The organism is Agrobacterium sp. CCNWLW32, from assembly GCF_037083425.1.
Lineage (GTDB): Bacteria > Pseudomonadota > Alphaproteobacteria > Rhizobiales > Rhizobiaceae > Agrobacterium > Agrobacterium radiobacter.
In genome coordinates this window covers 1-57671 of record NZ_JBAOJM010000019.1, presented here as the reverse complement: position 1 = coordinate 57671, position 57671 = coordinate 1, and the positions used below count along the sequence as shown (strand labels likewise).

Sequence of the window (57671 nt, the reverse complement as noted above, 5' to 3'; positions counted from 1 at the left end):
ACCGACTGGAAGGATCGCTTCATCGCCAGTTACGATGTCGAATTGCAGGCCTTCATCCATGCGGCGGTAAAGGGCACGGCATCGGGGCCCAGCTCCTGGGATGGCTATGTGGCCGCCATCACCGCCGACGCCTGTGTCGTTGCGCAGGAGACCGACGGAGCAGCCGTCGCAATTAAGCTTCCCACGCGTCCCGCCCTTTATCAGTGAGGTCTTTCATGCGTTTTGCCATCAATCACATCACCGCGCCGAAGCTCTCCCTTGAGGAATTCTTCGCGACAGCCCGCGAACTCGGCCTCACCGAAGTTGAAATCCGCAACGACCTGCCCGACATCGTCGGCACGGTGGAGCCGGCTGCCGTGAAGGCGGCGGCCGAAAAGGCCGGCGTGACGATCATCTCGATCAACGCGCTTTATCCCTTCAACGTCTGGTCGGGCGACCTACCTGCACGGGCCGTTGCCATGGCGGACTATGCAGCAGCAAGTGGTGCGAAGGCGCTGGTCATGTGCCCGCTCAACGACGGCACGGAAGTCTCGTTCGATGATCTCGTGGCCGCGCTGACGGCCATGAAGCCGATCCTTGAGGAACGTGGACTGACCGGCTTTGTCGAGCCGCTCGGTTTTCCTGTCTCGTCGCTGCGCACCAAGGCCGAGGCCAACAAGGCCATCGACGCGGCAGGCGGCGGTGATGTCTACAGGCTGGTGCACGACACCTTCCACCACCATCTTGCGGGCGAGACGGTGTTCTTCCCCGAACGTACCGGCCTCGTGCATATTTCCGGCGTAACCGACCCTGCCGTCTCCGTCGCCGATATGCTGGACGCCCACCGTGTGCTGGTGGATGGCGGCGATCGCCTGGAAAATATCGCCCAGATCAGGACGCTTCAGGCGGCCGGTTATAACGGTCCTTACAGCTTCGAACCCTTTGCGTCGGAAGTGCATGCGTTGAAGAATCCGGTCGCTGCCTTGAAGGATAGCATCGACCATATCTCCCGGGCGCTTTGACCGCCTTGCCGCCCGCGGTTTGCTGCGGGCGGCGTTCCCGGGGGATAAACGATCGGTAAAAACCCAGAGAAATCAATTCCGCATTTACGGATGATGCTGTAGTCTTCCGCTGACTAGAGAGCAGTAAACAGGCACGGGTATTCTTCAGATCGACTGCGCGAGGCAGGCTTTCTGCCCGCACCGTCTGAAGAAGAGTGGTTGAATTTTCCCTATATGAAAGCGGATAGGAAAACGACGCTTAAGGACGTGGCGCGGGAGGCGAATGTTTCGCTGAGCACGGCTTCGCACGCCATCAATGGCACCGCACCGTTGACCACGCAGGTTCGCGACCGGGTGCTGGAGGCGGCCCGCACGCTCGGCTACCTCGAAAACCGCAGGCAGAAGGCGACGATCGCCACCCTGCGCGTCGTGTTGCTCGCCATGACCAATGATGCGGCACCGCAGAGCGATCTTAACATGGTCAGCTGGACGATGCTGAACGGCTTCCGGCGCGAATGCGAGCGGCGCGGCATTCGTATCGTTCCCTATGTGAGCGCGACGAGCCGGCTCGATCCCGCCTTGGTGGCAGCGGCGGCGGACGCAGACAATGTCGATGGCATCGTGATCCTGAACGATGACAGGCCGCAGCTGGTCGAGGCGCTGTCGGCGCTTTCGCGGCCGGTGGTTCTCATCAATGGCGAGGATCCGGCCATGATCGTCGATACGGTGACGGCCGAGAACCGTTTTGGCGCGCGGCTTGGTATCGAGCATCTGCTGTCGCTCGGGCATCGCAATATTCTGCACATTACCTGGAAGGGCCGCACGACGATCCGCCGCCGTTATGACGGTTATAGCGACGCCTTTCTTGCGGCGGGCCTGACAGTTCCCGCCGATATGGTCATCGAGGTGGAAAGTTACGAGCCCGAATGGGGGGAAGCCGCCATCCGCCGTCTGCTCGCCGAAGACAAGCCGCTCAGAAACGCCACCGCCATTTTCTGCGCCGCCGACAATCTGGCGCTCGGTTGTCTGAAGGCACTGACGGAGGCAGGAATTCGAGTGCCGGACGATATCTCGGTGCTGGGGTTTGACGATATCATGCCGGCAGCCTTCAGTGCGCCGCCACTCAGCACCATCCAGTTGCCCGCTGACAGGCTGGGCGGTGCGGCGCTTGCGCTGCTGGAGCAGCGGCTTATGGCGGCCGATCCGACACGTCCGGCGCACCGGCTCGAGCTCGGTTGTCGGCTGGTGTTGAGGGGCAGCATCGCACCGCCCCCCAAGTGATGTCAGGGTTTATTTCATTCCCGTGCCGGCAATGCCCGTCGTGATGTAGCGCTGCAGGAACAGGAACACGACGGTGACGGGCGCCAGGCTGAGGAAGGTCATGGCGAGAATATAGTGCCATTGCACCGAGAACTCGCCCTGGAAGGCATTGAGGCCCACCTGCAGCGTGAAGTTTTCGCGGCTGCTGAGGACGATCAGCGGCCAGAGGAAGTCATTCCAGCGCCACAGCACCGAAAAGATGGCGAGAACCGCAAGAGCCGGCGCCGTCAGCGGCAGGATGATGCGCCAGAAGATGCGGAATTCACTGGCGGCATCGACGCGCGCCGCCTCGATCAGCTCGTCGGGGATGGTCAGCATATATTGCCGGAGAAGGAACACGCCCGTCGGCGTTGCGACAGTGGGGATGATGACACCCCAGAGATTGTCAACGAGGCCGACACCGACGATGACAAGATAGGCCGGCACCATGACGACGGTGAGCGGGATCATCAGTGTGGAGATGATCAGCACGAAGATCGCCTTCTCGCCACGGAAACGGTATTTCGAGAGCGCGAAGGCGGCCATGGCGTTGACGATCAGCGTCAGGATGGTTGCGACAAAGGTGACGAAGACCGAGTTCTTGAGGAAGGTCAGGAAGCTGAACCGGGTCAGCGGATCGGTGAAGTTCTCCGTCGCAATGGTCAGTTTCTGGACAGGCGTTATTTCACGGGTGTCGACGCTGACGGGCGGTCCGGGATTGGCCGGGTCGACCATCTGGGCCTTGAGGCCGACGCGGCGGATCATGGCCATTTCCCGCTCCATGCCATCGATGCTGGCTTTCCACAGGCTGAGCGGCTTGTCGTAACCCTGCACTTCCACCTGCACGGCGGCGCGCGGCAGGAGGCTCGGCGGAAACCGCGTGATCTCTGCTTCCGGTTTTAACGATGACATGGCGGCCCAGACGACCGGGATGAGGACGGCAAGCGTGCCGCCGATGAGCCAGACCCAGGAGAGGATATCGGTGAGGCCGATCCGGCCGGGACGGCGGGTGCGCGTGATGAAAGAGACGGCGTTGGACATGGTCAGGACTCCATCTTTTTGCCGAGGCGCAATTGCACGAGCGTCAGCGCGAGGAGCACAAGGCCCATCAGAACCGATGCTGCGGAGGCAAGGCCGAACAGCCTCAGATCGCTGCCGAACGCCATCTGGTAGATATATTGCACCACGAATGTATTGGCCGTGCCCGGCCCGCCGCCATTGGTGAGAACCCACGCTTCATCAAAGATTTGCACCGAGCGGATCATCAACAGGATGAGCACGACGAGCAGGTTGGGACCAAGCAGCGGAAGCGTGATGCGGAAGAGCGTGCGCCGGGGCGAAGCGGCGTCGATGGCGGCGGCCTCATAGAGGTCCTTCGGGATGGCCTGAAGGCCGGCCAGCAGGATAAGCGTATAAAAGCCCATGTGGAACCAGACCGAGACCACCACGACGAAGAAACGCGACCAGCCGACATCCAGAAGGAAGATTTCCGGCGGCACGCCCAGCATCTGGAAAAAGGCGTTGAGCAGGCCGTTGCGGTCGAGGAACCATTTCCAGATGAGGCCGATGACGACCGGCGACAGCAGGACCGGGTAAAAAAACATGGCGCGGAAGAAACCGCGCGCGGCAATCGCCCGGTTGAGGATGAGCGCGGTGATGAGCGCGACCAGCAGCGTGGCGATGACGTTGAAGCCGACGAACCACAAAGTGTTCCAGATCGCCGTCCAGAACAGGGATTCCCGGCAGCTTCCGGGGTCCATATAGCTCTGGCAATCCAGCAGCTTGCCGAAATTCTCGAAACCGACGAAGGGGCGGTCGGTGATCAAAAGTTCGGTGCCGCCGGTAAAGGCGTAACCGACGGCAATCGCAATCGGCAGGAAGGTGAAAATGCCGAAGAGAACGAGGTTCGGCATCAGGAAAATATAGGGCATGCGCCTCTTGCCGATCAGCCGCTCGATGAAGTTGAGCGGCACTTCGGCAATCGCCATCACGGCGTCGAGCGCACGGTCGGACAGTCTCGCGAGCTTCGGATTGGCCATGCTACCCTCTTCCTTCGCTCGCGAGGCGCGGCAGCGCCAGTTCGGTGGCGGGATCGAAGACATGCACCTTCTCACGCGCCGGCATGATCTTCAGCACCGAGCCGGAAGCGGGCGCGAAATGGCCCGCCTGATGCACGATGATCTGCTCCTTCTCACCCTTGATATTGCCGTAGAGATAGGTCTCGGTGCCGAGGCTTTCGTGGTACTGCACCTCGAAGGGCAGACCGGCATCCGCGATGGTGAAATGCGAGGGGCGTATGCCCGCCAGAACCGCCTGTCCCGGACTGACGGTTGCCGGATCGACAAGGCAGGGCAGGGACACGCCGTAGCCGGCGTCGATGACGATGCCGCCGTCTTCGCCCTTGGTGATGACGCCCTTCAGCATGTTCATGCGCGGCGAGCCAAGGAAACCGGCGACGAAGAGATTGCGCGGATTGTCGAATAGCTCGAGCGGGCTGCCCACCTGCTCGATGCGCCCGGCGCGCAGCACGACGATCTTGTCGGCCATGGTCATGGCTTCCACCTGATCATGGGTGACATAGATCATCGTCGTCTTGATATCGCGATGCAGCCGCGTGATTTCGGCGCGCGTCTGCACGCGCAGCGCCGCATCGAGGTTGGAAAGCGGCTCGTCGAACAGGAAGATATCAGGCTCGCGCACGATGGCGCGGCCGATGGCGACGCGCTGGCGCTGGCCGCCGGAGAGCTGTTTCGGCTTGCGGTCGAGATAGGGCTCGATGGCGAGCATGCGCGCCGCCTCGTTGATGCGGCTTTCGATTTCCGCTCGCTTGAAGCGCAGGTTTTCCAGACCGAAGGCGAGGTTCTTGCGCACGCTCATATGCGGATAAAGCGCATAGGACTGGAAGACCATGGCGATCTTGCGCTCGGCGGGAGAAAGCGCGCTGACATCGCGATTGCCGATGGCGATGGTGCCAGAGGTCACATCCTCGAGACCGGCGATGATGCGTAGCAGCGTCGATTTTCCGCAGCCCGAGGGGCCGACGAAAACGACGAATTTGCCGTTTTCGATCTGAAGATCGATGTCATGCAGAACATGAACGGCGCCGAACGCCTTGTTGAGGTTTTCGAGTTTCAGACTTCCCATCACCTGCTCCCTTCATTCGAGCCCGTCGTCGCGACGATCTCTTGGCTGTTCCAGCCCTCGGGCAAGGGCATCGCTCTTTTGATGGCGACATCATGCGCCGAAAACCCGTGAACGCCCGAAAGGTAGATCGCAGGCATGCCGCCCGGGTAATCCTCCATGCCGACGATCCGGCCCTGTGCATCCTGCGTCCAGGCATTGGCGCGGCCGGCCGCATCGGCGCTTGGCGCAATATCGGCATTGGTGGGGCGCAGATCATATTGCAGGCCGGTGCCGAGCTTGCCGGGTTGCTGCGCAAGCGTGATGCGCTCCAGCTGGACATTGTGAATGCCGGCCTTCGAGGTGGCGACGAGGTTGATCGCGCCTTCCATCGAGCCGCTCAAGTCTTCCACGACCAGATTGTCCACACTGCCGGCCTGCCGTTCGGGGCGACGATCGACAACGGTGACGGTGACCGCTTCACCCGAACCCCAGAAGCCGCCCGGCGTTTCGTGGCACTCGGCTTTAATCCGTGAAAAGCGGATGTTGCGCATCGCGCCGCCATCGCGGGAGAAAAGGCCGACACCGCGGTTGGACTGGACGATACTGCAATCCTCGAACACGACATTGGTGAAGTCACCGAAGGATTCCGTGCCCAGTTTCAGCGCGCAGCTCATGCTGGAAACGGTGCAACGGCGAACGGTGATATCGGCGCAGACCCCCACCGCCTTGCCATCCGGTCCGGCGCTGGTCTTCAGGCAGATGCCGTCATCGGCAGTGGAGATAAAGCAGTCCTCAATCAATGCGCGGCGGCAGGCATCCAGCACGATGCCGTCCGTATTCGGCAGGCGGCGGTCGTTTTCGATGCGGAGATTGCGGAAATGGAGGTCTTCGCAATCGACCATATGCAGCGTCCACATGGGTGAAGCGCTGACGTGGAGGTTTTCGAGGCACACGTTGCGGCAGGCTTCCAGCACCATGACGCGCGGGCGTTTTTTGGCTGGAACATAGGTGCCCATGGCCTTGTCGTCGCCGATGATGAAGTTCTCACCGCCGGCCTCGATGCGGCCGGGACCGGTGACGGCGATGTCGTGCGCGCCGCTCGCGATGATCATGCCGCGGTTGGAATCCTCGGCGATGACCGAAACCGTCGTATCCGCATAGGCCTCGTAATCGGAAACGGGTGCAAGTACCGCCTCTTCGGCAAGGTGCAGTTCCACGCCGCTTTTAAGAACAAGGCCGCCGCTGACATGGCGCCCGGCTGCGAGCGATACACGCCCGCCGCCTGCGGCCGATACGGTGTCTATTGCCAGCTGGATAACGGCCGTGGCGTCGCGGCCATCGGCTGCGGCTGTGATTTCGCGGTTCATGCTCATGATGCCTGCGGCCTTTTCAGAAAAACGTCGATCAAAAGCAGCATCGTCAGCGCCTGCCCGTAGGGTGTGGGCAGATTGGGAATGCGGCGGTAGAAGTCGAGATCATGACCCATCGGCGTACCGTCGGAAACGCCGTGGACGACGCCCTCATCGTCGATATTGCCAAGCACCGCCTTCAGCGCGCGTTCCGCATGCGGCCGGTTCTCTTCGCCGAGGATGCCGGCCTCAATGCCGCGCAGAATGCCATAGGCGATGCCTGCCGTCGCCGATGTCTCGACCGGCGATGTGGGATCGTCGAGCAGCGTGTGGAACATGCCGTCCTCACGCTGGTATTGCCTGAGCGACCGCACCTGGCTCGCCAGTACATTGGCGAGGAAACGTTTGTCCTTTCCGGCAAGCGTCGGCACCAGTTCGAAGAGTTCGGGAATGGCGACGGTGATCCAGGAATTGCCGCGCGCCCAGAAGGCGTCAGCGAAATTATGGCGGCCGTTGAAGGTCCAGCCGTGATACCAGAGGCCGGTGACGGGGTCCGACAGATAACGCGTATGGATCATGAACTGATAGACCGCTTCGTCGATCCAGTCCTGGCGTTTGCAGACGACGCCGGCGCGGGCGAGGAACAGACAGGCCATGAACAGCGTGTCGTCCCATAATTCGCCTTCATTCAGCCGTTCCTTGACGACGTGCTGGAAGCCGCCATCTTCGGTTTTCGGCAATTCATGCACCAGCCAGTCGGCCCAGTCTTCCACCAGCGCACGGAAATCCGGCCGGTCGACATGTTCGGTCAGGATGACAAGCGGCAGCATCGGCGCGGAACTGTTGATCTGGCGCGGCGGCAGGCCACGCTCGATCTGCCAGCCATACCATGTCACGAGGTCGTCCAATGCCTTCTGGTCGTTGGCGGCCAGCGCCCGGCGCAGGAAACCGTACAGGCCCACACCCACTTCCCAGTCCCATTCATCGAACTGGATCTTGCCGTCGGAACTGCCGCTGACCAGACCTTCCTGAATGCCCTTGAGGCGGCTGAAGGCGGCGGCGACATTGTCGATCGTCGTCCTGAGAGTGTCTTTTTCCATGCTTGGCTGGTTCATCTGTCAATTCCGCTTAGGAGTAGAAGGGTCGTGTCGCGCCGCCCGAGGCGGGATCGGCACTTTCGAAGGTAATGTTGGGTTGGGGCTGGTCGTGGTCGAAGGCCATGGCCTGACCACCGATGGTGAAGGCGCCTTCCCAGGTCAGGGTAAGCTCAGGTCCGCCCGGCGGCGTGACCGAGAGCAGCCGCCTTTCGGCATTGAAGGTGACCTGCGTGGCGAGAATTTTCTCGCGGAAACGGGCGAAGGCTTGCCCGTCGCCGCAGCCGATGACGCCCACCCAGCCGGCGCGGCGGCCGGGTGATCTGATCTCGCGATTGGCGGTGGCGCCGGCAGTGATGGGCTGAAGCCCGTTTGTTGCATAAAGCGCGGCAAAGCCACGGCCCGAACGGGTGATGAGCCAGTTGCCCTCCATCAGCACCTCGTCCAGCCCGTCGCGGCCGAGATAGGCATGGGTCCAGTCGTTGCGGTGATCGTCCGTGTCGAAGATCAGCATGGCCAGATCGCGATGCTGCGCCACACGCGGCAGGATGCCGCTTCCCGCCCAATAGGAAGGGCGCTGCGTGCCCCATGGATCGTCTTCACCGGGATGATTGACCCAGAGCCGCGCCATCGGATGGCCGGCAAGCTTGATGTCCATGACATGCTGCTGGTGGCCCTTGCGGCCGGTCTTGTGGTCGACAACGGTGGAAAGCTGGGCGGCCTCGTTCTTGAACAGCACAAGCTTGCCGGGCTCCAGCCCCTGCGCATACCGCGCCTCGACCATGCGGCCGGTTTCCAGCTGGGAGAGGGCGGCAAGATGCGCCGGCGGCAGGTAGTCGCCGCAGCAGAACATCGGTAGCGAGGCGACGCCATTATTGAGCCAGCCTTTGCCAAAGGCGACCTCAGCAAAGGGCGCCAGTTCCGTCAGCGGCCCGGCGCGCAGTTCCTTGTCATAGGCTCTGCCTTGCGAACCGGAAGGGACGCCGCCGAGTGTGTGCAACGCGATCATCTCGAAAATGAGATCGAGCTGATGGCGGGCACGGGCGGCAAGTTCCGGCCCCGCCCAATGTTCGATGGCAAGAAGGCCGATGAAATCCACCGGGTAGTAGGCGGCGGAGTTCCATTCGGCGAGGCCATGCGCCTCGACGCTGTCGAACCAGCGCTCCAGACGGTCGGCGGCCAGCGCCGCCTGCTGCCGGCCGGAGCGGCCCGACGCGGTGAAAAGGGCATCCGGCAAATAGTCGCCGGCCAGCAGCTGGCTGGTGTGGAAACAAAGAACATGGTTCTCACTCCAGAACCACATGACGTCATTGCCCGGTTCGTCCACCCAGTAACGATAGCCGAGGATCGTTGCATCGATCCGCGCCCGCATGTCGGCCGGCAGCCGGTCGCCATAGGCGCGCACCAGCCAGAGCAGCGGGATCATCACGAAATCGGAGCAGTCTTCGCGCCTGTCGATGGAATGCAGCGTCGCATCAACGATGCCGCCAATCGTCTCGATGTCATCGCTGCCGGTGGCGACCATCGCCAGCGCGCGGCCGATGCGCCAGGCGCCGAAACGGGCGCTGAAGGAGAGGGCCGCCTTTTTGCGCTCGTTGATATCGGCATTGGATGCTTCCGGCGCGATATCATGCATGAAGGCGGCGTCGATGAGGCGGGTGACCGTCCCCGCTCCCGAACCCATGGTGATCCTGACACCGTGATACCCGTCCGGAATGCCCGACGTTCCGGGGATCGTCAGCGCGGATTGCCCGGCCTTCAGCACGGTGTCCACTTCCGCAAGCGCGGCGCGCTCGTGGCCATGGCTTTTGACGGCAATATGCACCGGCAGGTCGTTTGCCGGGGCCGCGCCGAAGACCAGTTCGAGAGGCGTGCCGGAAAATACATCCCGCGCCGGGTGAACGTCGCGCACCAGTGCGGCCAGACGCTTCGTCTCCTCCCGGTCGAGCGGCACCGGCAGCACGACGGTGAGCGGCACCGAATCGATGACCTCAAGTTCGAAAAACCAGATGATGTCGCGCTCCGCCAGATCTTCGCAGAGCAGCAGCACCTCGTTATCGCCCACCGCAAGATCGAGCGTGATGTCACGGCTGCTTTCGACATTGCGGATAAAGGGTTCGAAACGGACCTGTTCGACGCCGCCGACCCAGATGCGCACGCCGCCGCAGGTGCGCAGCCGGAAATGCGCCTTCCTTGCGGTCTCGCTGCGGAAGGTGCCCTTCAGCCAGCGCTGTACGTGGGTCGGAACATGCCAGAAGCCGGTGAATTCGACGCGGCGGTTGGAGCCTGGCAGGTTGAGGTGTGACACCGGCCACCCGGTATCGGGCGCGATATCGCGGCCGATCATGGTTTCCTGGAAAGCCTTGCGGCAGGGCAGGTCGCCCACATCCACGAAACCATTGATGAAGCGATAGTTCACGCGGTCTTCGGCGGGGGCTGCGATGCCGGGAAACGACGTCTCCACGAGATCGGAGACGATCCAGGCGGTCACCGTCTCGCCATCCGTGACGGTATATGTCGGCTGCGACGCATTCGCCGCAAATGGTCCATCCGTCATAATGGATCGCCTCCCGTCGATCTATAATGAAATTATTTTCACAAACCTGCTTTCGCTTTTCTGCGCCGATTTGTGCGATTTCGCCAAAACAAACAGCTTGACGTTTATTCTGTCAAGTCGCAAAACATCATAAATCGAATTAGGCAGAGGAGCTTCCATTCGATTTATGAAAATGTTTTCATTGGGAGGATGAGCATGATGAAATTGTTTTCGGGCGTCAGCGCCCTCGTGATGGCCTCCGTCGCCGGTCTTGCGACGGCCCAGGCCGAGACCCGCACGATTACGTTCCTTTTTACGGATGACGACCAGGGTTACGTGCAGCGCATGTCGGAACTCAGCAAGGAGTTCGAGACGGCCAATCCCGGCGTGAAGATCAATTTCGTATCGTCGGGTTACGACGCGGTTTCCAAGCAGCTGCCGGTGCAGCTGGCGGTGGGTGAGGGGCCCGATATCGCCAAGATCACCGACTGGCAGCTCGCGCCCTATTATCTCGATATGCGGCCTTACATGAAGGATGCGGAAGCCTTCGCAAAACTACACGGTTCCAGCCTCGACCAGCTTCGCCTGCCCAATGTCAACGACCCGAAGTCGATCAATGGCTATATGGCGTCGCAGACGCTGAACCTGCCTTTCGTCAACAAGACGCTGTTCGAGCAGGCCGGCGAACCCTTGCCCGGCCCGACCGCCAAGTTCAGCGAGATCGTAGAAGCGTCCGCCCGCGTCGCCAAGGCGACCGGTGTGCAGATCCCCTTCACCATGGACCGTTCCGGCCACCGCTTTTCCGGCGGCGCCTTCTCTTACGGCTCGACCTATGTGAAGGACGGCAAGTTCAGCTTCCCTGATGATGCGGCGAAAAAATACATTGCCGATCTCTTTTCATGGACGCAGAACGGCAGTTTCCCCAAGGAGATGTGGGGTGCGGCCGGCGGTTCCCAGTACAAGAACATGGGTGACGAGTTCGTCAACGGCAATGTCGTGACCTATCTCGCCGGCAACTGGATGGTCAATCCGTTCCAGAACAAGATCGGCGACGGTTTCGAATGGACCGCGATCAATGCGCCCTGCGGCGATGCCGGCTGCTACGCCATGCCCGGGGGCACCGCAATCGTCGGCTTCAAGCGCACCAAATATCCCGAGGATGTCGCCCATTTCATCGAATTCCTCGGCTCCGAAAAGGTGCAGCGGGAAATTGCCGAGAACTATGTCATCCTGACGGGTGCTGAGATCGTCGATCCGCAATACAAGCTGAAGAGCGAAAACGCCAAGGCGGCGATGAAGGTCTTCCTCGACAACAAGAAGAATGTGCCGCAGGCCGCGCGTGAATTCGAACGCGCCAAGGGCGGCAGCGCCATGTATCAGCAGATCGTGCAGCGTATGAGCCAGCTCATCGTCGGTGAATTGACGCTCGACCAGACCTACAAGGTTCTGGAGGATGACGTCGCCAAGATCAACGAGGCTGTCGCGGTCAAGAAATAACGGCACGGCCATCCGCTTCTGGCGGAATGGAGAAGCCGTCGGACGATATGCCCGGAGTGATACTCCGGGCATATTCCGCCGTTTCCCTGCGGAGGCGCGCATCGTCGCCAGGGAACCGCCGCAAGAAGCCGTTCCCGTCGGCCATCGAAAAACTGAAATATGCTTTGTTTAAACCTGACGATGAGGCGCGCGGAACGTCGCGCCGCCTGTTTTCGTCACGCGTCACTCGCTGAAAATCATAGGATTCGTCATGGCCAGACTGAAGATGTCGTCTTTCTTTTCCGCACGCTCGACCCTGCTCGCCTCGGTCGCCTTGCTGTTTTTTGTTCCCGGCGCGCAGGCTTTCGATGCCGTCGAACCGGTGGGGCGGGGTTTTGCCATCACGGTGCCGGAACCGGCCGCGACATATCCGCTGCCGCTTGCCGACAATTATCGCAACCAGACCGGCAAGAATGAGAAGGGCGAGGACGTCCGCGCCTACGACGACCGGGATAATCCGATCATTGAAATCCTCTCCGGTTTTAATCGCATCTGGACGATTGGCGATGAAAAATGGGCCGATGGCGGCGCCAATGGCGATGGCCCGGCGGATTTCAGCCATGTCAAGATCGTTGATCCCGCTGTCTGGCAGGAAAACATGCGCTACGTCCTGTCCGTGACCGGCGAGAACCGCACGCGCGCCGCCGCTTTCGAAGCCTATATGAACGACCGCCGCTCGCAGGGCTACAGCGTCATCGACGGCCTGGGCCCGCTTGCCGCATGGTATCGCGAAGGGGCGGGTGCGACGACGACGATCAATCACACGCCTGCGGATTTCGATCCGAACGAGGTCATCACCCGCAAGGAGGACGACAAGGGCACCGAGGCGGGTGCGGCGGATAGCGAGCTGAAGGATTTCGTCACTTTCATGAAGGTGATCCGCGGTCCGGAAGGCACGACATCGCCGGCCAAATATTTCTATTCCTCACCGCGTCCCTGGCGCATGAACGCCAAGGGCGAGGTGATCGAGACGGGTAAGGAAACGATCGGCGACCGCTCATTCGAAAACTATGACAGCGATCCCGGTGTCATCGTGCCGGCACTGAAATATGTGCGTGAAACCCGCGGTCGCGGCAAGGATGGCGGTTTCCCGAGCGGGCACACCAATGCCGCCTATCTCGCCGCCATCGCTTATGCCTATGCTGCGCCGGAGCGCTTTTCCGAATTGCTGACGGCGGCCTCCGAACTTGGCGAGAGCCGTATCGTCGCCGGCATGCATTCGCCGCTCGACGTGATCGGCGGGCGCATCACGGCAACCGCTATGGCTGCGGCCATGTTGCAGGATCCGAAAAATGCCGAGGTGAAGAAGGCGGCGCATGAAGCCTTGCAGGCCTATTTCACTAAGCGCCTGCCGCAGGGGCAGTCGCTCGTCGATTTCGCCCATGGCGCAGGGCCGGATGCCGACCGCTTTGCCGATGCTGCCAAGAACGTGGCGGATTATCGCCGGCGCATGACGTTCTCCTTCAGCCGCGACAAAGCCGTGGGCGATGATGCGCCGATGGTGGTGCCGAAGGGCGCGGAAGTGCTGCTGGAGACTCGCCTGCCTTATCTCGATGCCGCAGAACGGCGCGCCGTGCTGTTTTCCACCGGCATCGAGGCCGGTTATCCGCTGCTCGATGACAGCAATGGCTGGGGCCGCATCAATCTGGTGGCCGCCGCCGGTGGCTACGGCGCGTTTGACGGCGATGTCGAGGTGACCATGGACGCCGCCGCCGGCGGGTTCAATGCGGCAGACCGCTGGACGAACGATATTGCCGGGGCAGGGCGTCTCGTCAAATCCGGCAGCGGGGCGCTGACGCTCAGCGGTCATAACAGCTATGGCGGCGGTACCATTTTGAGGGAGGGAACGCTGGTGGCGTCGTCTGCCGATGCGCTTGGAACCGGCGATATGCTGGTCACCGGCGGCGCGCTTTCGCTCAGGGGAGGCAAAGACGTTGTCATCGGCGGTGACTATATGCAGACGGGCGGCACGCTGATGCTTGATGCGGAAAAGGCTCCGTTGCGGATCAGGGGCAATGCGGTGCTTGAGGGCGCAACGCTGAAGCTCGTTTTCGATGGCGCTGCACCGGCCGCCGGAACGCGGCTCGACGTTATCTCCGCAAACGGCCTGACCGGAACCTTTACGTCGATAGATGCGGGCACTGTGAAAGTGCGGCCGGTCTATACGGGTTCGGCATTATCGGTGGTGGTCGAATAGGGCGCGACAGTGCGGGCGCGGTCATGCCGCCGCGCCCGAAAGGGTCTCGTTTCAGGAATTCTGCCGCCGCATCAGCAGGAATATGAAGGGTGCGGCGAGCACGGAAACGATGGCGGCAAGCGCGAAGGAGGCCTGATAGCCGAATTTTTCGGCAATCGCGCCGGCACCCAAGCCGCCCGCCATGCTGACGATGCCGTCCGTGCACTGGAAGAGGGTGAAGTCGACCCCGGCCTGCCGTGGGTCTGACCAGCCCATGAAACAGGCGTAGAGCGCTACAAAGCCGATGGACATGATGCCCGAGGAGCTTGCTACCGCAACCGCCATGACCACCCATTGCGAAACGTCGCGATGGACGCTGAAATAGGCGAAGACGCAGAGCAGCGCCGTCTGTACGAAGATGGCGACGAGCAGAACCCGCGATGCGCCGTAAAGCCTGACCAGCGTGCCGCCGAGCAGCGCACCGGCGAAACCGATAATCATGCTGCCGACACCATTCAATGCGCCGATGGTGGCTAGATCAAAGCCATAATCGACCAGAAACGGGCCGAGCATAGCGAGCCCCCATTTCTGTGCGGCGACATAAACGGCCGCGACCAGAAGGCCGGTGCGCACCTCGCGCCGCTTCAGCGCGTTTCTGATGGAGGGCAGGTGATCCCGCGTCTGCACCACCGTTTTTGCCGCCGGGCCGAACAGGAAGGGCAGGGCAAGCAGGATGACCAGTCCGGCCATCACAAGCGTGGCGCTCGTCCAGCCGGACCGCTCCACCAGCACCAGAAAAAGGCCCGCGCCGATGGCCGAACCGAGATAGGAGCCGCCCACCTGTGCGGCATTGCCCCAGCCGTGATGTTCGGCCGCCAGTGTTTCCACCGCATAACCATCGCAGGCTATATCGACCGTCGCGGTCACCAGCGCGATCACCGACAGGATGACGATTGCGACGGAGACCGGCGAAGGGCCGGTGAAGGCGAGGGTGGCGAGGCCGCAGGCGCAGGCGGCGATGCCCGCGCCGACGATTATCCGCGAACGGTTCCTGCCGACCGGCGGCAGGCGGTAACGCTCCACATGCGGCGACCAGAGGAATTTCAGCGCCCAGGGCAGAACGACGAGATAAAGCAGGCCGATCTGGTCCAGCGGCAGGCCAGCGGTTCTGAGCACTGCGGGCAGACCGAGAAAGGTCAGCCCGCCAATGACGCTCTGGCCGACATAAAGCCCGCCGACCGCCACGAAGACGGCGGCGGGTGACGGTCTTGCTGCGAGGGGGTTCTGCTGCAGCATCAGAAACGATACCGGATGCTGCCGACGATCTTGCGACCCTCGTCGTAATAGCAGAAGCCCGTGGTGCAGACCTGCTTGACCTCGTTGAGGAGGTTGGTGGCGTTGACCTGCAGCTTCACACCTTCCAGCGAGGGCAGGGCCTTGCCGAGATCGTATCGCAGCGAGGCATCGACGAAGGTGCGGGATTCATTGTCGAGAATGGGCGTGTGCTGGTTGTCGCCGAAGCTCGATCCCACGTAACGCAGGCCCGCGCCGATGCCGAGGCCTTCCAGCGCGCCGCCCTGGAATTCATAATCGGCCCAGAGCGAGAAGGTGTGGTAGGGCGAGGAATTGAGCTGCCTGCCAACTGTTTCCGACGTCAGCTTGGTGATTTCGACGTCGTTATAGGAGTAGGAGCCGATAAGGCTCCAGCCATTGTCGAGCGAGGCGGTCGCTTCCAGTTCCACCCCGCGCGAGCGCAGGTCGAGCTGCCGCAGCAGGTTGATGCCGGACGAGGTTTCGTAGACCGTGGCATTGTCCTGATCGAGATTGAAGAAGGCGGCGCTCAGCAAAGCGTTATATTGCGGCAGGGCATATTTTACGCCGAGTTCATATTGCTTGCCGACCGTCGGCTGCGCCTGGCCGATGACCGTTCCCGTGGTGATGATGACGCCCGGATTGGCGACGAAGGAGGTGCCGTAGCTGACATAGGGCATCACGCCGCTGTCGAAGACATAACCGAGGCTGGCGCGGCCCGTCGTTTTTGTTTCATCGCCATCATAGGTGGGAGCCGCTGCCGCACCCGCGGTCTGGGACTGATATTCGGTATCCAGCCAGTCGTGGCGGATGCCGGCCGTCAGGCGCCAGCGATCGATTTCAACCTGATCCTGCGCATAGATGCCGAGGGTGTTCATCCTCTGCTTCAGTATCAGCGACACATCAGGCACATAGGTGAAGGTGTCGGTGAAGGGGCTGGCGCCGTTGCCCTGTTTCGACGTGTAGGACATGTGGCTGAAGTCGATACCCGTCAGCAGGGTATGTTTCGCCGGGCCGGTGTCGAATTCGGTCTTCAGGTAATTATCGGCGGAAACGCCTTCATTATCCTCGATGGTGATGCCGGGATAATTGGCGAAGACCCATTGCTGGTCGGCCGAAAGGCCGGAGTAACGCGCCTTGCTGTAGAAGGTAACATTGTCGTTGATTTCGTGCTCGAACTCATAGCCAATACGCCATTGTTTCTGCTCGAAGTCATTAAAACGGGAATCGCCGCCATAGACCGGCGTCGCGCCGGTTGATTTGCCGTCGTTGCCGTAGTTGTTGATGTAACCCCAGGTGCCGCCGGTGGTGCTGTCCATATATTCGCCGAGCAGTGTCAGCTTGGTGCCTGCATCCGGCTGGAAGGTGAAGGCCGGCGCGATGAACAGCCGGTCGTCCTTGATGGCGCTGATTTCGTTACGTCCGTCGCGGGCCACGCCGGTCAGGCGATAAAGCATGGTCTTCTCGTCATCGACAGCGCCGGAAAGATCGAAAGCGCCCTGCACGCGGCCATAGGAGCCATATTGCAGCTCCACCTCGCGCAATGTCTCCTCCGTCGGGCGCTTCGAGATGATATCGACAATGCCGCCGGAGCTGCTTGCGCCATAGATGGAGGCGGCCGGGCCGCGCAGGATGGAGACCGCTTCCACGCCATAGGGCTCAAGCCGGGCGCTGCCGTTCTGGCTGCTGACCTGCCGCAGGCCGTCGCGGAAAATGCCTGTGGTGCTGAGATCGGTGCCGCGCACCTTGAAGGCGTCGAAGCGCGGCTCCGCACCATATTGGCCGATGCGCGCGCCGGGCGTGTAGTTCAGCGCTTCGGAGAGGTTCTGCGGCTTCAGATCGTCGAGCTGCTTGCGGCTGACGGTGGTGATCGACTGCGCGGTTTCGGCAACAGGCGTATCGGTCTTGGTGGCGGTGCGGCCGGATTTGCCGACATAGCCATTGCTCTCGATGATGCCCCTGGCGCCTTCAAGGCCGGTGCCCTGCACGGTGATTGGCGCAAGCAGGGTGCTGCCGGCGGCGGCAGAACCGCCGCCTTCACCGGTCTGGCCGGCGGGATCGAAAATGCGAACCGTATTGCCGCCGGCCAGCGCATAGTTCAGCCCCGATCCGGAGAGAAGCCCGCTGACGGCCGCCGATACGCTGAGCGTGCCCTTGACGCCCGCAGTGCTGCGGCCTCTGGTGATCGCGGAGGGGTAGACCATGCGCAGATTGGCCTGGCGGCCAAAGCTGAGGATGGCGTTTTCCAGCGGCCCCGCGGGAATGGAGACGGTGACGGTCGCGGATGCGCCGCTTGCGGCCGGCGGTGTCTGCGCGCTGGCGGTCGTGGCGCCCGGACCTGCCGCGACGATACCGCCTATGATCGCCGTCGTCGTCAGCCAGAACCAGCCACGTGCCTGCTTGCCCAAATTCATGTCATTCCCTCTCACTCGTGATCATGCCGCCCGCTGAAACGGGTCCTGATTGCCTAGAGTGAAAAGGCGGGTCGCCTCCTGACGTCGGAGCCGCAAAAAAGTTATTTTTATCTGGAGCGGACGAAAACCAGCATTCCGGAAAGCCGTGATACCGAAACGGGAAGGCTTTCTTCGAGAATGGTGAGCGCCTGATCCGTATCCTTCAGGTCGAAAATGCCGGAAACGCGCTGTTTCGCCGCCGCCTCATCGAGAATGACGATACGACCCCGGCGATATTGCGAGAGAATATCGAGAACCTCACGCAATGGCTGGCCGGAAAAGACGAGCTTGCCCTCTCGCCATGCCATGCTGTTGGCAACATCCTTGCGGGCGCGCACCAGCCTGCCGTCGCCACCAAGGGTCACGGCCTCTCCGGGCGTGAGCACGGCGACCTCGGCCCCTGTCGTCACCTCCACCCGGCCTTCCTCCACCTGCACCTCCTGCGGCAGTGCGCCATTGCCGGTGCGGACCGAATAATGCGTGCCGAGCGCTTTTGCCGTCAGCGCTCCATCCTCCACGATGAAGGGGCGCTCCGGATTTTTCGCGACATCAAAATAGGCCTCGCCGCGAAGAAGGGTAATGCGCCGTTCCTTTTGCGAATAATGGACGGCAATTGCCGTGTCGGTATTCAGGCTGATACGGCTCCCGTCTTCCAGCGCCAGCACGCGCGTTTCGCCGATGCCGGTGTAATAATCCGCCTGCCAGCGGTCCTTTAATCCGCTTTTTTCCGCAAACAGCGCCGCAAGCCCGATGAGGCAGAGACCGGCCAGGCCCGCAAGCATCGCCCGGCGGGCCCCTCGGCGTTTTTGCCGCTCGGCCGGCGCAAGATCGATCTCGGCGAGTTCTCCCCAGAGGCTTTGCATTTCCTCATAGGCGGCAGCATGGGCGGCATCGGCCCGCAGCCAGACATGAAACGCCGCGCGCTCCGCTTCCGTCGCATCTTTTGATTGCATGCGCGCCACCCACAGCGCGGCCTCCTCGGCCAGACCGTCATCGGTCAAGCCGTCATCCTTCAGACCGTCCGGGCGCTCATTCATGTCCTGATCTGCCGTTTGTTGCGTGCTGATGTGTATTCCTTTTCCCTTATAGAGTGAAAAAGGATGCGAACACCTGATGCAGGTTTACATTTTTATTTGCACGCGGACCTGACGGCAGTGCAGCAGCGCCTTGATAATGTGTTTTTCCACCATGTTGCGGGAAATGCCGAGCCGGGTGGCGATCTCGCCATTGGAATGGCCATGCAGGCGGCTGAGCACGAAGACCTGCTGGCAGCGTCTCGGCAGGGCCTCGATGGCCCGTGCCATCAAAATCAGGTGCTGCCGTCCGGCGACGATCCGTTCCTGCCCCGGCTCTTCGCAGGCAACGGCAAAACCCGCTTCGTAAGGGGCGAATAACGGCCGCTCGCGCGACTGGCGAATGGCCGTCAGGCGGGCGACGGACCGGGCGATCTGGAAGAGATAGGCCTGCGGATTGTCGATCAGCGTGGCATGCGAGACTTCCAGCGCCCGCAGCAGGGTTTCCTGCATGGCATCGGCGGCATCTTCCCGGTTCTGCAGTCGCCGGCGGAAGAACCGCATCAGGCGGCTTTCCTCCTCGGCATCGAGAACCTGTAACAGGGCTTTGCTCATCAATCGACCTGGTGACGTATTGGCTTGTCGCATGATGCGGCTGCGAATATACGCGCCGCCTCATATCGCAAGAAACATGATTATTATGATCATGTTTACTGCCATCGGGCCTTTGCTGCCAGCCCGTAAAAACCCGGGGGGCAAATTGGCCTCACGTTTCCGTGATGATTGTTGCGGGATTACATCAGGCCGCTTGGACCAGCCTACAGGAAATAGCGGACTCTGAGCGGCAGCAGCGCAGCGCCGATTGCAGAGGGATCGCCGACCGTTTCGCTAAGAACCAGTTTGGCCTCCTTCGGGCCGACGCCGTAACGGTGTTCGCGCTCCGAGGGCATGTGCGTGCGTTCGATCATCATCTGGCCCAGCGCGTGCGGCAATTGCCCGCCGAAGACGATGGCTTGCGGATCAAGAACCGAGATCAGGCTCGCCACCAGACGGTCCACCTGCGGCATGGTTTCGGTCAGCCATTCCTCGACGCCCGGCCATGCGGGGTCGAACTGCTGGTAAAGCGCCTCGATCGAATGGATGTCGACGCCGTTTTTCTGCAGGGTGGTGATCAGATATTGCAGGGCGGGACGTTTGGGCGCTTCGTCCGGGCTGTATATGCCGCTGAATTCGCCGGCATTGCCGTGAAAGCCGTGAAAAGGCTGGCCGCCAAGGATCAGTCCGCCGCCGAAACCGTAATTGAAGGACAGATAGGCGAAGGTCTGGCACCAGGAGCCGACGCCGCGCAGGCTTTCGCCGATCGCGCCAGTGGTGGCGTTGTTTTCCAGCCAGACCGGCAGGCGGAACCGTTTCTCAAGGATCGGCTTCAGGTCCATCAGCGACCAGTCGCGCAGAGGTTCCGGCGCATTAAAGGCGCGGTCTTCCGACACGAAGAAGCCGGACATTGAAAAACCGAGGCCAAGCAGACGCTTGCGCGGGATGCCGCGTTCCGCCAGCAACCGCTCCAGGGCCAGAGACAAGGCGGCGAGCGTCTCCTCCCGGTCCTCCGGAAGCATGTCAAGTTTTTTCTCGACAATCACGTCGCAGCGAAAATCGGCGATGCAGATCACCACGGAGTCGGTGTTGATGGAAATGCCGAGCGAATAGGCCGCTTCCGGCACCAGCTCGATGGTGGGGCTCGGCTGGCCGCGCGTGCCCTTGAGCGGCGCGCCGGTTCGCAGAAGCCCGCGCTCCTGCAGACCTTCGATCAGCCGGTGCACGGATTGCTGCGTGAGGTTGGTGTGGCCGGTGATCGATGCCCGGGCAATGGGGCCGTGGCGACGGACGATATCGAGAATAAGACGCTCATTCTCGCTGGCAAGCGGCTGGCGGTCGAAGCTCTGGTGCGGCGTCTGATCTGTTGTCATGGCCTTGGATAACGGCTGTGCGGGGCGGCGGCAACACGGGGCTTTGGTACACGGGGACATTATTCCCAGCCCTTGTCATAAATAATACGCTTTATGTGTATTAATTGAAGGCGACAAAATCAGCCGACCATGAAACCTGAAAGTCGACCCATGCACCGAACCCTCGCTACCTCCCGAAATACCTCCAATCCCTGCAATGTGCTTGCACTCTGCTCGCGCGACAATCCGGCCATCCTGACCATCGCCCACCGTGGTTTCTGGACTGCTACGGCAGAAAACTCACTTGCCTCCGTCCGGGCCGCGGTTGCGGCGAGTGTCGAGATGATCGAGATCGACACGCAGGTGACGGCCGATGGCAGGCTGGTCGTCATTCATGATGAAACGCTCGACCGCACCACGACGGGCAAGGGGACCGTGAGCGCGCTGCCTTTCGAGGTGGTTCGCGCAGCAAGGCTGAAGGCCGGCGCGGGTGGCGATGCGGCTGACGTGACCTATGAATGTGTGCCGACACTGGAAGAACTGCTGGAAGAGGCACGGGGCAAGATCACCGTCAATATCGACATCAAATTCACCCGCGATCTGCCGCAAGTCATGGAAACCGTGCTGCGGCTCGGTGTTGAAGACCAGGTGCTGGTGAAGACCGATATCGATCCTGAGGCCAGCCGTTTCGAGGTGCTCGATACGGACTGGTTCGGCAAGATCCCGCATATGCCGATGTTTCCGGTGAGAAAGGGCAGGTTTGCCCAGGATCTGCGCCGCATCGAGGCATTGAAGGCGCCGATGATCGAGGTGAAATTCACCGATATTGCCGATCTGGCCGAAGGCCGTGCCGAGATGGAGCGTCAGAATATCCGGTTGTGGATCAACACGCTGGATGTCGCCCATTGCCTCGATTTCAACGATACGCGGGCGCTCAAAGAACCGGAGGCGGTGTGGGGCGCACTCGCCGAGGCCGGCGTCGGTGCGATCCAGACGGATGAGGTCGAAGCTTTCGCCAGCTGGCTGAAGATGGATGCCGGCAAGCATGGGCACGATGAACGAGCGCCTTGAAGGCGCCGTCGCTACCGTCGAACAAGCGACGAAGCACGTCCTTCGCTTGTTCGACGCTATCGCCACACGGTGAAGTCGCTATCGGACGTCACCCCGCCTGAGCCAGCGCAATTGCGTCAGGGCCAGCGGGAAAACGGAGCTGGCCGGACACATCATGAACGGCGCTCCAGATCGCTTCGGCGACGTCCTGTTCGCTGGTCGTCATGGCCGGTTTGGCGAAGCCTTCGAGAATTGGGCCTGCGAAGTCCATGTAATCGTCCGGCAGCAGTTCTTCCAGCGGAAGGATGGCATTTGTCGTGAAACGGGTGGTGGGTGCATAGCCCGGTTCCACCAGCTTCACCCGGATGTTGAAATGACCGAGCTCATGGGCAAGCGAACCGGAGAAACCTTCGATTGCCTGCTTGCTGGCGGTGTAGGCGGCGGCGAGCGGAAAGGACGCGAGCGTGGCGCTGGATGTGACGTTGATGATCGCGCCGGACCGGCGCTTTCGCATCTGGGGAATGATCGCCTGCGTCATTGCCATCACACCAAAGCTGTTGGTGTCGAAGATCGTGCGGATTGCCGACATTGGCGTTGCTTCGAAAGCGCCGACCATGCCGATGCCGGCATTGTTCACCAGCACATCGACCGGACCTGCCGCATCGATCAGGGCCGCGATGCTTTGCCCGTCCGTCACATCCAGCGGCAGGACGCGCAACCGGTCATTATTGCCGCCGAAGCGATCGGGATCCGGACGCCGCATGGTCGCAACGACATTCCAGCCACGCGAGAGGAAAAATTCGGCGGTCGCCTTGCCATAGCCGGATGAGGTGCCGGTGATGAGGATCGTCTTGGTCATCATAAGTCTCCATTATTCGATATGACCTGACATAGACGATGTGTTCTGGATGATGTATGCTCTGGACACCGTAATTCATTATTGATCGTCCAGACAGTGGATCCTCTTAGCGATATCATCGATCTCTTGCGGCCAAGCGCCGCCGTTTCAAAGCCAATCTCCGGCCGGGGCCGTTGGGGTGTGCGTTATCACGCCTATGGCGCGCCGGGTTTTGCCGTCGTTCTTGCCGGTGCGGCATGGGTCATGATCGATGGCCGGGAGCCCCTGCGGTTGACGAAGGGTGATTTCCTGCTTTTACCCTCCACGCCCGCCTTCTCGCTTTGCAGCGATCCCGACGTCGACTCTATTCCGGTCGAGCCGCAGGGCCGGGCGGTGCGGCATGGTGAACAGGAAGGGGAGCCTGATTTTGTCGCGCTAGGCGGAAGCTTCATGTTCGAGCGGGTCAATGCGGCGCTTCTGCTGTCGCTGATGCCCGACCTGATCCATGTACCGGCGGGCGAGGGCGGAGCATCCCGGCTGGCGCGCCTGATCGAGTTGCTGTCGGAAGAATGCGTGCGCGAGGATGCGGGCAAAGAGCTGATCATCCGGCGCATGCTGGAGGTTCTGCTGGTTGAAGTGCTGCGTCGGCCGAACGCGGGCAGCGAGGCAATTCCGGCGGGGCTGGTGAAGGGGATGCGTTTGCCCGGGCTTGCCCGCGCATTGTCCGCCATGCACGCCAATATCCGTGCGAACTGGACCGTGGCCGAACTGGCCGGGATCGCCGGCATGTCGCGCTCGGCTTTCGCAGCGCGTTTTAATGAAATGCTCGGCTGCGCGCCGATCGAATATCTGGCCCGCTGGCGGATGGCGCTTGCCAGAGACGCGCTGATGCGCGGGGTAAAGTCCCTCGATCATATCGCGGAGGAGATCGGTTATGAATCCGCCAGCGCATTCAGCACCGCTTTCCGCAAAAGAAACGGTGTCGCTCCTGGCATCTTTGCCCGCGCAAATGGCGACAGACGCCGACAGCAGGCAATTTTTCTCTAGCAGTTGCCGGTCATGGCGATAAGGGTCGTCCCGGTTTATCGCGAGGGAGGGGCGGAATAGGCGCGTTCGCTCCACAGCAGGGCTTTGCTCAGCGGATTTTTGACGGCTTCGATGATGCCGCCCAGGAACAGGATGTGGTCTGCGGCATCGATGGAACCGACAAGTTCGCAATCCATGGATAACAGCGCATCGGCAAGCCTCGGGTTTCCTGAAGGCCAGATATCCCAGCAGCCGATGGAAAACCGGTCCCGCAGGTTGCCTTTTCCCGCAAACACGTCGGCAACTTCTTCCTGCCCTCTGGCAAGCGCCGAAACAGAGAAGCGCCTGCTTGCGGCGATGAGATCTACCATGCGGCTGCTGGCATCGATGGAGATCATCAGAAGCGGCGGCTCAGCGCTGAGCGGCATGAAGGAGGTGATTGTTCGCCCGACCTGCTCTCCGGCGTGGGCGGCCGTGGCCACAGCCACGGTGAAGGCAAGGCCGGCCATGGAATCCTTGAATTCACGCGGGGAGATCATCGCAGACGCGCAGGCTTTCAGTGGAATATGCGCGTGATTGACGACGCCGCCGGCGATCAGCCTGAAATTATGAGACATGACGTGCCGGGCTACCCGCCCGCTCCCGGATTTTCTGAAAAAATTGATAGTTTTGCTGCAGCACCATTCATGATGTCGGCATTGTCAGGCGGGGACCTTTTCTCGTACACGCGCGGCCAGATGCCGGAATAGTGGCGATTGAGGTCGAGCCAGACATGCAGTCCCGCTTCGGTATCCGGCCGGATCGCCGCGGCGGGACATTCCCCCTCGCAGATACCGCAGTCGATGCACTGATCGGGATGAATGACGAGCATGTTCTCGCCTTCGTAGAAACACTCGACCGGACAGACTTCCACGCAGTCCATGTATTTGCAGGCGATGCAGTTTTCGGTGACGACGTAGGACATGGGGACGCTCGAATGGAGTTGCAGCCGGACGGCGGCTGTCCGGCTGCGCCTGATCCGACCGGCCGCCCAGGGCAGCGGGACCAGCCGGATCTGTGGGGCTCAAATCAGAGGCGCGTGGCGACCGCCTGCCAGTTCACCAGTTTGTCGAGGAAGTTTTCGAGGTATGCGGGGCGCTTGTTGCGGAAATCGATATAATAGCTGTGTTCCCAGACATCGCAGCCTAGCAGCGCCTTCTGCCCGAAGCACAGCGGGTTGACCCCGTTTTCGGTGCGGGTGATTTTCAGCGAGCCGTCGGTATCCACCACCAGCCACGCCCAACCTGAACCGAACTGGGAAGCGCCGGAGAGGGCAAAATTTTGCTTGAACAGCGCAACCGAGCCGAAGGACTGTGTCAACGCGTCTTCCAGCACCTTCGGTATCGCGTGGTTTTCCGGCCCCATGATTTCCCAGAAGAGATTGTGGTTCCAGTGCTGGGAAGCATTGTTGAAGATGCCGGATTGTGCCACCACACCCTTCTCATAGGTGCCCCGGATGATCTCTTCGAGGCTCCTGTTTTCCCATTCTGTACCGGTAATCGCCTTGTTGAGATTATCCACATAGGCCTTGTGGTGAAGATCATGATGGAACTTCAGCGTCTCCTCGGACATGCCCGCGGGGGCGAGCGCATCATGGGAATAGGGGAGGTCGGGAAGCTGGAAAGCCATGGGGTGTTCCTTTGTCACTGTTTGCTCAAGGGCACGAAAAAAGCCTTGCGAAAACAAGGTGACAATATGTCTAGAACTTCAACCATGGTTGAGGTCAAGCGGTTTTTTGCGCCGTCAAGAAACGCGCGCTGTCGGGCAGGTTTCGTCATTCCAGCCCGCGGGCGGCGGCTTTGGTTTGCCTTGGGTCTCGCGCTCTAGAACTTCTTGCTGACGCCAAGTTTCGCGCCGGCCGATGTTTCCCCATCACCCTCGAAGTTGAGAAGCAGTGCTGCATCAACCGACCAGTTTTCCACCGTCTCCATGGAAACGCCGGTTGTGATGGAGCCAAACGCGCCGGTTCCGTCGAGACCTGAAACACCGACCGTACCGCCGAATTTCGGCGTGACGATCGAGCCGTTCTCAAGCGCCACCTGACGGGCGACCTCCGCGCCGAGGCTGACGCGCAGCTGTTCTTCCCGGAAACCCTCGAGATCTATCCTGTCGCCGGCGCCATTCGCCACGGCGTAATCGTCAACGGTCTCGGAAAAATAGACACCGCGTAGCTTTGGCGTGAAGGTCGTGACGTCATCGATATCCCAGCGTCCGGAAATCGATGTGTCGAACAGCCAGCGTGTGGTGTCGAAAGAGCCGTCCCAGAAGGGCGTATCAATGTCATTCGCGGAGCCACCGTAGAGAAGGCTGCTGTTCCAGAAGATTCCCTTTGCGATTTCCAGTGACGCATTGGGTCCGACGAGCCATCCGTTACCGGTCAGTTCGTTTTCGCCATCGGTGGGGTCGGTCATCCGGTCGAAATGGAAGGAAAAACCAAGCAGGGCTTTGTCGGAAATCAGGTAGTCCGCGCCGGCCGAAATCTTGGCGAAACTGCCCCACTTGCTGCCGGATTCCTCGCGATTGTGGACGAGGAACGTACCGTCGAGCCAGATATTGAATTCCGGCAGTTCGCTCTCCGTCACGCCGTCGGCCTTGTTGCGCGCAGCTTCGATCTGGGCCAGGCTGGTCGAGAAACCAAACACCATTCCGTCACCGGACGGTGCCGCACTGGAGGTCACGGCCTCCGTTGCATTGGCCATCTGCCGGCGCTCCAGAAGGCCAGGTATCTTGACGGTTGAGGCGATGAGGTTCTGTCTCGTGCTGACGAAACCATGCACCAGGTCGTTGATCTCATTTGCCACCTGAGCGGCGTCATAACCCAGCTTGTAGGTGATGGTGCCTTGATTGGATGAACCAAGGGCACTGGTGAGGCGAAAACCAACCCGTGCCTGACCGGAAAACGCAGAGTTTGGAATGAATTTCAGATAAAAGCCGGTTGCCTGCGGGCCGTGTGCCTGTGCGAACTCGCCATTGACGATGCTTGCCCTGCCCGCATTGGGCGGACTTACGAAGGTCAGGTCCGCTGCGGTAAACGGGCCGCCGGTTGCGCCTGCGGCAAGATTGACATTGGGCGGCGCCGCGCCGGGGGCGACGGAAATTTCCCTGTCTGTCACATTCACCTCGCGCGGGGTAACCTTCAGCGTATAGGCGGCTGAGAGGGCGTCGCCGCGGGCGTCGCGAACCTGGACCGTAAAGCTGTAATCGCCTTCAGTCTCGGTTTCGAGCGGTCCTGTCAGTTCGCCGGTCGAGAGGTTCAGCACCAGGCCGCGCGGCAATGTTCCGCCCGCAAGACTGTAGATGAGCGGCGCGGTGCCGCCGGAGGCCGTAATCGCCTGGCTGTAGGCTTCGCCGGCCATTGCGTCTTTGAGCGCGCCGCCGGCGGGCGACAGGGAAAGCGCGCCCGGCGGCGGTGTTACCGTAATCGTAATCGTTGCAGTGGAACTGCCGGCAGAGTTGCTCGCCGTATAGGTGATGCTGTCGGGACCGGAATAGCCGCCGGCAGGGCTGTAGGTCAGCGCGACGCCGGTGACCGTTGCCGTCCCGTGCGACGGACCTGCAACAACGATGATCGTATCAGCCTGACCACCGGACAGGTTCAGCGGGACAGGATTGCCGCTGCTGTCGGCTGCCACGGTCACTGCGCCGTCGGTTGCGATCGGCGTAATGTTTATCGGGTCGTAGGTGACGCTATTGTCCGAACTTGTGGACGCCTCGTTCCCAAGTCCCGCCGGTGTCGTCACGCTCCCCGCCGGGATCGTTGCCGTGACGGTTCCCGCCCCGCTCATGCCAGAGACCGCAATGCTGTAACTGGGGCCGGATCCCGTTATCGCCACGCTGGTGGCGCCGGCGGTGCCGGAAAGCTGAACGTCTGCAGAAGAAAAGCCCACAATGGGTTTGTCAAAAATGACGTCGAACATGATTGGAGAACGGGACGTCGGGTCAGCCTGGCTTGCAGTCTGGTTGATCGTGACGGTCGGTTTCGTCTCCACCGTGTGGTTGGAGCCGGAGCCGGTTCCCGTGCTGCAACCGCTGCCGCCCGAATAGGATGCGCTTATCGGATAGGTGCCGGATGCGAGGCTGGAGGTGCGAAACGTTGCTGAAGACGCCGCACTGACCGGGGCTGTGGGTGACAGGCCGAAACTTTCCGATTGCGACCCGATCGAAATGGTGACACTTCCTGGAGGCGATTGGCCGGCGTTACAGCCCATTGAGGAAACCGTAGCAGTGACGGCTACTTCCTCTCCGGGCTGGGAAGGGTTTGGTGACGATGTCACCGAAATGATAACAGGTCCCCCTGCGGCAGCACGGACCACCACCGTGTTGCTTGTCATGGTCACGCTGCCGTTGCCGCCAATTCGCGTACCGGTGAAGGTCGCAAAATCAGAGAATTGCCCCGACATAACATCGAGGGAATCCACAGAGTAGGTTGCGGTGCATGTCAACTTGTTCGGGTACTCGAGACCGCCGCCAAGGCTCGGACAGGACACACTTGCACCCTTGATCGAGGTTGAGGTGGGATTGATGCCCGTAATAGTGTAAGAACCGGGGTCGATAACGTAATCAAAACGGATCACGTCCCCTTCGGCATTAAATGTCGCTGGCGAGGCCGAAACCGATACAGACTGGGCCAGGCTTGCCGTTACCGAAAGGGTGACGAGCGCCAGAGAGAGCGACGCCGTCTTCAGGATCGCGTGAAAACTCGACGCCGCACCATGGGCAACATCATTCCACCAACTACGCCCGCTGCCCATATGCCCCCCAGCATTAGAACGTTCGAATATGCAGGCATTGTGCTAAGGATGATTGGAAGTGAGAGTCAACCTGTGCGTGAATAAATCGCAGGTGATTTTTGATATTTACGGATAGCGTGTCGTTTTTGCGCCATCTGAAAGCGAGAAAGTCAGTGAACTCTGGGCAAGATGGTTTTGCTTTGCTTCTGGTGGTTTGAGCTGAAACGATGACGACTATCGCGTTCGTTCTCACATGGCGGGAGGAGCTCATGGCCAGAGCCGTTGGAATTGGTGGCGTATTCTTCAGAGCAGCAGATGCTGCCGGTCTGGCCGAGTGGTATGAAAAACATCTCGGCATCGACGATCTACATAAATCCGTGTGGCATCAGGAGGCTGGGGTGACGATTTTTGGGCCTTTCGCTAGAAATAGTGAATATTTCGGTCGTGCTGAACAGCAATGGATGATCAATTTCCGGGTGGATGATCTCGATGCTCTTATCGCGAAGCTCACGGCAGATGGCGTCGAGGTTGAAACACGCGCCGAATGGGATTCGGAGGTGGGACGCTTCGCAAGGATACATGATCCGGAAGGTAATCCGGTGGAATTGTGGGAGCCCGCTCGGAGCTGACGATATTTGTGCCCCGCACGGATCTAACTGGAAGGTGAGTGCTTTCCCTCGCGCCAGGGTTGACGCCGGATCGATGGCCGCGCTGTTTCGATATGGGCTTCCGAGGAGGGCGGTCGCTCAGATTGGGATAAACACAATTCTGAGCGGCAGATTCTGATCTCTGTCCGGCGCGTCATGCCTTCTCAATCAATTGCTCATATGCCTTGCTGCACGATCGGCGCCCTCAAAGCCCAAGAAACTTGAAAGGTTCGGTGTCCTTCAGGCTCTCATTCGCCATACCCGAATAGATATGGATCTGATTGGAGCCGAGATCGAGTTTCTTGACTGCGCCGGTTTCTTTCGAGAGATCGAGTTTCGTCATGTCGATCCAGAAGATATTAGGCGTCAGCGCCGATTCGAAGAAATAGAGTTTGCGTTTATGATCTATCACCGTGCGCCAGCGGGTGGAGGAAATATTCGGCTGGTCCGGCGTGGTGATGCCGTAGGGAACGGAGACGTTGCGGATAACGCTGAAGACGCTCGCGATGGCTTCGACAGGGTTCTCGCTCTTGGGAATGGCATTGGCGTAGAAAGAGGCGCGGGCAAACCGGTCCGATGCGCGGTTGGTGCCCGGCAGCATGACAGTACCGCCGATCTGCTTCCAATATTCGTTGAGCGCCAGCTGGTGGTCGAAGGTCGGCGAATTGGTCATCACCTGATACTGACGGCCGTGATGGATGACCTGCTTGCCATCGATGTATTCAACGATTGCGCTGTCGCCGCTCGCATCCGAAAGGGAAAGGTGCAAGGTCGCCAGGCGTTCTTCGCCCGGCACATTGTCGGTCACGATGGTGAAGGGGTTCTTCTCGAGTGCGCTGACCGCCTCTTCGACGGTCGCGAAATTATCGAGCACATATTGCGCCCAGGCGGCGATGGACAGGCCCGGAGTTTTTCCGTCATAGGCGGGGTAACTCGACTCGACAAGCCAGAGGACGTTTGCAGCAAGTCCGGCTTCATTCATGCCGTCTGTCGTGGAAATATCATAGCCCGACGCGATGACGCTGCCATATTTCGAGGTCCATTTGACCGAATTCGGGCCGGCCTCGCCGGAGCGCTCCATGCCGCGGGGGAAGACCCAGATATTGGTTCCCACATCCGTTTTCCAATCCATCGACCGGGCCGTCATCACTTGATCATTTTCGCCGAGATACACGAATCGCGTACAGGCTTCGGCAACCGATGTGGTCAGTGTCGCGACAGACAATATTGCGGCAGTGCAGGCGGAAAAAATCGGCAAGGTCTTCAGGCGCATGGAAAAGCCTCCGGTGCTCGCGACGCAAGATACAGCGTATGATAGAAAATCGGACTTGTTGGCGAGAGTCAAATAGGCTTAGCTACGGGCGTTAGTTGGGGGAAGGAATTGCTAAAATTATCAGTTTTTGCGGCCGTTATGGCTTTTTCTGCAACCTCAGCCGCAGCTGCAGACGACGTTGTGGCCGCGCCTGCGAAGGGTGATGGCGGCACCGATTGGGCGTTTCAGGCCACGGGTTATCTCTGGGCGACTGGTTTGAATGGCAACGTATCGCCGTTCCGGCGTGCACCGACGCTCCATGTGGAAAAATCCTTTTCAGATGTCGTGGATGATCTCAATTTCGGTGGGTTCCTCAACATCTGGGGGCGTTATGACCGTTTCGTCCTTTCCGGCGATTTGATGTACGTCGATACCACCGACAGCAAGGCGGCCGGTCCGTTGCCGGCGCTGCAAATTCCGGGTTTACCAACCTTGCCGGCCGGTGCCGCCATCGATGCAAATGTGGACACACAGGAATTCATGGCGACCCTTCAGGCGGGTTACCGAGTCATCGATGCTGACGGATTCTCCCTCGACGCGCTTGCCGGCGCGCGCTTCTGGCACATTTCCAATGACGTTGCGGTCACCGCCAGCCATCCCTTGATCGGCAGCGCTTCCGCCAGCCATAGGGAGAGTTTCGGATGGGTGGATCCGGTCATCGGCGTGCGGGGCTTTTTCAGCCTAACGGACAAGCTGTCCGTTCAGGGACAGGTGGATATCGGTGGTTTTGGAGCGGGATCAGATCTTACCTGGTCAGCGCTCGCAACGGTCAACTACATCTTGACCGACACATTGTCGGTCTCGGCGGGCTACAAGGTGCTCGATGTGGATTACTCACACGATGGTTATGTTTTTGATTCCCGGCTGAGTGGACCGGTTGTCGGGTTGACCTACCGGTTCTAGTCATTGACATCACGTTGTCTCGCCACCTTTCATATCCCATCTGAGAAACAATTTTAGTTTCCCCTTAACTTTGGTTTTCATGCGGTCTTGCAGACAAACGCGTGTTGAAATAACTTCTGGTTGTTGCTTGACTCGAGAAGCCGCAGGGCTGGAAATTGGTTGGATCGCGCTTAAAATTCACGGATGAAAAATGATGTCCATGCCATAGTGTTGGTATGATTGATGATTGCGTGAATTTTCAATGTGTGCGGTTCTTCGAGCAGATGACTCGAGGCTATCGTCTCGTAAGGAAAATTACTACTTTAACGCTTCTTGGATCAGATGAACTGATCTATGCACCCGGTAGGGGATCGACAGCAAGGACAGCTGCAGAGTGAAGCATGGGCGGCATTGCCGCAACAATCTTCATTTCAAATGCAGGCCTCCGAAATATGCCACTTGCTGCTTTCATTCCTGGTTTCCGACGGCTAGTCCCTCCTGACTTTTGTCTCGCAATTGCCCCGGCCGCTCAAATCTCGGGGAATTCCCCGAGGAGCGCAGCGAATAGTTTCAAGCTTACATTTGCCATTTCGATTTTTGCAAGCCTGCTCGCGTCGGGGCAGGCAACTGCACAATCGCCCGCCGATGATTTTTCCCGCAGGCAGGATCAGCAACAGCAGTTGCAACGGCTTGAGAACCTGAAACAGGTCACGCCTGATAGCGTCATTAGCCATGGGGACCGGGCATCAAGAGGCGACGCGAAGTTCACTGGTCCATGCTTTAATATCTCGCGTGTAGAAATCGAAGGTGCGACAAGGCTCTCCGCAGCTGAACTAGGAAAAATTACGCAGCGTTACAACAATCACTGCATCGATGTTGCGGATATCACGACCTTGCTCAAGGCCATCACCGACGTCTATCTCGACAGAGGATTCGTTACGTCACGCGCCTATGTTCCCCCACAGGATATTGCCGGAACACGCTTGCTGCGACTGGTCGTCGTTGAGGGAACGATCTCGGATATCTACCTTAATGGCCACCCGGTCGCGAGAAACGGCGCATTCGCGACGGCTTTTCCCGGCGTGAAGGGTGAGGTCGCCAATATTCGCGATATTGAACAGGGGCTGGACCAGATCAACCGGCTGTCATCGAACGACGCGAAAACCTCGATGTTGCCGGGCAAGGAAGATGGAACGTCTATCCTCAATGTCGAGAACAAACCCGCCAAGCGCTGGTACGCGAGCATTTCCAACAACAACCTCGGTCAAGAGAGTACCGGTTACTCCCAGACCAATGTTTCCGTCGGCTTCGACGACCTGTTGGGCATCAATGATCAGTTGGGGTTCTCCTATGGGCGTAGCGGTCCGGACTACCCTTGGGACGACGATGGCCGCGGGCACAGCAACAGCTATTCGGTTAATACAAGCGTACCTTATGGCTACTGGACGTTTTCAACGAATGGCTCCTGGTACGAATATGACAGCACCATTCCCGGCAATTTTGGGCCGATCGAAACCTCGGGCAATTCCGGTCAGGTTGGATTTGGCATAGATCGCGTCATTCTGCGCGACAAGGATTCCATCACGACCCTTAGAGGCGGTCTCACCTACAAGCAGACCGACAACTTTCTTCTCGGCAATCGAATTGAGGTGGGAAGCCGTCGATACACGATTGGCAGTCTGGGCTTGTCGCGTTCACAGAGAATTCTGGGTGGCGTCGTCGCTCTCGATTTTGCCCTTGATAAGGGTCTTGATCTCTTTGACGCCGTGGAGGCCGGAGAGCCGGGGGCGGGCACGGCGGATCCCCGGTTTTTGAAATTCAACACTACCGTCAGCGCGACGCGGCCGTTCGAGGCGGCTGGCCAGCGGTTGGAATTAACGACGCTCCTCAATGCCCAATATTCGCCCGATAACATGTTTGGCGCAGAACAGATCGGGCTTGGTGGCTCCAGCAATGTACGCGGCCTGAGGGAAAGCGTCATATTCGGTAACAACGGATTTTTCAGCCGCAACGAACTGGTTTGGCGGACAATGCCATGGGAGGGCACAAGTCTGGCGCCCGTTCTGGGCGAATTACGCCCATACCTGGCCCTCGATTATGGCCGCGTGTTCTCGCAGCATCGCTTCGATATTCCAGACGGCTATCTCGCGAGTTGGACCGTTGGTGCGAAACTCGTTGGGGGAAACATCAGTGCCGATTTCGGCTACTCCCAGGCATTTTCCAGCAGCGTCAGTAACGGACGCGGCAATCTCATTTTCGCCAGCGTGACGGCACGCTGGTAGGCTTCAAAAGAGAATATTATGGTCAGATCTTCTTTTCACACCCCCAAATTGTCTGTCGTATTCGCGCTGGTGGCGACTGCCAGTGTCGTTTCCGGTTGCGGTGGCCGGGCAGCGCATCCGGTTGCCTCGACAAACCCTGCCGACAGCGCTTTCGATTGCGCCGGCATCAAGCGCGAATTCGAGGCTAACGAACGGCAGGTCCTGGCGACGGTGAAAGAACGATCCGATGCGCAGGGTAAAAACGTCGTCCTCGGTGCGACAGGTGTTCTTCTGTTTTGGCCGGCTCTTTTCTTTATGGATCCGAAATCGCCAGAGAAACTGGAGATCGACGCATTGCGTAACCGCAATCAGGTCCTTGGCGAGATTGCCAAAAGCAAAAAATGCCCGGCCCCGCAGTCGAAGCTGGCGGATGTCTACAAGAAACTCGACGCCAAGCCGTCCCAGGCCGACACGAGCAGAAAAGACCGCTAAGCCCCAAATTCCGTCTGCCACGAGAGGCGAACAACAATGACATCACAGTTTAAGCGTCTTCCACGCAAAACAACCGACCTCGCATTGTTCGCCAATGCAGGGACGCTGGCTCAAAAAATCATTGCCACCGTTGTCAGTTTTACGCTCGTGCTTCAGCCAGTGCTTCTTCACGCACAGGACATATCGCCGGAAGTTGGAGGATCTTTTGAAAATCGCCCCGGGATAGGAGCTGCTCCGAACGGCGTACCGCTCATCGATATCGTCGGACCCAACAGCCAAGGTCTGTCGCACAACAAGTACAACACTTTCAACGTCGGCACGCCGGGCGTCATCCTCAACAACTTCAACGGTGAGATCGGCACGTCGAAACTGGGTGGTGTGACGCCTGGCAATCCAAACCTTCAAGGCAGAGGTGCGGCCACGGTCATCCTCAATGAGGTGACCTCGCAGAACCGCAGTTCTCTTCTTGGGCCGACCGAGGTGTTTGGTGGCCGGGCCGACGTCATCATCGCCAATCCGAACGGGATCACCTGCGATGGTTGCGGTTTCATCAACACGCCACGCGCCACGCTGACGACGGGCGTGCCTGACATTGGCACTGACGGACGTCTCAATGGCTTCACGGTCAATGGTGGAGACGTCACGTTTGGTCCGAACGGTGCGAATTTTGCGATGGGAGACGGGAGAGTCGATCTGTTCGATATCGTATCCCGCACCATCCAGATTGACGGTACGATTTATGGCGAGGACCTGCGCCTGACAGCCGGGCAGAGCAAGTTCGATTATGCCACCGGCGAAGCGACACCGCTCGATGATACCTCTGGAACACCCGAATATGCAATTGATGGTTCCGCACTCGGGGCCATGAAGGCTGGCCGTATCAAGATGGTCGTCACGGAAAAGGGCGCTGGCGTTCGCATGCGCGGCGACATGGCCGCCAATGCCGGGGAGCTCTCGCTGTCGGCCGACGGCAAAATCTCGATCGGCAATGCCTCTGGCAATAACGGCGTGAACATTTCCTCGAAGGGAAGTGTTTCAACTGGTCGTCTGACCTCGAAAAAGTCGGTGTCGGTCAAGGCGGGCAAGGACACCAAGGTCGCTTCGATCGGTGCTGAAGAGGATATTCTGATCAATGGTGGGGCCGGCTTCATCGATGTCGCCGGTACTCTCGGGGCCAGTGGTGCACTCAACCTTCTGGCAGATGGGCGTATTGCCTTGGCCGACGCGTCGGCTACCGGACCCGTTTCGCTGTGGTCCGGGGCTGGCTCCATTACCATCAGCGGCAGGGCCCAGTCTGGCACGGCGATGTCGCTTACGGCTGCCTCAGGCGCGATCGCAGCGGGCTCGCTACTTTCGAAAGGCGATTTGGCTTTGCTCTCCGGCCTTGATCTCGGGATTTCCGGGCTCGTACTTGCTGAGGGCAATTTGCAGGCGTCCGCAGGCGGGAACATCCACTATGACAGCATGGAGGCAAACGGAAACGTTTTGCTAGCTTCGACCGGTGGGCTGATAAGTCTCGATAAGCGCACAGCCGCCGGCGGCGACATCGGGATCAGGCAGCAAAATGTCGACCTTTCCAACAATAGGAGCGGGCTTGCTACATCTGGCACACTCTACATCGATGCCAATAATATTAATCTCACCAACAGCACGCTGACGTCAGGTGGTATTGATCTGACGTCATCTGGAACGACAGATCTGACGGGCACGCGGCTCAATGCCGTCACTGCAAGCGGAGCAACTCGTTCCGCTCAGGGGCTAGGTGATATCGCGATCAAAGCGGGTAGCCTCACTGCTGACGGCGCCACCAACATTCTGGCTGCCCATAATCTGACGCTCTCCCTTTCGCAACTTGTCAACGCCGGTCAGCTGGCTGCCGGTAATGATCTTACCCTCAATGTTACCGGCAACCTGACCAACACCGCCACTGGCTTGATCTATGCCAGCAACGATGCAGCGCTTTTCGTGGGCGGCGTGCTGGCCAATGATCAAGGAGCAATTGTCGCCGGCCGTGATCTTGCAATCGCCAGTAACTCATCCGGTGCACGCAATGCTGCTACGGTCAACAGTTCCGGCCTAATTTCCTCTGGTCGCAATATCTCGATCCTGACGGCAAACCTGCGTAACGAGAAAAGCGTGGCTCCGACCTATACGAGCCAGCAAATCTCAAACGCACTCGTGTCGGCCTATGACACCTATTATGCACGCGAATGTGGAGATTGTTCATCTCTCGTCTCTTTTGCTGGCAAGCAGTTCGTCATTGGTGCGCCCATTCGCCATGTCTATCGTGATGTGACTGAAGACCGCGTCACATCGGCTGGTAGCCCCGCAGCGACAATCAAGGCGGGCAATACGCTTTTTGTCGATACCGTCGATCTTACCAATGCCTACAGCAACATCGAAGCCGGCTCCGGCATGACACTTGTTGGCTCCGGCACGCTGAACAATCTCGGTTTGCAATTGCAGCGTACCACTTCGCTCAATTGCAACCAACAAGGTGGCTGCCAGTATTATCCCGATGTCATCTATGAGTGGCAGGAATCGAAAACAAGCGGCGATACAGGTGGTTGGGAAGGTTCATGGCAGGTCGCCATGCCGGGTCCCAGTCCCATTGGAACGCGCGATGCATCAAAGGATATCGGGCCAGGACGGAGTGTAGAAAGCGTCGAGGCGATCGGCGGTGTTCCCGCGGCGATCCGCTCTGGCGGAGCGCTGGGTATTACCGGTTTTGGTGCCGTTAACAATACCGTCGCAGCAGGTACGATCGCCGACCATGTTGCTGTGGCAGCGCCTCAGCCTTCGAGCAATCCGACCGCATTGTTGGCCGGCGTAACCGCCAGCGGAGCGCTATTTACGCTTGGCGGCGTTGCCACGCCGAAGTCCGGTGGCTTTGGTGGCACCGTTCCCGGTCAGACGTTCCTCTATGAAACGCGTGCCGCCTTCCTCGATGTCTCCAAATTCTACGGATCGAGCTATTTCCTTGGCCGCATCGGCTACCAGCCGGACCGGCAGATCCAGTTCCTTGGCGATGCCTATTTCGAGAACCAATATATTGAGCAGCAGCTCAAACTGGCGACGGGTTCCGGCTTCACCGGGCAGGATTCGATCGCTCAGATAAAGCAATTGCTCGACAACGGAGCCGCCTATCTGGGAGCGCAGCAGCGCCCGCTCGGCGAACCGCTTACGGCCGAGGAGATCGCCAGCCTCACCGAATCCGTCGTCGTATATGAGTGGCAGACGGTGAACGGTACGACCGTTCTTGCGCCGGTACTATATCTCGCCGCCAATGACAGGGAAAGATTGAATTCTGCGGGCGCGCTGATCGCGGGCAATCAGGTGACGATCGATACCGGCCTGCTTGCAACATCAGGGATGATTGCATCGACTGGTGATCTTAGCGTTTTCGGTTCGTCGATCGCGGCAATAGGCGGCACCTTCACGGCGGGTGGCAATGCCTCGCTGAAGGGTAACGAGAACATTCTGCTCGCCAATGCGAAGGTGACGGCCGGCAGCAATCTCGGCCTGACGTCGAATGGAGACATCAATATCTCCGTCACCGAACGGTCAACGACCAGCACTTTGCGCGACAAGCGGAGTTCTACGACAGTTGTCAGAACCACAAGTCAGGGCTCCGAGATCACCGCGGGCGGATCGGTCTCAGCCAATGCAGGTGGTAACCTCAACGTCATCGGTAGCACGATTGCCGCTGATGGAACGGTCGGTCTGAAAGCGACCGGCGATGTGACAGTCGCTGAGGCCATCGACACCACCACGATAGATTACACCTACAGGAAAAAGGGCGGTCTGTTGGGCGGAAGCAAACAGACGACGAGCCACACGGAAACGCAGACCGTCGTCGGATCATCGGTTAGCGGCGGGAAGGGCGTGTCCATCATCTCAGGTGGAGATACCGTCGTCTCCGCCTCGAAGGTGACTGCCGGCGACGAGACCGACAAAGCCGATATCAATGTCAGCGCGGGCGGCGATCTGCTGATCGCGTCGGGCAAGAATACGGCGGAGTTCGAGCAGAGCTCCTCATCCAAGGGCTTTCTCTCCAAAAAAAGCTCGACGCAGTACAACTACGACGAAGCGACAGTAGGCTCCGAGCTTTCCGCATCCGGCAAAATCAAGCTGGATGCTGGCGGCAACGCTGTCATCGCTGGCTCGAACATAACGGCAGGCGATGCGATCAGCGTCACGGGCGACAGCGTCGCCATCATCGGGGCCGAGGAACAGCACGCGCTGGAGAGCAGCAGCAAGAAATCTGGCCTGTTTGCCGGTTCCGGCGGCGGCTTCCTTTCACTCTGGGGCAAGGAACAGAAAGAAAAGAGCCAGTCGTCCACGCTCAACGTTGGCTCCGCGCTGACTGCTGGGACTGACGTAACCCTCACGGCACGCGAAAACGACGTCAGTGTCATCGGCTCGTCCATCATGGCGGGGCGTGACATCGCGCTGGAGGCTGCCCGTGATGTCAACATCACGCCAGGGGCAGAAAGTGCCGCATCGGCGGAGAAGGAGCAGCGTTCCGGTTTCGGCATTCAGGTGAAGGCCGGCAATGGAAGTGCATCTATCGGTATTGGTTACGGCAAGTCGGTCGATCAGACCAGTCAGTCATCAGAGACTAACGCCAGATCCATCCTGTTTGCCGGTCGTGACCTGACAATATCCGCAGGAAACAACGTCAACCTGCAGGCGGCTCAGATGTCTGCAGAGCATGACGTCTCCATCCTTGCTGACAGCAACGTCAATCTCCTGTCGGCGCAGGACATATCAAACTACCAAACCCTGCATGAGGAGATGTTCGCGGGCATTAGCCTTAATGTCCAATCCAAACTTCTGGGCGCCGGCGAAAGTCTGGTATCTGCTGGAAAGGGACTTGCCGGATCTAACGGCATCTCCAGCATCGCTCCTACAGCATTGGCCGGCTACAAGACCTATCAGGCAGCCGCCCCGGCCCTGAAAAGCCTGGCAAACGGTGACCCGTCAGGACTTGGCTCCGTGTCGTTGACGATTGGCATGACGTCACAAAAGTCCTCGCAGACATTCTCGAGTTCAACGCCGGTCGTGACCGAAATCCGCAGCGGAGGCTCGACCGCTATTGTTGCAGGAGAGGGGTCGATCACGGGTCATGGTGTGCAGATTGCGGCTGGCGTCGATGCTACGGGCAAACCGGTCAATTTCCTGGATCCGTCCGTAGGTAACGTCCTGCTTTCGGCGGGCAAGGATATCCTGCTCGACAGCGCACAGGGATCGCACTCCCATTCTTCTTCCTCGAAATCCGTCAATGCGAGTGTGGGGGTTGATCTGACTTCGGGCAGCCCGGTCGCCAACGGCAGCTACGGCGCCAATAAGGCGAATGGCAATGCCAGCACCCAGGTTAACAGTCATGTGACGGGCACTGGCACGGTTGCGTTAAACTCAGAAAATAATACTGCGCTCAAGGGTGCCGTCATATCCGGCAACACGGTTATCGCCAATGTCGGCGGTGACTTTGTTATCGAGAGCCGCCCGGATACGGCCACCTATCGCGAAACCGGCATCAATGTTAGCGCCGGCTTGGGACCTGGTGGGCCGTCGGCTGGCTCCACCAAAAGCAGCATCAAGGGGGACGCGGCCAATGTCTCCGAACAAAGTGGCATCGTCGCCGGCTCCGGCGGATATCATGTGACGGTGGAGGGCGGCGTCGACCTCAAGGGCGGGGTAATCGCATCGACCGCCGAAGAGGAAAAGAATTCTCTTTCTGCCGATCATCTGACCTTTTCCGATGTCGAGAACAGGTCGAAAGCAACTACATCCACGGTCGGCGTCTCTGTCGGCTCATCCGGCATTCCGGTTCCCATCGTCGGCCAACCTGCAAAGGAAGAGGGCAACGGTGTTGCCCGTGCGACGCTGACGCCTGGCAATCTCACTCTAACGAACCAGAGCCAGGATCTGGCCAGCCTCAACACCGACCTGTCGAACGCCAACACTCAAGTCCAGACCTTCGATATCGACCGGTTGAAGGCGAAACAACAGAGTGCCGCAGCCCTCTCCGAACTGCTCAACATCGGGGTCGGTGACCTCTCGCAAAGGCTCGGCTTTGCGGAAGGGTCGCCTGAAAAGCTTGCGCTGCATGCTGCCGTCGGAGCGCTGGTGTCGCAGCTTGCCGGTTACAGCGCAGCCACCGGTGCGGTGGCAGGCGCTGCCTCCGAGATCGCCAATGGCGTGCTCCAGGATGTTCTCAAGACCAACCCCAATCTCACCGACGCGCAAAAATCTGCAATCACCCAGTGGGTTGCTGTCGCTATCGGGGCAGCTGTCGGTGGAGAAGCCGGGGCGGCTGCTGGGCTTGATAACGTCAACTACAATTATCTTAATCATGCCGAAGTTCTGGCACTCAAAGAAGCGACAGATCAATGCCACTCTGGTGATGCGGAAGCCTGCCAACGCGCCGCCAATCTCAATGCCATCGATCAAGCCCGTGACGATTATTTACATCAGGTTTGTAGCGCTAACGGGGATGGTGACGCCTGTAAGGCAGCGGTTACAGATCTGCGTCAATCGCTCGCCAGTCTCTATGGCAACAATCAGGGGCTTGACCTCGTCAGATTGCATTGGGTCGAACTATACCAGCGTTCCATGGGAGATGACCTCGCCGATCCGAGCGGAGCGAAACGCGATATGCTCTCGATTGTTGCTGGAGCTATGCTCGGCGGTGGCGTCGGTACGGGCCCAAAAAACCTTAGCCCGTCCCCAAGTAAAACGCAGTTGATCGACGAATTGATCAATGGCGGAACCAAGGTTACACGCGAAAATGTGGTCAAAATCCAAAAATTACCGAATGGCAAAACTGTCTGGCTTGAGACGGGAACTGCGACTGGACCTCGCCCCGCTGGCCTAAACCACATTGTTGCAGACCATGGAGCAGATTTTGCTAATAAAGGGATTACTGAAGCTGACATTCCAGACGCACTGTTCACTGCCTTGAAAGATGGAAAAATCATTGGCTATCAGGGTACAGGAACCGGACGTCCGATCTACCAATACGTCTATAATGGCAAAACCCAAAACACAGCGATAACGGTCGGAGATAACGGCTTTATCGTTGGTGCAAACCCAACCTCAGGCCCGTAAGGCAAAATGATGTACCGTCCAGATCGTAAAATGAAGTTGATGCCAGATTACCAGTGCTGGTGTTTATGGGATATGATTGAGCCCAAGAACGTCAACCCTGACACGTTACCGATTTCTGAGACATTGCGAGCACGCCTTCATTCCTGGGAAGCGGACTTCGATCGCACCCTTGATTTAGCCGACCACACGAATATCGGATTCAACAATGAACAAGAATATCAATTGTTCTATGACGTGGGCTGGGAGCTGTTCGCTTCATTACGGTCAGAGTTACCTGATATTGAATGGTGGTATCGCGACGGAAGATATGCCGGACTTTTAGATCAAAAGCCATAGAGCGGATAATATTGTGAGATAACTTGTCTGCTTCGATGTGGCTCCGATAGCCACATCGGTTCGCGGCAGGCAATCGGTTGCCATCGCTTATCGTCAGGCATTTTGACCGGACATGGTGTACCGATCGCCGCCAGCTACGATGCAAATGGCATGCGATCGTCCGTTAATCTGGTCACAAGTCTATTCAATCATGAAATCCCACGTAGATGCGGCTGCTGACTTCACTGGGTACACCTTGGTTAGAAAGACACTTGAGCCTTGGCAAATTTCATCGCGAGCCATCCAATTGGCCGACCCTAGGTCCCGTTGACAAAGTCAGCAGTGATAATGCGATAAGATCGCTCCTAACGGAGGATTCGGTGTCCGGACCTGATCGAGAAATACGACTTCGACTTAGTGTGCAACGCGCCTTGCTCGGGGCCGTATCATCGACGCTCGCCGCCGTTACGTGTGGCTGGAGCGGCGACAAGATTGTCCTCGAATTCTTGGTCGATCACGATTTCAGCGATGATGACCGCGAACGCATGGAGGTAGTCGCATCCGAGGTCATCTCGGATTTCGGTTATGAAACAATAAAGACTGTCTTCACGTCCCCACCATCGGATGGACCGAAGGTTCCGGTTGATCGGCGATGGTGGGCCTACAGGCGATTTGAGCCATTGCTGGGCTAAAGGCGTTCTATGAAGTGCGGCAGCCAGATTTTTGCGGCGGCCAGCGAAAGGAACGCTTCGAAGGAAGTTCGGGTCTTGTCGTAACGGGGGGCAATCTGTCGGAACTGTCTGAGCCTGTTGAACATTCGTTCGATGCGGTTGTGGTCTTTATATACCTTGAAGTCGCAGGGAGGCGGGTCTATCCATAGAGCATGATTCAAGACTGCCTTTTAGGAAGCGATTTTGGCTCGCGGCGACCTGACGGATTCGGAATGGCGGATTGTTGGAGGACTACTGCCCACTGAGCGCGGGAGGAAATCTTGCCCTTCTCACAATAATCGGCAGTATCTCAACGGAATGTTGCATGTTCGCGTGTCGGGTGCCCTTGGCGCGACATGCATGAGCGGTATGGCAAGTGGAATTCCGTCTACGTGCGCTTCCGCCGTTGGGCAGAACAAGGCGTATGGGATGTCCTGCTGGAGACGCTTGTCGAACTGGGCTTGACCGATGACTGGCAGCATATGATTGACAGCACCACGGTTCGCGGCCATTCTCAGGCTGCGGGCGCAAAAGAGGGACTTATAAGGAGGCTTTTGGTCGATCACGCGGCGGCTTTTCGACAAAAATCCACGCCCGTGCGGACGGTCCGGGACGCCCTCTCGGCTTCATCCTGACAAGGCGGTGAAGCTTCGGATTACAATACCGTTCCCGATCTGTTAGCCATGCCGGTTGCCAAGCCGAGGCTGTTTCTCGCTAACAAGGGCTATGACAGCGACGCTCTGCGCGAAGAGTTGCTGATCCACGGGGTCAGGCCCGTTATTCCTCCGAGGGCCAACGGCAAAGACCAACCGCCTGTGACTTCACAGTCTACATGGACCGAAATCGTATCGAGCGGCTGTTCAACCGGCGAAGCAATTTCGTCGTGTCGCCACCCGATACGATAAAACCCAAAAATCCTTCGCCGCCTTTCTCGTGTTGGCCGCCGCAAAAATATGGTTGCCACACTTGCTCTGGTTCATGAGTTGTGCACCTTAGTTAAGACGGTAACACGTTGCAAAAAAGGAGAAAATTCTTGTATGACTTCAATCATTTAGACCGAATATCGAAAGACCTGATCGCAACTGGGAAGGCAGCGGACGCGATCAAGATTTATCTTTTCATGGCAGATGGCGACCAGTCGTTGGATGCCGGATATCTCGGGGAGCGGTTGGGAGAGTGTTATGAGAAGATTGGTGACCTGCATGCCGCAAAATATTGGTATGGAAGAGCGGTGGAGGAAAATCCCGACGTCAGGCTGATTTCTGTAGCAGCGCATAAAAGGCTCCACGAAGTCAGCATCGAAGCTTTTTTGGGCGACGCAGAAAAGTAGTTCTTAACGAGCACCTCAAGCTACTTTGTCAACAGAACCTATTCATAACAAGGGATTTGGATGGTCATAATGGAGGCGCTTGGAAGATGGCCACTTCCGTTAAGGACCTCGGAGGTAAGGGGACGCGCCTCGGAACTTATGACTCAAATCTGAATCGTATAGGGGATTGATAATGAACGTTAAAGACACAGATCATAAGGATTGGGCTAATAGAGGGAAAACCATTGAAGAGTTGATAAAGGAACTTCAGTCCTTTGAAAACCAAGGCTTGCCGGTAGAGATATCCATCGATGGAGGTGATGATGTCCGACCGATCAGTCTTGTAGGAAAAAAGGACGGGAAATGCTTGCTTATCTATCTGAATAAATAGTTTATCAACTCCAACTCGTCCACTACACCCGCACCGGCTCAGGACCGATTGCCGAGGAAGACCACATCCACAACCGGTGAAACATGGCGCGGAATCGGCGAAAAGCTGGCTCGCTTCATGTTCTGGTAATTTGGGGATTATCAAAGCTGACGCCAGTGTTGTTGCCAGCGCACACTATCGGCTCAGTCCAAGCCCCTGAGACCGGGCCAGTTGCTGTTTCAGCGCGTGGTCATGGCTGAGTTCTGCATGGCGTGCACGATGCACCAGGCTGGCGATTGCCTTGATCTGCTCGGCGTGCTTTGCGAGCTCGGGACGTGTCTCCAGCTCCTCGGCGAACCTGCGAGGATCGGAACTACCAAACCGCCGCGTGAGCGCATCGGCCACCAGCTTGGCCTCGTCAAGTGCGGTCCGGCCCTCAGGTGATGATCGCAGCTCTTTGATGAACTTGCTTCGCCTCTCGACCGGCGTTTTCTCCACCTCGGCAAGGATTTCGGCGCTGCGCGGGGTGAGGCTGGGGACCTCGATCACGTCACGCTGTTCACGCTGCCATTGTTCGCTTTGACGTTCTTCGCCAAGCCGGCGCTCCCATGCCTCGGAGACATAGCCGATATGGGCAGAGAGTGACCTTGCATATTGCAGCGCCTCTTTCCGCTCCTTGTTGTTGCCGAACAGACCCGACTTGCCGCGCAGCTCCCCGAAGCGCTCTGGCTGCCCGACCATGGCCTTCGCCATGATCTTGCCATTGCCTTCTTTATCGATCATCGCGGCGCGCAATCTTGCTGCGACCTCGGCCGGATCACGGAACACGTGCCGCACGAGAGAGTCCACTGTATCGAATTGCCGATCGATAACGGACATCGCCATTTGCTGCGCCACCTCTTCGACGCTGCGGTCGTATCGGGTGATGGCTGGCACAAGTGGAGTGGGCTTACCGGGTTCCAGCGCCGATCGTTGGCCGACAGTTTCTGTTGGGGTAGGGACGGCGCCGTCTTTCGACATGAGGTCGGACCACCGGATGCGGCGATATCCTTTATTGTCCTCCGTCCGGTCGCCCCGCCGATTGTCATCAATCGTCCGGGCGAACTCATTGCCAGGATCTTCGCGGCGAACAGGGCCGGCCAGTTCGCCGGCACGTTCCTCGTAAACCTGCTGACGCTCTGATGGCCGATCCTGCTGCTCCCGTTGCAGATGGGCCGCACGGGGCAACACCTCTAGGCGCGCATTTTTGGCGGAAGCAAGTTCGATCTCGCTCTTGATCCCAAACTCTCGCCCGATCCATCGGTCGCTGGCTATCCCGCGCCGCTCGGCAAAGTCTCTAACATAGTCCAGCGTGGTTTCCTTCACGCCGGAACGCGACAGTCGGCTTGCCAGCTTCTGGTAGGCGAGTTCATCACCCTTGACGACACGCCATGCATTGCGCTCTGCCTTTGTACCGTCCGGAAGCGTGACAGGCGTGGCGCCTTCATGCTGCAGTCCGATCCTGTCACCGATCTTAGGTGATGCATCTCGCATGGCCCGGTTGAGATCAACACCCCACACCGTATGCCGCTCGCCCTTGTCATTCTCCAGCGTCACAAAATAGCTGTCGCGTGATTGCGGATTATGCTCGTAAGGCGCGACGCCGTGATCAACCAGCCGGCCCGCACTGGTGAACTCCTCGATGCCGGCATAGAGCTGCACGCCGTCGCGATGCCGGGTCATGGCGACATAGGTCAGATGCCGGTCCATGGTGCTGGACGCCAGCACAAAGGCGCGATCGACCGCCGCTCCCTGGTTTTTATGGATCGTCGTCGCATAACCGTGGTCGATCGCCTGGTAGCTGTCCGTGGCAATGCTGACACTGTCGCCGCCTCGGCCATCGAGCTGGGCGATGATCTTATTCGGCTCGACATGCTCGACCGTGCCAAGCATGCCGTTTTTGACGCCGAGGTCGCGGTTGTTCTCGAGGAAGATGATCCGGTCACCGGGAGCGAAGGCGCGTTTGCCGTTACTGGTCTGAAAGGTGAGTTCTCCAACTGCCTCACTTTTCCCTCCGGCCTTACCATCCGCTTGCTCTGCACCAGCGCTCAGCTCGTCACGGTTCCCCAGCCTTTGTCGGTTTTGAAGCTCCGAGCGGATGGCAGCATTGAGGACGCGCACATCGGCGCGGCGATGCGCCATGGCAACCCGGCTGCCATCGGCACGCCGCTCACTATCGGCAACATAATCACGCACGATCTGCGCCATCGCTTTGTCGCGGCTTTCTGCAAAGTGGATATCGCCGTGATCGCGATAGGCAGCCAAGCCCTCTGCCGTTTTGTGGGTGGCAAAGGCAACCGATGCTTCTCGCTGCCAATCATGGCGCTGGCGGCGAATGTCGGAAAGCTCGACATGACCGATCTGCTCCGCAATCGCCCTGAAGGGTGCACCGGCCCCGATTGCCTGCAGTTGCTCATGGTCACCAACAAGAACGATCTTTGCGCCGCGCTCTTCTGCCTCACCGATAAAGCGGGCAAGTTGCCGGCTTCCGACCATGCCGGCCTCGTCGATGACGAACACGTCACGTCGGCCGATCAGATCCCGGCCATGGTCCCAGCTGTATGACCATGACGCCAGAGTGCGGCTCTCTATGCCGGAACTTTCCTCAAGCCCCTCGGCTGCCTTTCCGGCTAATGCCGCACCATGGACCTGATAGCCTTGAGCCTCCCACGCTTCGCGCGCCGCTGCGAGCATGGTGGACTTTCCCGCACCCGCAAACCCGACGACGGCGGCGATGCCTTCAGGCCCGGTAATATGCGCGATCGCCTGACGCTGTTCGTCCGACAATCCCGCCGACGGATCGCTCGCAGCCACCATTCCGCCAGAGCTTGTCCGAAGAGCGTGATCTTGTTTTTCTATCGCACGCTCGACATGACGATGATCGACACCGTGGGACTGCGCCTGATGTAACCTTACTGCCGATCGCGCCATTGCGAGTTCCAGGTCGATCATCTCCCGCGTCGAATAGCGGGCATTGGACACTTCGCCTGTGTCCGGATCGATGCGCTCAGCCTGGAGTTCCACCAGCGCTGGTGAGGCCAAAACAGCGGCAATGGCGTTCTGGAATGTTTGGGCGTCATCGTTGATATAGCGATGCAACATTTTGGCAATATCGTGCCGGTCGAACACGCTCTTCTCGTTGCTGATCAGCGTCAGAACCTGTTCCGGTTTTTGCCGGATCAGTTCGGCATTTTGCCGTGCTGCCTCGTCATCCAGCCTGCCGCGCTCGACCGTCAATCCTTGCTGCTGCATCTGCGAGGCATGCACGCCCATGTGCTCGGTCGGCGACAGTTCAAGACCGCGCTCCATGTGCGAGCGATGATCGATGCGAACATCCAGGCCTTCGCGCTGAAGCTGACGGTTGGCAATGCCTTCCCATGCCTGCCTGATATCGCGAAGCTGCATGTCGGTTGTCGCCATGCCATGTGCCAGCAGCCGTGCGTTCTTGTGCTCGAGATAAGTTTTCTCGCCAAGGCGGGTTCTGCCAACCTGTCGCGTCGTCATCAGCACATGCGCGTGGTGGTTCCTGATGTCACCATGCTCGCTTGGCGAATGGATGGCAAAGTCCACGGCCGCGCCATAGCGGTTTGCAAGATCCTGAGCAAAGGCGCGTGCAGCCTTCAGCCGCGCTTCTGGCGACAGCTCATGCGGAAGCGCGATTTCGAATTCGCGGGCGACGCGGGCGTCTTTTCGCTTTTCTGCAAACTCGGCAGCGTTCCACAAGGCAGAACGATCCAGAGCCCAATCGGCAGAAAGACCGTCCGGCAGCACAATCTCCTTATGCTCCACGCCCTCTTTGCGGGTGAAGTCATGCACAAGGCCGTCGCGATGATTGGTGAGAAGGACCGCGCAACGATAGGCGGCGGATGCCACGGCGCTTCGGCCGGATGAGCGCGAGACAGGTTTGGTGCTGAGATGATAAATCGCCACACGAAATCTCCGATCCGCAAACGGGGAAATTCAGCGCTCTGACGCGTGGCAAGTCGTAAGTGCGCCCTTGTCTGTTTACCGGTGGCGACGCTAACAACAACGAACGGTGATTTCGACTACTAAAAGTAGTGGTCGAATGGGGGCAATTTCTTGTGTTTGAGCATGGGAAGCGAACGCATCAATCAGGGGAGGTGATTTTCCCCCGCTGAAAAATGGGGCATTCGGTCAGGTCTATGTCAGGGGACATCGAGACTTTGATCAACAGGCTCTCTGAAGCCTGAACGAAAACCGAAGACGGCGTTATGTGCTTCACATCATCAATTTGAAATCGAGCGATGATATCGTGGCATCGATCCCCAAGGTTTCAAGGGAGTGGCCGATGCAGGACGTGACGACGGTAGGGCTTGATATAGCCAAGCAGGTTTTCCAGGCGCATGGAGCAGATGCGAGCGGAGAAACCCTTTTCAACACGAAGATCAAACGCGAGAACGTTCTGGAGTTTTTCAGCAAGCTCAAACCATGCCTGATCGGAATGGAGTCCTGCGCTACAAGTTATTACTGGGCACGCCAGTTACTAGAATTTGGCCATGACGTTCGGTTGATCCATACCAGTTACGTGAAGCCCTTCGTGAAACGGGGCAAAACCGACGCCAATGATGCGGAGGCGATCAATGTTGCGCTTACGCAAAAGACAATGCGCTTCGTTCCAGTCAAAACGCTGAATCAACAAGCGGCGATTACGATTTTTCGAACTCGCAGCCTTTTTGTTTCACAACGGACTCAACTCGTAAACGCACTGCGGGGGCACCTAGCGGAGGCCGGCCTAATAGCGGCGAAGGGCATTCAAAATTATTCGAAACTAGTAAATCTGATGGAAACCGCAGCGGATACCGTCCTGCCTACAGTTATGAAACAAGCTCTCACCGATATTTGCGACCAGATACATCGATTGAATGATTTGGTCACGAAACTAGACAAAGAGATTGAGCGACGTGTCCGACACGATGAGAACGCGTGTAGGCTTCTGACGATACCTGGTGTTGGCCCGAAAACTGCAATGTGCGTTATTGCGACAATTCCTGATATCCATCGGTTTCCGTCTGGCCGCCATTTCTCTTCATGGCTGGGTCTTACTCCTCGCACGCATTCAAGCGGAGGTCGTTCGGTTCTGAGGCGCATTACGAAAATGGGGAATAGCGAACTCCGAACGATGCTTTATCTCGGGGGCACAGTAATCATGATGCGAGATAGCAAAACTCCAATCGGTCGTTGGGCCGCTCGATTGCGCGCGAGACGACCGTACAAAGTTGTAGTTATCGCGGTGGCAAATCTTATAGCGCGCATCATTTGGACTCTTTTGACAAAAGGGGGTGTTTACGATCCGACATACGGCCGAGAAGCCTCAGCGTGACGCAGCGATAATCTTGAGCGTTTGAATAGGTGGTGGTCGGCGGTAAGCTAACAGGTAGCGCACTAGAGAGCGAATAGGCCGAGGATGTTGGTGTATTTAGAATACGTTCTTTATACAGGCGTTTGCTCTGCGTTTCGCAAAATGGCGACCTTGAGAGGTTATGCCGTCAGGACTCATGCAGCGCTTCCAATTGCCTTGCCCTCGATCATCCATCTAGCGGGCCGTTTCCAAGTATGGGGCGGCCCGCACTCCTGTCTGGATGGTGATGGCCGCCTCCATCACCGTGCCTTTCTTGACGTGACTGCGTTACCGAAATTGCGTCGAAGTGAGCCGCAGGGCAGGCGGGCATCTGGCTGCGGCGGTTGGACAGGGTGCGTCGTTAACGGTCCTTCGTAACCTCTACGCTCCACTCAGTCGGCCACGGTATAGCGCCCGTAGCGCCTGCGATTGGGAAAAAACCGGGAAGCGATATACAACCTAGGATAAAGTACCATTGAATGTTCGCTATTGAGGAATGAAGGTATTGCAATACCATCTGCATAAATCAGAGCCGGTTGCCTCAAGATCGAATGTGCATCGTCCGAGAAGACAGGCATTCGTTTGGTGGCTACCAAAAATCGGAGTTTCAAAGGCCTCTGGAATGGCCCATACAGGACACCGTCGATAAGCGGAGCAGACATGAAGACCAGCCTTGAACATTTGCCGGAACGAAAGCAACGCGAGCTCGCGCGCGTCGTCGGAATTATTCAGGAAGAGTTTGCTGATCTGGTGGAGCGCTCGAAGTCTGACGCCAAGAGGGATGGGCGGATTTTCAAAATCATTCTGTTCGGTTCTTACGCGCGTGGCACCTGGGTGGATGAGCCGCATACGTCGAAAGGCTACCGCTCGGATTTCGATATCCTTGTCATCGTCAGCAACAAGGAACTGGCCGATCCCAAGTACTGGGACAAGGCGACCGATCGGCTGATGTGGGACAAGGAGATCGAGACGCCTGTTAGCCTCATTGTCCATGGCGCTCGCGAGATCAGCAATTTTCTGCAGGAAGGGCAATATTTCTTCAGCGATATCCGACGGGATGGCATTGCGCTCTACGAACTTGATGACAGAGAACTCGCCGAGCCGAAAGTCTTGATGCCGCACGAAGCTTTTGAGGTGGCGCGAAAGAATGCTGCCAATCGTTTCAAGGTGATCGATAGTTTCGTGAATTTCTCACTATTCGGCCTGCAAAACAGAGACCTTCCGGGCACTGCCTTTCAGTTGCACCAAGCAGTGGAGCATATGTACGGCGCTCTACTTCTTACCCTTACAAATCACACGCCAGCATCCCATAACCTCAAATTCCTAAGAGGACTTTCCGAGGATCGTGATGTCAGGCTGATCGAGGCTTGGCCTCGCGACCAAGCCAGATATGTCAGCTGGTTTAATCTACTCAATGAGGCGTATGTGAAAGCCAGGTATTCTGAACACTATGAGATGTCTGAAGAAGGTCTCTCTTGGATAATGGGCCGAGCGTCGGTGCTCTACGACATTGTTAAAGTGGTGTGCGCTGAACATCTCCAAAACCTTGAACGGGCCGCGAGACAAGCCGCAAATTCCAGCGACTGAGCTTCACGGGTGGCACAAACTTTCCTGAACTCAGGTAACAGCCACCGCAGCGTCATGAACCATACGGTCCAACCAACTCTCGCTATCGCTATGTCAATCTCCTCATAGAAACTGGTCTGTCTTCCAGGAACGAAGCCGTGGTCAACAGCTGCAGTTCCGGTGCGACCGCAATCGAAAGGAATAATCGTGGCAAGGAAAACAATCGAACAGCGTCTGGCTGAACTGGATGCGCAACGGTCGGCCCTAAAGGCCCGTCTCTCGAAAACCGAGCGCAACAACGATATGCGCCGAAAGGTCCTGATCGGGTCGCTCGTTCTGCACCAACTCGAGACCTCGAATGACAAGGATTTCGGCAGGCAACTCGGTGAATGGCTGCGCCGCGAACTACCGGGCTTTCTGACACGCGACAATGACAAGGCGCTGTTTGCCGATCTGATCGGACAAGGACTGACGGGCACAGCAGAGAATGGCGACAGCGGGCAGGGCGCTCCATGAACCGATTGCGACTTGCCCGGGACGCATTCAAAAACATGATGCGAGCCGCCGCGCGTGATCCGCTTTGGGCATTCCTGGCTTTAATCACCATGCCCTTCCGGATCTGGAAACGGCTCCTCGGATTTATGTTCATCCTGTTCATCGTCACGTTTGTGATCGGCATGGGTGGCGCTCACTTCCTTGATCAAATGGGTTTCGAGCGGGGCTCGCCTGTCTACATCATCCCAGGTCTCTTAACCCTGCTGGCGCTGGCTGTTATCACCTTCTGGTTCATTACCGCTCCACTGATTTTGCATTTCGGGGAGAATGACGATGATACCCATGGCTCCGCCCGCTTTGCGACAGACAAGGAGATAGCTGCTCTTATCTCGTCCGGTTCCGGCCTGTTGATTGGTCGTGATACGAAAACGGCCAAACCTCTGCGCTACGATGGCCCGGCCCATCTGCTCACGATGGCGCCGACCCGTACCGGCAAGGGTGTCGGCACGATCATTCCGAACCTGTTGACCGCTGGCCGTTCCGTGATCTGCGTCGATCCAAAAGGCGAAAATGCAAGGATCACCGGCCGTGCTCGTCAAAAATTCGGGCCGGTTCATGTACTGGATCCTTTCGGGGTCACCGGGAGATCCTCGGCAGCCTTCAATCCCCTTGCCCTGCTTGATCCCCACAGCCTCGATGTCGCGGAAGACGCCAGTGCGCTTGCCGACGCTCTCGTGTTCGATGAACCGGGAATGGCGGGCGAGGCGCATTGGAACGAGGAGGCAAAAGCTCTTATCGGCGGATTGTTGCTCGAGATCGTTGCATCTGAACCTTTGAGACGCAGGCACCTCGCAACACTCCGCGACTATCTTACCCTTGCTCCGGAACAGTTCGCAGCACTGCTCAAGCGTATGCAGGACAGCGATGCGGTGAGAGGTCTTGTCGCCCGTGCCGCAAACCGTCACCTCGGAAAATCCGATCGCGAAGCCGCAGGCGTTTTGTCGGCCGCCCAACGCCATACGCATTTCCTCGATTCACCGCGCATGACGACCGTCCTCAGTCGCTCGGATTTCCGGTTTGCCGATCTCAAGCGCAGCAACATGACGGTGTTCCTCGTGCTTCCCCCTGATCGGCTCTCGACCTATTCGCGCTGGCTGCGCCTGCTTGTCTCGCAAAGCCTGCTCGAAATGGCTCGCGATCCCACAAAGCCTGCGACACCGGTTCTCTATCTGCTCGATGAGTTCGCATCGCTTGGGCATCTGGCACCAGTCGAACGTGCGATGGGTCTGATGGCGGGTTATGGTGTCCAGCTTTGGCCCATCCTTCAGGACGTCCATCAGCTGCGTGCCACATACGGTCACCGCGCTGGGACTTTTCTGTCGAACGCTGGCGTGCTCCAGGTTTTTGGCGTCAATGATCATGACAGCGCCCGCATCATCTCTGATTTGCTCGGACAGGAAACGGTCGTGTTCCAGACAATGGCAAGAGCGCTTGATTCCGATAAGACCGGCATCTCCTATAGCCAACAGCATACCGGCCGGCCGCTACTCACTCCTGATGAGGTGCGCAATCTGCCTACGAACGGACAATTGATGTTTCTGGCCGGACAACGACCAATATTTGCCGAGAAGCTTGCCTACTTTGCCGATCCGGAGTTCAGGGAGATGTTCGATCCACTCTGACGGGAAGCGTGTCCAGAAGGCGGTTGGGCATCTCCATTGAGCCGTGTATGCGCGGCCCTCAGGCTATCTTCGGCGCAACGGGAAGCGGATAGATGAGCCTTCATCTAAATTGCAGTCCTGCGGTGACGGCGGCATCCAACCGAGGGGACGTTTTCGACCGCGGGGTCTAGCAACAGAGTAATGACCTTGACAGGGCGCCATAGGAGTCTAGACGGGGTTTCATGATCATCTTGGGAGTATGGAAATGAAAACGCTGGCAGCCGTTTCGGCTTTCGTGGGCAAGACTTTTGCCATCTGGGTTATCCTGTTCGCCGTACTCGGCTTTTTCTTTCCTGACACTTTCAAGCAAATAGCGCCCTGGATCGTCACGCTTCTGTCAATCATCATGTTCGGCATGGGCCTCACCCTTTCGGTCGATGATTTCAGGGAGGTCGTGAAAAGGCCGTTCGATGTGACGATCGGCGTGCTCGGCCAGTTTCTCATCATGCCGCTTCTGGCGGTGCTGCTCACCCGCATCATTCCCATGCCGCCGGAAGTCGCGGCTGGCGTCATTCTGGTCGGCTGCTGCCCTGGTGGCACCTCTTCCAATGTCATGACCTATCTCTCCAAGGGCGATGTCGCCTTGTCCGTTGCCTGCACCTCGGTCACCACTCTTGCTGCGCCGTTGGTGACGCCATTCCTCGTCTGGCTGTTCGCAAGCCAGTTCCTGCCCGTCGACGGCTGGGCGATGTTCCTCAGCATCGTCAAAGTCGTTCTGGTTCCGCTGGCGCTGGGTGCCGCCTTGCAAAAGCTGCTGCCCGGTCTCGTCAAGACCGCCGTTCCGGCATTGCCGCTGGTAAGCGTCATCGGTATCGTCCTCATCGTTTCGGCAGTGGTCGGAGGATCGAAGGCGTCCATCGCGCAGTCCGGCCTGATGATTTTTGCCGTCGTCGTTCTGCACAATGGCCTTGGCTATCTGCTCGGTTATCTCGCGGCAAAGGCAACGGGCTTGTCGCTTGCCAAGCGCAAGGCCATTGCGATCGAGGTCGGCATGCAGAATTCGGGCCTTGGCGCAGCACTCGCCACGGCCTATTTTTCGCCTCTCGCTGCCGTTCCGAGTGCCATTTTCAGTGTCTGGCACAATATATCGGGCGCTATCCTGGCAAACTGGTTTTCGGGCCGGTTGGACGCAGGCGCCGCCAACAAAACCGCCTGAAGCTCCGCATTCGTCAGGCCGCCTGTAGTTCAGGCGGCCTGACCCTGCCTTAGAACGGCATAGTCTGACGTGCTATGGCCAATGGATTAAGCCGGGCAAAGCCCTCCTGGCGCTGATACGGGAAATGCGGATAGGGAGTAGTCGTCTCGCTGGCTTTATCCAGCGTCGCTACCTGCGCCGATGTCAGCTCCCATCCCACGGCATCGAGGTTCTGGCGAAGCTGCTCCTCATTGCGCGCGCCGATAATAACAGTGGAAACCGTCGGGCGTCTGAGCAACCAGTTAAGAACGACCTGCGGCACCGTCCTGCCGGTTTCTTCCGCGACAGCGTCGAGCGCATCGATCACGCGGTAGAGATGTTCATCATCCACCGGCGGGCCGAAGCTGGCTGTCTCATGCAGGCGGCTGCGTTCAGGCAGCGGCGTGCCGCGACGGATTTTTCCGGTCAACCGCCCCCAGCCAAGCGGGCTCCAGACCATGGCTCCAAGGCCCTGATCCGCGCCGAGCGGCATCAGATCCCACTCGTAGTCGCGGCCAACAAGCGAGTAATAGACCTGGTTGACAACATAACGCGGCCAGCCATATCGGTCCGCGACGGCGAGCGATTTCATGATCTGCCAGCCTGAAAAATTCGAGACGCCGGTATATCGCACCTTGCCGGACCGGACGAGCGTATCGAGCGTCGACAATACTTCCTCAACCGGTGTGAAGGCATCGAAGGCGTGGAGCTGGAGGATGTCGATATAGTCGGTCTGGAGACGGCGCAGGGCATCATCCACCGCGCGCAGCAGCCGGAAGCGGGACGATCCGGCCTCGTTCGGCCCGTCGCCCATCGGCAGGCTGGTCTTGGTTGAAATCAGAACGCTGTTGCGCCTGCCTTTGATGGCCTCGCCGAGCACCTCCTCCGATGCCCCATTGGAATAGACATCGGCCGTATCAAACAGGTTGACGCCAGCTTCGAGACAGATGTCGATCAGACGCCGGGCTTCCGCAGCATCGGAATTGCCCCAGTTGCTGAAGAGCGGGCCGGTGCCGCCGAAAGTTCCGGTGCCGAAACTCAAAACTGGCACTTTCAGGCCGGATTTGCCGAGATAGCGATATTCCATGGGGCGTTCCTTTGTTGCTTCGGCATGGTTCTGGGCCGGGCGCCTGATGGCGCCATGCCTGTCCATCCCGTCGTGATCTGGCAGACGAAGATTGTGATGTATTTCAATCGCTGTCTGAAGATAGACGATGGTTTTTGCATGAAATAGAATGCCGAAAATATTATCACTTGTGAGATGAAGTCATCATGGCGCGACTTGAGATTAACCGGGCAGGGGAGATGGAAATCTTCGTGCGAGTCGTTGAACTCGGAGGTTTTTCCCGTGCGGCCGCGGCGGCGAACATGACGCCTTCAGCGGTGAGCAAGCTTATCGCACGGCTGGAAGGCCGCCTGGGCGCGCGCCTCCTCATCCGCTCCACCCGGCAGCTTCAGATCACGCCGGAGGGCTGCGCTTTTTACGAGAGGGCCACTCGCATCCTCGCTGATCTCGAAGAGGCCGAACGCGCCGCCGGCTTGGGCGAACAGCCTGTCGGCCGCGTGCGGATCAACACCAGCGCTTCTTATGCAACGCATATTCTTGCGCCCATCCTGCCACGCTTTCTGTCGCTGCATCCGGGCATCACGCTCGATATCGTCCAGACCGATCAGGTGGTCGACCTCCTTGCAGAGCGCATGGATGTCGCGGTGCGTGCCGGGCCGCTCAAAAGCTCAAGCCTCGTTGCCCGCAAACTCGGCGAGACAAGGATGATCATCACCGCCGCCCCTGACTATCTGGAGCGCTGCGGTGTGCCGCAAACAATCGCCGATCTGGAAGATCACAATCGCCTCGGGTTTGGATATGCCCGGTCAGTCGACGGGTGGCCATTGCGGGACGACGGAAAGACCGTCCTCATCCCGGCGACGGGACGTGTGCAGGTGAGCGATGGTGAAGGCCTTCGCCGTCTGGCACTTGCCGGCGTCGGGCTGGTGCGTCTTGCCGCTTTCACCGTGAGGGAGGATATCGCCGCCGGCCGACTGATCCCCGTGCTCGATCATCTCGATACGGGTGAGACGGAGATGTTTCATGCCGTCTATGTCGGCCAGCGCGGGCCGCTTCCCTCACGCATCCGGGCGCTGCTCGATTTTCTGGGCGAATACGGGCGGGTGAAGTGACCTTCCGGAGGCATTGGAAAGCGCGACCGGGATGAAGACGGCGGGGGGCCAAAAAAAGGGCGTCCCGAATGAGCGGGGCCTATGGTTTCGGACCGGATAGCGTGAAAGCACCAACCGATTTCAGCGTGATCTGCGTCTCGCCGGCAAGTGTGCTTGGTATCGCACCGCAGAGACTGCCCGTCGTCACGACATTGCCGGCCTTGAGCATGTCGCCCTTGTTGAATGCCGCATTGGCAAAGGCGACAAGCGGGGCGAGCGGATCAGCATTCGGATGTTTTACCGTGGCGTCGAAAAGCTGCGCCGACCCCTCGGTAACGGTAAGCTGCGGCAGGTTCTCACCATTTCCGGCAAAGACATCTACGATGTCTTTATCCACTTCCGGGCCGATGACGAAGCCGTGGTTGGCGAGGCGATCCGCGAGAAAAAGCGGAAACGGCACCTGATTTTTCTCCACCAGCCGGTAGCGGAGAAGTTCAGCACCAAGGTGGACCTTGTCGATATATCCTATCAGGTCGTCTCTGGTCAGCGGCCCCGCCGCCGCAGCGGGGATATCGGCGGAAAGCGTAAAGCAGATTTCGACCTCGACGCCTTCGGTGCCACCTTCAGGAAAAGAAGCGAGATTGGTTTCATCGACCCGAACGCAATCGAACATGGGCGCCCCGATGGCCTCGCCATCCGGGCGGATCGCCAGTTTCCAGCCGGCGACCGGTTCCGCCCATTTTTCAGCAAAAGCCCGCTGGACCGCCATAGCCTCTTCAAGGCCACCGGGAATGAGGCCCTCCGCCTGCAACGCCGCCAGAGTGATTTTTGTACCTTCGCGGCTCGCTGTGGTGAAACTTTCGGCCAGTTTTTCGATTGCCGTCATTGCGTCTAGGGTCCCGGATGATCTCATTGCCGAATGCTGACACGATTTGGCGCCTACTGCCAAGGCTATCAACGGCGAGTTCGACCACATCGACAGCTTTCTGAAAGGGTGGCGGTGGTTTCATTCCAATGCTGACACCGGACAATGCCGATACCCTGCCTCGCGTAGTATGAGGGCTTTATGAGATAGCGAATAAACAGTGTTTTGTAGCGGATAGCGTCTTGAAACATAAATTCAAGCGTTTGCTTTTGGGTTCCCTTAGCGTATTCGTCCCCGCTACGACGTAGAACAGAGAGTTACCATATGACAGTGCAATTTCCGAGCATCGCGCAGACGCTTGCCGAAGAGATCGGAACATTACGCA

General features: G+C 58.7%; 42 protein-coding genes and 2 pseudogenes (1 of these 44 running past the window's edge). 23 read left to right on the top strand and 21 right to left on the bottom strand.

The genetic code is table 11. The annotated features are described in order from the left end of the window. The 3 genes from V6R85_RS24505 to V6R85_RS24495 all read left to right on the top strand — a co-directional run. Positions 1-207 carry the 3' portion of a Gfo/Idh/MocA family protein gene (locus V6R85_RS24505; RefSeq protein WP_336377320.1) on the top strand. The gene continues 804 nt to the left of window position 1, outside the view, so only the last 207 of its 1011 coding nucleotides appear in the window; its start codon lies off the left edge, out of view; it ends in the stop codon at positions 205-207. 8 nt (positions 208-215) lie between these two features. Continuing rightward, positions 216-1001, top strand: a complete 786-nt coding sequence (locus tag V6R85_RS24500; RefSeq protein ID WP_111793028.1) for a TIM barrel protein — start codon at positions 216-218, stop codon at positions 999-1001. Between the two features lie 213 nt (positions 1002-1214). Continuing rightward, positions 1215-2261, top strand: a complete 1047-nt coding sequence (locus V6R85_RS24495; RefSeq protein WP_170318981.1) for a LacI family DNA-binding transcriptional regulator — start codon at positions 1215-1217, stop codon at positions 2259-2261. 9 nt (positions 2262-2270) lie between these two features. Here V6R85_RS24495 and V6R85_RS24490 read toward each other — a convergent pair whose 3' ends face one another. Genes V6R85_RS24490 through V6R85_RS24465 form a run of 6 tightly spaced genes read right to left on the bottom strand, consistent with a single transcriptional unit; the run spans position 2271 to position 10402 of the window. After that, positions 2271-3320, bottom strand: coding sequence for a carbohydrate ABC transporter permease (locus tag V6R85_RS24490; protein WP_111784891.1), 1050 nt, complete (start codon positions 3318-3320; stop codon positions 2271-2273). Positions 3321-3322: 2 nt separating this feature from the next. Continuing rightward, the gene (locus V6R85_RS24485) at positions 3323-4318 is read right to left on the bottom strand and encodes a carbohydrate ABC transporter permease (protein ID WP_060725525.1); all 996 of its coding nucleotides are present in this window, start codon (positions 4316-4318) and stop codon (positions 3323-3325) included. Between the two features lies 1 nt (position 4319). Then, positions 4320-5423 carry an ABC transporter ATP-binding protein gene (locus V6R85_RS24480; protein WP_111793413.1) on the bottom strand — a complete coding sequence of 368 codons (1104 nt, stop codon included), beginning with the start codon at positions 5421-5423 and terminating at the stop codon, positions 4320-4322. Next, on the bottom strand, positions 5423-6775 hold the full coding sequence (gene pglB, locus V6R85_RS24475) for a polygalacturonase PglB (RefSeq protein ID WP_112951250.1): 1353 nt from the start codon (positions 6773-6775) through the stop codon (positions 5423-5425). Before pglB ends, V6R85_RS24480 begins: the two co-directional genes overlap by 1 nt. Beyond that, positions 6772-7866 (bottom strand): beta-galactosidase BglB, encoded by a 1095-nt coding sequence (gene bglB / locus V6R85_RS24470; protein WP_080864491.1) that lies wholly within the window; start codon positions 7864-7866, stop codon positions 6772-6774. The genes pglB and bglB overlap by 4 nt, the downstream gene beginning before the upstream one ends. A gap of 13 nt (positions 7867-7879) precedes the next feature. Further along, positions 7880-10402 carry a hypothetical protein gene (locus tag V6R85_RS24465; RefSeq protein WP_112951251.1) on the bottom strand — a complete coding sequence of 841 codons (2523 nt, stop codon included), beginning with the start codon at positions 10400-10402 and terminating at the stop codon, positions 7880-7882. A 195-nt stretch (positions 10403-10597) separates the two neighbouring features. Between V6R85_RS24465 and V6R85_RS24460 the strand changes: the two genes are divergently transcribed. Beyond that, positions 10598-11878: an ABC transporter substrate-binding protein gene (locus V6R85_RS24460; protein WP_003505538.1), complete on the top strand. Its 1281-nt coding sequence runs from the start codon at positions 10598-10600 to the stop codon at positions 11876-11878. Between the two features lie 250 nt (positions 11879-12128). After that, on the top strand, positions 12129-14114 hold the full coding sequence (locus V6R85_RS24455; RefSeq protein ID WP_112951252.1) for a phosphatase PAP2 family protein: 1986 nt from the start codon (positions 12129-12131) through the stop codon (positions 14112-14114). Positions 14115-14165: 51 nt separating this feature from the next. Here the strand turns inward: V6R85_RS24455 and V6R85_RS24450 are convergent, their stop codons facing one another. The 5 genes from V6R85_RS24450 to V6R85_RS24430 all read right to left on the bottom strand — a co-directional run bounded on the left by V6R85_RS24450 (position 14166) and on the right by V6R85_RS24430 (position 20837). Beyond that, positions 14166-15389: an MFS transporter gene (locus tag V6R85_RS24450; protein WP_112951253.1), complete on the bottom strand. Its 1224-nt coding sequence runs from the start codon at positions 15387-15389 to the stop codon at positions 14166-14168. After that, positions 15389-17818 (bottom strand): TonB-dependent siderophore receptor, encoded by a 2430-nt coding sequence (locus V6R85_RS24445; protein ID WP_112951254.1) that lies wholly within the window; start codon positions 17816-17818, stop codon positions 15389-15391. Before V6R85_RS24445 ends, V6R85_RS24450 begins: the two co-directional genes overlap by 1 nt. Before the next feature lie 107 nt (positions 17819-17925). Further along, complete coding sequence (locus V6R85_RS24440; protein ID WP_112207135.1) at positions 17926-18894, bottom strand: FecR family protein; 969 nt, start codon at positions 18892-18894, stop codon at positions 17926-17928. Between the two features lie 84 nt (positions 18895-18978). Continuing rightward, positions 18979-19485, bottom strand: a complete 507-nt coding sequence (locus V6R85_RS24435; RefSeq protein ID WP_060727276.1) for a sigma-70 family RNA polymerase sigma factor — start codon at positions 19483-19485, stop codon at positions 18979-18981. A 203-nt stretch (positions 19486-19688) separates the two neighbouring features. Further along, a complete protein-coding gene (locus V6R85_RS24430; RefSeq protein WP_112951255.1) occupies positions 19689-20837 on the bottom strand; it encodes an ROK family protein in 1149 nt (382 codons plus the stop codon). A 150-nt stretch (positions 20838-20987) separates the two neighbouring features. On the opposite strand from V6R85_RS24430, the gene V6R85_RS24425 reads away from it, so the two are divergent. Next, positions 20988-21887, top strand: coding sequence for a glycerophosphodiester phosphodiesterase family protein (locus tag V6R85_RS24425; protein WP_112293391.1), 900 nt, complete (start codon positions 20988-20990; stop codon positions 21885-21887). 88 nt (positions 21888-21975) lie between these two features. On the opposite strand, the gene V6R85_RS24420 is transcribed toward V6R85_RS24425, so the two are convergent. Then, positions 21976-22725, bottom strand: coding sequence for an SDR family oxidoreductase (locus V6R85_RS24420; protein WP_080865043.1), 750 nt, complete (start codon positions 22723-22725; stop codon positions 21976-21978). Positions 22726-22821: 96 nt separating this feature from the next. On the opposite strand from V6R85_RS24420, the gene V6R85_RS24415 reads away from it, so the two are divergent. Next, positions 22822-23751 (top strand): AraC family transcriptional regulator, encoded by a 930-nt coding sequence (locus V6R85_RS24415; protein ID WP_080867479.1) that lies wholly within the window; start codon positions 22822-22824, stop codon positions 23749-23751. Between the two features lie 35 nt (positions 23752-23786). Here the strand turns inward: V6R85_RS24415 and V6R85_RS24410 are convergent, their stop codons facing one another. From V6R85_RS24410 to V6R85_RS24395, 4 genes are all read right to left on the bottom strand, one after another. Next, positions 23787-24347, bottom strand: a complete 561-nt coding sequence (locus tag V6R85_RS24410) for a flavin reductase family protein (protein WP_080867314.1) — start codon at positions 24345-24347, stop codon at positions 23787-23789. 11 nt (positions 24348-24358) lie between these two features. Next, positions 24359-24694, bottom strand: a complete 336-nt coding sequence (gene fdxA / locus V6R85_RS24405) for a ferredoxin FdxA (RefSeq protein ID WP_087746843.1) — start codon at positions 24692-24694, stop codon at positions 24359-24361. Between the two features lie 104 nt (positions 24695-24798). Beyond that, a complete protein-coding gene (locus tag V6R85_RS24400) occupies positions 24799-25398 on the bottom strand; it encodes a superoxide dismutase (RefSeq protein ID WP_111791516.1) in 600 nt (199 codons plus the stop codon). A 194-nt stretch (positions 25399-25592) separates the two neighbouring features. Continuing rightward, entirely contained in the window at positions 25593-28520 is a 2928-nt protein-coding gene (locus tag V6R85_RS24395) for a putative Ig domain-containing protein (protein WP_112951256.1), read from the bottom strand. Positions 28521-28768: 248 nt separating this feature from the next. On the opposite strand from V6R85_RS24395, the gene V6R85_RS24390 reads away from it, so the two are divergent. Beyond that, positions 28769-29128 (top strand): VOC family protein, encoded by a 360-nt coding sequence (locus V6R85_RS24390; RefSeq protein WP_087747122.1) that lies wholly within the window; start codon positions 28769-28771, stop codon positions 29126-29128. A 223-nt stretch (positions 29129-29351) separates the two neighbouring features. Here the strand turns inward: V6R85_RS24390 and V6R85_RS24385 are convergent, their stop codons facing one another. Beyond that, complete coding sequence (locus tag V6R85_RS24385; protein ID WP_112951257.1) at positions 29352-30419, bottom strand: linear amide C-N hydrolase; 1068 nt, start codon at positions 30417-30419, stop codon at positions 29352-29354. Between the two features lie 138 nt (positions 30420-30557). Here V6R85_RS24385 and V6R85_RS24380 point away from each other — a divergent pair, with 138 nt between their 5' ends. The 5 genes from V6R85_RS24380 to V6R85_RS24360 all read left to right on the top strand — a co-directional run bounded on the left by V6R85_RS24380 (position 30558) and on the right by V6R85_RS24360 (position 41542). Continuing rightward, positions 30558-31361 carry a hypothetical protein gene (locus V6R85_RS24380; RefSeq protein WP_087746853.1) on the top strand — a complete coding sequence of 268 codons (804 nt, stop codon included), beginning with the start codon at positions 30558-30560 and terminating at the stop codon, positions 31359-31361. 380 nt (positions 31362-31741) lie between these two features. After that, positions 31742-33622 (top strand): ShlB/FhaC/HecB family hemolysin secretion/activation protein, encoded by a 1881-nt coding sequence (locus V6R85_RS24375; protein ID WP_111796974.1) that lies wholly within the window; start codon positions 31742-31744, stop codon positions 33620-33622. Positions 33623-33640: 18 nt separating this feature from the next. Beyond that, positions 33641-34093, top strand: a complete 453-nt coding sequence (locus V6R85_RS24370; protein WP_080867317.1) for a hypothetical protein — start codon at positions 33641-33643, stop codon at positions 34091-34093. 36 nt (positions 34094-34129) lie between these two features. Next, positions 34130-41206, top strand: coding sequence for a hemagglutinin repeat-containing protein (locus tag V6R85_RS24365; protein WP_336377319.1), 7077 nt, complete (start codon positions 34130-34132; stop codon positions 41204-41206). Positions 41207-41215: 9 nt separating this feature from the next. After that, complete coding sequence (locus V6R85_RS24360) at positions 41216-41542, top strand: hypothetical protein (RefSeq protein WP_111802463.1); 327 nt, start codon at positions 41216-41218, stop codon at positions 41540-41542. Between the two features lie 667 nt (positions 41543-42209). Here V6R85_RS24360 and V6R85_RS24355 read toward each other — a convergent pair. Then, positions 42210-42377, bottom strand: a pseudogene (locus V6R85_RS24355) (IS5 family transposase); the annotation flags it as partial. Positions 42378-42435: 58 nt separating this feature from the next. Between V6R85_RS24355 and V6R85_RS26080 the strand changes: the two are divergent. The 4 genes and pseudogenes from V6R85_RS26080 (at position 42436) to V6R85_RS24340 (ending at position 43931) form a co-directional block, all read left to right on the top strand. After that, positions 42436-43227: pseudogene (locus tag V6R85_RS26080) on the top strand (IS5 family transposase). 37 nt (positions 43228-43264) lie between these two features. Continuing rightward, positions 43265-43561, top strand: a complete 297-nt coding sequence (locus V6R85_RS24345; RefSeq protein WP_236760186.1) for a hypothetical protein — start codon at positions 43265-43267, stop codon at positions 43559-43561. Positions 43562-43605: 44 nt separating this feature from the next. Beyond that, positions 43606-43731: a toxin C-terminal domain-containing protein gene (locus V6R85_RS26075; RefSeq protein ID WP_087746868.1), complete on the top strand. Its 126-nt coding sequence runs from the start codon at positions 43606-43608 to the stop codon at positions 43729-43731. A 2-nt stretch (positions 43732-43733) separates the two neighbouring features. After that, positions 43734-43931, top strand: a complete 198-nt coding sequence (locus V6R85_RS24340; protein WP_044459931.1) for a hypothetical protein — start codon at positions 43734-43736, stop codon at positions 43929-43931. Positions 43932-44105: 174 nt separating this feature from the next. Here the strand turns inward: V6R85_RS24340 and traA are convergent, their stop codons facing one another. Continuing rightward, entirely contained in the window at positions 44106-47879 is a 3774-nt protein-coding gene (traA, locus tag V6R85_RS24335) for a Ti-type conjugative transfer relaxase TraA (RefSeq protein ID WP_336377318.1), read from the bottom strand. Positions 47880-48258: 379 nt separating this feature from the next. On the opposite strand from traA, the gene V6R85_RS24330 reads away from it, so the two are divergent. The 5 genes from V6R85_RS24330 to V6R85_RS24310 all read left to right on the top strand — a co-directional run bounded on the left by V6R85_RS24330 (position 48259) and on the right by V6R85_RS24310 (position 54246). Next, positions 48259-49290, top strand: coding sequence for an IS110 family transposase (locus tag V6R85_RS24330; RefSeq protein WP_112951258.1), 1032 nt, complete (start codon positions 48259-48261; stop codon positions 49288-49290). A gap of 678 nt (positions 49291-49968) precedes the next feature. Then, on the top strand, positions 49969-50895 hold the full coding sequence (locus V6R85_RS24325; protein WP_112951259.1) for a HEPN domain-containing protein: 927 nt from the start codon (positions 49969-49971) through the stop codon (positions 50893-50895). 186 nt (positions 50896-51081) lie between these two features. Beyond that, a complete protein-coding gene (locus tag V6R85_RS24320) occupies positions 51082-51390 on the top strand; it encodes a mobilization protein (RefSeq protein WP_129565650.1) in 309 nt (102 codons plus the stop codon). Next, positions 51387-53051 (top strand): type IV secretory system conjugative DNA transfer family protein, encoded by a 1665-nt coding sequence (locus V6R85_RS24315; protein ID WP_129565649.1) that lies wholly within the window; start codon positions 51387-51389, stop codon positions 53049-53051. Before V6R85_RS24320 ends, V6R85_RS24315 begins: the two co-directional genes overlap by 4 nt. Positions 53052-53295: 244 nt before the next feature. Beyond that, the gene (locus V6R85_RS24310) at positions 53296-54246 is read left to right on the top strand and encodes a bile acid:sodium symporter family protein (RefSeq protein WP_111791507.1); all 951 of its coding nucleotides are present in this window, start codon (positions 53296-53298) and stop codon (positions 54244-54246) included. Positions 54247-54295: 49 nt separating this feature from the next. Here the strand turns inward: V6R85_RS24310 and V6R85_RS24305 are convergent, their stop codons facing one another. Beyond that, a complete protein-coding gene (locus V6R85_RS24305; protein WP_111791535.1) occupies positions 54296-55351 on the bottom strand; it encodes an aldo/keto reductase in 1056 nt (351 codons plus the stop codon). 185 nt (positions 55352-55536) lie between these two features. Here V6R85_RS24305 and V6R85_RS24300 point away from each other — a divergent pair, with 185 nt between their 5' ends. Continuing rightward, positions 55537-56442 (top strand): LysR family transcriptional regulator, encoded by a 906-nt coding sequence (locus V6R85_RS24300; protein ID WP_060727268.1) that lies wholly within the window; start codon positions 55537-55539, stop codon positions 56440-56442. A 79-nt stretch (positions 56443-56521) separates the two neighbouring features. Here V6R85_RS24300 and V6R85_RS24295 read toward each other — a convergent pair whose 3' ends face one another. Next, a complete protein-coding gene (locus V6R85_RS24295) occupies positions 56522-57307 on the bottom strand; it encodes a 2-keto-4-pentenoate hydratase (protein WP_112951262.1) in 786 nt (261 codons plus the stop codon). Between the last annotated feature and the right edge of the window lie 364 nt (positions 57308-57671).

Bases quoted from the DNA above. Each gene is read 5' to 3' on its own strand.
- V6R85_RS24500 (WP_111793028.1), top strand. From the start codon at position 216: ATGCGTTTTGCCATCAATCACATCACCGCGCCGAAGCTCTCCCTTGAG.
- V6R85_RS24495 (WP_170318981.1), top strand. From the start codon at position 1,215: ATGAAAGCGGATAGGAAAACGACGCTTAAGGACGTGGCGCGGGAGGCG.
- V6R85_RS24490 (WP_111784891.1), bottom strand. From the start codon at position 3,320: ATGTCCAACGCCGTCTCTTTCATCACGCGCACCCGCCGTCCCGGCCGG.
- V6R85_RS24485 (WP_060725525.1), bottom strand. From the start codon at position 4,318: ATGGCCAATCCGAAGCTCGCGAGACTGTCCGACCGTGCGCTCGACGCC.
- V6R85_RS24480 (WP_111793413.1), bottom strand. From the start codon at position 5,423: ATGGGAAGTCTGAAACTCGAAAACCTCAACAAGGCGTTCGGCGCCGTT.
- pglB (WP_112951250.1), bottom strand. From the start codon at position 6,775: ATGAGCATGAACCGCGAAATCACAGCCGCAGCCGATGGCCGCGACGCC.
- bglB (WP_080864491.1), bottom strand. From the start codon at position 7,866: ATGAACCAGCCAAGCATGGAAAAAGACACTCTCAGGACGACGATCGAC.
- V6R85_RS24465 (WP_112951251.1), bottom strand. From the start codon at position 10,402: ATGACGGATGGACCATTTGCGGCGAATGCGTCGCAGCCGACATATACC.
- V6R85_RS24460 (WP_003505538.1), top strand. From the start codon at position 10,598: ATGATGAAATTGTTTTCGGGCGTCAGCGCCCTCGTGATGGCCTCCGTC.
- V6R85_RS24455 (WP_112951252.1), top strand. From the start codon at position 12,129: ATGGCCAGACTGAAGATGTCGTCTTTCTTTTCCGCACGCTCGACCCTG.
- V6R85_RS24450 (WP_112951253.1), bottom strand. From the start codon at position 15,389: ATGCTGCAGCAGAACCCCCTCGCAGCAAGACCGTCACCCGCCGCCGTC.
- V6R85_RS24445 (WP_112951254.1), bottom strand. From the start codon at position 17,818: ATGAATTTGGGCAAGCAGGCACGTGGCTGGTTCTGGCTGACGACGACG.
- V6R85_RS24440 (WP_112207135.1), bottom strand. From the start codon at position 18,894: ATGAATGAGCGCCCGGACGGTCTGAAGGATGACGGCTTGACCGATGAC.
- V6R85_RS24435 (WP_060727276.1), bottom strand. From the start codon at position 19,485: ATGAGCAAAGCCCTGTTACAGGTTCTCGATGCCGAGGAGGAAAGCCGC.
- V6R85_RS24430 (WP_112951255.1), bottom strand. From the start codon at position 20,837: ATGACAACAGATCAGACGCCGCACCAGAGCTTCGACCGCCAGCCGCTT.
- V6R85_RS24425 (WP_112293391.1), top strand. From the start codon at position 20,988: ATGCACCGAACCCTCGCTACCTCCCGAAATACCTCCAATCCCTGCAAT.
- V6R85_RS24420 (WP_080865043.1), bottom strand. From the start codon at position 22,725: ATGACCAAGACGATCCTCATCACCGGCACCTCATCCGGCTATGGCAAG.
- V6R85_RS24410 (WP_080867314.1), bottom strand. From the start codon at position 24,347: ATGTCTCATAATTTCAGGCTGATCGCCGGCGGCGTCGTCAATCACGCG.
- fdxA (WP_087746843.1), bottom strand. From the start codon at position 24,694: ATGTCCTACGTCGTCACCGAAAACTGCATCGCCTGCAAATACATGGAC.
- V6R85_RS24400 (WP_111791516.1), bottom strand. From the start codon at position 25,398: ATGGCTTTCCAGCTTCCCGACCTCCCCTATTCCCATGATGCGCTCGCC.
- V6R85_RS24395 (WP_112951256.1), bottom strand. From the start codon at position 28,520: ATGGGCAGCGGGCGTAGTTGGTGGAATGATGTTGCCCATGGTGCGGCG.
- V6R85_RS24390 (WP_087747122.1), top strand. From the start codon at position 28,769: ATGGCCAGAGCCGTTGGAATTGGTGGCGTATTCTTCAGAGCAGCAGAT.
- V6R85_RS24385 (WP_112951257.1), bottom strand. From the start codon at position 30,419: ATGCGCCTGAAGACCTTGCCGATTTTTTCCGCCTGCACTGCCGCAATA.
- V6R85_RS24380 (WP_087746853.1), top strand. From the start codon at position 30,558: ATGGCTTTTTCTGCAACCTCAGCCGCAGCTGCAGACGACGTTGTGGCC.
- V6R85_RS24375 (WP_111796974.1), top strand. From the start codon at position 31,742: ATGGGCGGCATTGCCGCAACAATCTTCATTTCAAATGCAGGCCTCCGA.
- V6R85_RS24370 (WP_080867317.1), top strand. From the start codon at position 33,641: ATGGTCAGATCTTCTTTTCACACCCCCAAATTGTCTGTCGTATTCGCG.
- V6R85_RS24365 (WP_336377319.1), top strand. From the start codon at position 34,130: ATGACATCACAGTTTAAGCGTCTTCCACGCAAAACAACCGACCTCGCA.
- V6R85_RS24360 (WP_111802463.1), top strand. From the start codon at position 41,216: ATGTACCGTCCAGATCGTAAAATGAAGTTGATGCCAGATTACCAGTGC.
- V6R85_RS24340 (WP_044459931.1), top strand. From the start codon at position 43,734: ATGAACGTTAAAGACACAGATCATAAGGATTGGGCTAATAGAGGGAAA.
- V6R85_RS24330 (WP_112951258.1), top strand. From the start codon at position 48,259: ATGCAGGACGTGACGACGGTAGGGCTTGATATAGCCAAGCAGGTTTTC.
- V6R85_RS24325 (WP_112951259.1), top strand. From the start codon at position 49,969: ATGAAGACCAGCCTTGAACATTTGCCGGAACGAAAGCAACGCGAGCTC.
- V6R85_RS24315 (WP_129565649.1), top strand. From the start codon at position 51,387: ATGAACCGATTGCGACTTGCCCGGGACGCATTCAAAAACATGATGCGA.
- V6R85_RS24310 (WP_111791507.1), top strand. From the start codon at position 53,296: ATGAAAACGCTGGCAGCCGTTTCGGCTTTCGTGGGCAAGACTTTTGCC.
- V6R85_RS24305 (WP_111791535.1), bottom strand. From the start codon at position 55,351: ATGGAATATCGCTATCTCGGCAAATCCGGCCTGAAAGTGCCAGTTTTG.
- V6R85_RS24300 (WP_060727268.1), top strand. From the start codon at position 55,537: ATGGCGCGACTTGAGATTAACCGGGCAGGGGAGATGGAAATCTTCGTG.
- V6R85_RS24295 (WP_112951262.1), bottom strand. From the start codon at position 57,307: ATGACGGCAATCGAAAAACTGGCCGAAAGTTTCACCACAGCGAGCCGC.